This is a genomic window from Paraburkholderia sp. WS6, from assembly GCF_030464835.1.
In the GTDB taxonomy this organism is placed as follows: domain Bacteria; phylum Pseudomonadota; class Gammaproteobacteria; order Burkholderiales; family Burkholderiaceae; genus Paraburkholderia; species Paraburkholderia madseniana.
In genome coordinates, this window is the sequence record NZ_JALQCK010000058.1 from 1 (window position 1) to 49954 (window position 49954).

Below are 49954 nucleotides of genomic sequence, written 5' to 3' on the forward strand. Positions count from 1 at the left end.
GGCAACGCTAATAGACCACTAACAATTCAAGGAAAGGCCAACGCCCTAAGAACACGGACAATGAGCGCCACGCAGGCAAAAGAGGAATTCAGAACTTGTGCCGCAGGACTACCCGTGCTGCCAAAGAACAAAGTATTCGGATTGGCGACATCGAGACAACCCACACCCAGCGCCAACGGCCAATTCCCTTAATCTGATCGACTGTTTCGTTGAAGCCGTCGCGGCGGTGCCGCAGTTTCAGTTCGATACCGATAGCGCGGGCGTAATTTAAGCAGGCCACGCGCCGCGGCTGGTTTCAATCGTTCCCGTCGCACCTCAATGCGATGCCGAGCGTTTGATGCGATGGAAATTGCGATCGAAATAGATCAAACCATCACCGTCCGTGCGCACGCTGATGCAGGTGGTTTTGACGAACATGACCGAGTGCGAACCCACTTCCTTCAGATCGACGATCTCGCCCTGCAGACTCGCGAGTGCGTCGCGCAAAACCGGTACACCGTGCGTGCCGTCGTCCCAGATCGGCCAGCCAAAGCGTTCCTCCATCGGCACCTGCGTCATGCCGGCGAAGTGACGCGCGAGCAGTTCATGCTCGCCAGGCAGTACGTTGATGCAGACGTGCCGGTTGCGTTCGAAAGTAGCGTGCATCGCGCTCGAGCGGTTCAGGCAAACAAGCAACGTGGGCGGCGTATCAGTGACGGAGCACACGGCGCTCGCGGTGACGCCGCAGCGTCCATGCGGACCGGCGGTCGTGATGACGTTCACGGCCGCGGATAGATGCGCCATGGCCTGACGGAATTGCTGCCTGGCTGCCTGGTCGGTGTCGGCAACAGGAGTCGCTTGCGTTGCTTGTGGGTTCGGCGTCATGTTCTGGGTTCCTGGGGGCGCGGTAGGGATCTGGATTCAAGCGTAATCAATCCGCGCACGGAAAAAAATCAGCGCGAGCGGTGCGCGTAGAGGCCTCTTTCCCAGTCCGTCTAAAGGTTTCCCCAATGCATGTCGGCACGGTGCAGCGTATGAGCGATTTTTATGTCCACTACAGGGTAATTATCGCTTTGCAGCGCTTTTTCCACTGGTTATCATGAGCCCGCAAGACGCTTCGAATCGCGCCTATCCCGAACCGTTCCACAGACTCCATGTCCCAGCAGCCTCAGTCCGCTTTGTCCCCCGCACCGATCGTCTATATCGTCGACGACGACAACGGCATGCGCACCTCGCTCGCATGGTTGCTCGAGTCGGTCGGCGTGAAGTCAGCGGGCTTCGCCAACGCTAGTGAATTTCTCAGCGCGTTTGATCCGACCGTGCCCGCGTGTCTCGTGCTCGATGTGCGCATGCCGGAGCAAAGCGGCTTCGACGTGCAAGCGGAGTTGAACCGTCGAGGTGCGACGCTGCCGATCATTTTCGTCAGCGGTCACGGCGACATTCCGATGTCGGTGCGCGCTTTGCAGAACGGCGCGATCGATTTCGTCGAGAAACCGTATAACTCGCAGCAGATGCTCGATCGCGTGCAGCGTGCGTTGAAACTTGCGTCGCAACGTCACGCCGCTGATCAGAAACAGCGCGAGTTACGCAAGCGCCTGGCGTCGTTGACGGCACGCGAGAAAGAAGTGCTGCGCGGTGTGATCGACGGCAAGGGCAGCAAGCGTATCGCCTCTGATCTGTCCATCAGCGTGAAGACCGTCGACGTGCATCGCGCGAGCATCAAAGACAAACTTGGCGCGGCGTCCATCGCGATGCTGGTGCGCGACGTGATGGCGGTGTGGGATCAGGAGGCGGCCGCGTCGGGCACTAACGCATGAATAAGCCGCCGTTCACGTCCCAGCATGCGCCGTTTGCAAAGTAAGCGTTCTCTGCAGCCAGCATGACCGCGACATCGGCGACATAGTCCGCTGAGCCCAGACGTCCCGCCGGAATGTTGGCGATCACCGCCTTCAGTTTGTCGGGCGCGACGCTCTCGTGCACGATCGGCAGGTCCATCGGCCCAGGTGAAATCGCGTTGACGGTTACGCCCGCTGTGCCGAGGTCGCGCGCGAACACCTTGGTCAACGTGATAACGCCGCCTTTGGCTGCCGCATAGTGCGCACCGGTGGCCGATCCGCCATTCTGTCCCGCTAGGGAGGCGATATTGACGATGCGCCCCGCGCCAGCGTCGGCGAAATGCTGGCCGAACACCTGACAGCCGAACAGCACGCTGCGCAGATTCACGTTGATCACCTGATCGAACTGCTCGGCGGTGATCTCCATCACGGGTACGACTTTGGATGCGCCTGCGTTGTTGATCAGTGCGTCGATACGGCCCCAGCGTTGCAGGATCGCATCGCGTGCGGATTCGAATGCGGTCTTCGCGGTGACGTCCAGATTCAGTGCGAAGGCGCTCGAGCCGTCGGCACTCAGATCGCGGGCGAGAGCCTGTGCGGCATCGAACGCAATGTCGCCGATGGCGACCGCATAACCCGCTGCGTGAAAGCGCGTGGCAATCGCGGCGCCAAGACCGCGCGCGGCGCCAGTGACGAGTACGACTCTTTTCTGCATTGCTTTTACTCCGTGAGAAGAGCGGCTTCGAAACGCGCCGCAATCGCGCACACCTGCTCATCCGCCCCCTTGCGTCCGACGATCTGCAAGCCCGCCTTGAGCGGCGAGCCATTGATAGGCAACGGCAGGCTCAATGCCGGATGGCCGCTCAGATTGAACGGCCGGATCAACGACGACATGGCGATGACCGGCGTGCCGCCGCGTGCCTCGTCGAGTGTGATCGGCAGCGCGGGAAGTGTGGGCAGAATCAATACATCGACGCTTTCAAGCGCGTGATCGACAGCGGCTGTGAATTGCCGACGTACCGACTCCGCCGCCTCGCATTGCGCCGCGGTTGTATTCGCAGCGGCGCGCAGCCGTGCATCGAGATCGGCACCGAGCTTGCCGGTTGCCACGAGATGACCGAACGCATGAAAAGTTTCTACGTTGATGATCGCGAGGCCCGCTTCGAAGGCGGCGGCAAGCCCTGCAAGTTCCAGCGTGCGAGCGGTGCAATCAGCCTGGTCCGCCGCGCGCGTAACGGCTTTAAGGATTTCCGGCATTGCGTCGACTTGCACGATACCGACGTTCCACGCGCCGCTTCGTGCCGCTTGGGCCGCATGTGTGTTGAAATCGGCGGTAATCGCCTGCATCGCGGCAACGATCATCTGCATCTCGCGCGCGAACGGCCCGACGCAATCGAGCGTCGATTCGCGCGGTGCAACGCCGCGCCGCGAGACGCGCCCGTAAGTCGGCTTCAAACCGATCACGCCGCAACACGCAGCGGGGCCACGAATCGAACCACCGGTGTCCGTGCCAAGCGCGGCATCCGCAAGCTTCAAACCAACGGCCGCCGCCGAACCGCTCGACGAGCCGCCGGGAATGCGCGAGGCGTCCTGGGGATTTTGCGGCGTGCCGGTGTAGTCGTTGATGCCAGTCATGCCGAATGCCAGTTCGTGCATATTCGCCTTGCCGACGATGTGCCAGCCGGCATCGAGCAAGCGTTCAACGACTTCCGCATGCTGCTGTGCAGCGGGTCTATCGGCCAACGCGCGGCTCGCCGCTGTGGTCGCATAGCCGGCGATATCGATCGTGTCCTTGATCGCGATGCTGGGGCCCGCGCCGCCTATCGACAATGTCTGGATAAACTCGTTCATGGGTTCGGTTTCCTTGTATTGACTTGCCAGGGCGCATCGAAAAGACGTTCGGTGCGAAAGTGCGTGATGAGCCAGTCGCGGCCATTGTCGGCGGGCGCAAAATCCACTTCGAGGCGTGCCGAGATCAACTCGGCTTGCGCGTCGACATAGCCGGCCGCTTGCAGCATGATCCAACGGCCTTTCGCGGTTGCGCCATGTACCTCGATGGTTTCCGACGTGAGGAAATGCACGTTGACCGAGAAATGCGGCGATGGCGGCAAGTAGCGCGTGAGCATCGCGAGAATTTCCGCGTGACCGGTGAGGCGGCCGAACTTGCTCGCGTACTGCGGGCCTATGCCTTCCCAGATCGCGTCGGCAGCGAAGAGGGCCGCAAGCGTCTCGCCTTCGAGCGCCCCCGAGGGCACATCGCACAACGCCATATAGCGCGTCATCGTGCGGCGCACCGCCGATTCGGCTTCGAGCGCTGCAAGCCGTTCGGTTAACCTGGCCAGCGTATCCGGGTTCTCGTTCATCGCATCACGCTCCGGCGCGCTCAAGCAGCGTTAGCGTGTTGCGGCGGCACTTGCAGCGCGCGGCCAACGCGCGCTTCGATCTTGCCGTAGCGCCACAGGTTATATTCGCCGACCGGTGTAGTGCGATACAGATTGCACACCGCTACGGCGGTATCGAAGTCGCGCACGTCGGCCATGATGTAGAACGTCCACGGCGAGTTGTCAGCATTGCCGACGGTGAGGCGGTCGTCGTCCATGATGCCGAGCACGCTGACGCCGTCCATCGATTCGACCGCCGCCAGCATCTTGCCGTAAGCCTGCCAGACTTCGCCGATCTTCTCGCGCGGCAAGTCGAAGAAATTCTGCGTCACGCCGCAGCAGAACAGAACGCGCAAGGGCAGCTTCGGGTTATCGGACATCGTGTGGCTCTCCATGAAATCGTTTGAGCGGCAAAATCAGAAAATGGCTTACAGGTAGCCCGGAATCGGCGGCACGCCGACGAACACCGCGCCGGCGCCGTCGAAGTTGCCCTCGCCGAGGAACGCATGCTGGGTGACCATCATCGCGTCGCGCAGCAGGCGCTGCAGCGGATGCGAGCGATAGATCGCCATCGTCCCGCCGAGCCGGTAGGCGCGCTGCACGACGTCGGCGCCTTCGCGGGCGATCTGCGTTGCGGCAAGCCGCAGCAGGCTGGTCTGCTCGGGTGTTACGGGGTTGCCGGCGAGGATCGATTGCCAGACGTCGTCCGTGGTGTCGTAGAAGAACGCGCGGGCCGAACGCAACTGCGCTTCGGCTTTCGCCAGTTCGATGCGGTAATACGCGCGGTCGGCGAGTTGCGGCGCGCCGGTTGTCGTCTTGCGGCCGCCGGCCATCTGGTTGGCGACATCGAGCGCGGCGCGTGCAAGGCCGAGGTTGACCACGGCCAGCACCTGCGCCGCGTAGGCGATGGTTGGATAGCGATACAGCGGTTCGTCGACGCACGGTTCGCCGCCCCGCACGAAGGTCCAGTCGTCGGTGACGAACTGATCGGTGACGCGCAGATCGTGGCTGCCGGTACCTTGCATGCCGACCACATCCCAGTTCTCGACGATCTCAACCTGATGCGGGCGGAACACGGCGGTGCGTGGTTTGCCGGGCGCACCAGCGGCGCCCGAGCCTGAGCTGGCCGCACCGATTCCGACGCCGAGCCAATCCGCGCCCTTGCAGCCGCTCGCGAATTTCCACGTACCGTTTACACGCCAGCCACCGTCGGCAGGCTGAGCGGCTTGCACCGGGAAGAGACCGCCTGCGAACACCTGATCGGGACCATCGGCGTAGATCTGCGCCTGAGTGGCCAGAGGCAAGGCCGCGAGATACACGTTCGCCGAGCCGAAACTCGCGACCCAGGCCGCCGAGCCGTCCGCTACCGCGATACGTTCGATCATGTCGAGAAACGCGGTAGGCGCGAGCGCATCGCCGCCGAAACGCTTAGGCGTTGCGGCGCGATACACGCCCGCGCGCTTGAGTTTGACGATGACGTCGTGCGGCACATGTGACAGGCGATCGAACTCTTCGCGCCGTGCGGCGATTTCGACGATGACGTCGGCGAGCGGCAAACGCGCTGCATCGCGGCTAGCTTCTGCGACGGCGGCAACAGTGTCGATGGCGGTGTCTGACATGGCGGGGCATCTCCTTGATTCGTTATCGGCTGGAACACGAGGCACGTTTCGGTCGCGGGCAAAGACGCCGGCGACGGCGCGTGCAGGGTGAGGCCAGTCTAGAAATGCAAAAAGAACGCTTCAATTGGGACGCGAGACGTGTTTTTAGGTACCACGCCGGGGGTATCTAAAGAAATCTTCAGACGCGAATCATGCCGACTGGTGTTATGTTCCTCCACGTACGCGATCGAACTTTTGTGCAGCCTTGCCCGATGAATTTCCCCGCCGAAGAAGATTTCCACCGCCTGCTCGACGCGCTGACGCTGTGCGTGCTGCTGCACGACGCCGAAACGAAGGCGATCGTGTGGGCCAATCGCGCGGCTTGCGAGGCGCTCGGATTCACGCTTGAGGAAATGCTGCCGCTCAAGGCGAAAGACATGACCCGCCCGGTGCCGAAGTACCGGCGCGAGATCGGCGTCGGAGCTATGGACCGTGCGATCACCGAGGGCCCGCAGGTCTACGAGTGGTGTTACCGCTCGCGTACCGGCGCCGATATGCTGTCCGAAGCCATTGCAACCTACGTGCCGCTGCGGGAGCGCGCGGTGGTGACGGTGCAGTTCCGCGACATCAGCGTCGAGGAGACACTCAAGCAAACACTGCGGCGTTACGAGTCGCGGCTCCGTGAGTTCATGCAGGATCTGGGGGAGGGCGTGGCCGTGCTGACGCCCGCGGGCGAAGTGGAATTCGTCAGCGAATCCGGACGGCGCGTGCTGGGTCTGGAAGAGGGCGCGCCGATGGGCGACGTGCTCGACTATTGCAGCGAATCGGATCGCGACCGCCTGCTCGAACAGCTCGCCGCAGCACCGCGCATCCAGCCTTCGCCACCGCAGCGTTATCGCATCACGCGCCGCGACGGCACGCCGGGCTGGTTGCGCATCACGTGCAGACGAATCGAGATCGAAGACGACCTCAACGGGCGCCTGCTGCACTTTCGCGACATCACGGACGAAGTCGCTGTCGAAGAAGCGCGCCGTAACGAGGCGCGGCTGCTGGAATACGCGGGGCGCTACAACGCGATGGGCGAAATGGCGACCGCAATCGCACACGAGTTGAGTCAACCGCTCGCCGCGGTGCGCAATTTCATCGAGGGCGCGATTCTGCGGCTCGGGCAACCGGGACCCGTCGACGATGCGTTGTGGGGCCTGCGCAGCGCCGATCGTCAGGCCGAGCATGCGGCAGTGATCATCAAAAGCGTGCGCGATTACATCGTCAAGCGGGAGCCGAGCGAGACCCAGGCGGACTTGCGAGACGTCGTCGCGGACGTCGCGTACTTCATCGAATTGCGCGCGAGAGACGCGGGGGTTGCGGTCACGATCGAGCAGGCACCGGAAGCCTTGCCGGTGTATTGCGAACGTGTGCTGATCGGCCAGGTGGTGCTGAATCTGGCCTTCAATGCGATCGAGGCGCTGACGGAATGCACGAATGCCGCTGCACGGCGCGGCGAATTGCGCCTCGTCACCAGCCTGCGTGGAAAATACGCGCTCGTGCAAGTCATCGACAATGGCCCGGGCGTGCCCGCCGAAGCGCATGGTCGCCTGTTCGACGGATTTTCTTCGTCGAAGGCGGGCGGCAATGGTATCGGTTTGTCGCTGTGCAAAAACATCGTCACGCGGCACGGTGGCGAAATCTGGGCCAAACCGGCGCGGCGGGGCGGCCTTCAATGCAGCTTTACGCTGCCGATTGTGGCCGTTCCGGCCGGCTGATCGCATTTCAGTCATGCGCCGTATTGATGTTCTTCGGAATGGTCACGAGCGTGATCGCGGTGATGAGACCGAAGCCGATCAACATCAATGCGACCGGCCACGGCGCATGGACCTTCGAATACAGCGCGATAGCCACCAGAGGCGCGAGTCCGCCGGAAAACACCGAGGCGATTTCATGGCCTAGCGCCATGCCCGAATAGCGGACCTCGGTAGGAAAGAGTTCGCCCATCAGCGCAGGCTGTGTGCCGATCATCGCGGCGTGGCAGAAGGGCAAACCCAATGCGAGCGAGAGGAACACGAGCAACGGTTCATGCGTATCGATCAGCCAGAACGCGGGAAACGCGATCACGACGAGGCCGAGCGCACCGATCATATACACCGGCCGCCGGCCGATCACATCCGATAGCCGGCCCCACAGCACGATCGTGGCGAGTTCGAGCAGCATCGCGAGCATCACGCCGCCGAGCATCACCGAGACCGGCACACCGATCGTCTTGCCGTACACCAGCACGAACGACAGGAAGATATACGTGCCGCCGTTTTCGGCGATACGCAGCCCCATGGCCTGCAATACCTGCTTCGGGTGATTGCGCAGCACCGTCAGCACCGGCATGTGCTTCGGTTTGGCGGCGGTAAAGTCGCGGCTCTCAGGCAGGCTTCGGCGAATATAGACGCCGACGCCGAAGATCAGCACGCTCGCGAGAAACGGCAGGCGCCACCCCCAGGACATGAAGCTTTCCACCGGCAACCGCTGCACCAGATAGAACGCGGCCGCCGACAGCACGAAGCCGCCTGCCACGCCCAACTGACTGAACGAGGCGTAGTAGCCACGGCGATTCGCCGGTGCGCTCTCGCTGATGAGCAGCACGCCACCGCCCCATTCGCCGCCGGACGCGATGCCTTGCACGACCCGCAAACAGATGAGCGCGATCGGCGCGAGGAAGCCGATTTGCGAGAACGTCGGCAACAGGCCGATGCCGAAGGTTGCCACGCCCATCATCATCAGCGTCACGACGAGCGCGCGTTTGCGGCCATGCCGGTCGCCAATGTGACCGAACACGATACCGCCCAGCGGCCGCGCCAGAAAGCCGATCGCGAAGCCCGCAAACGCGGCGAGCGTGCCCATCAGCGGGTCGCCGTGCAGCGGGAAGAACAACGGCCCGAAGATCAGGGCCGCGGCCGTGCCGTACAGAAAGAAGTCATACCACTCGAGCGCGTTGCCGATCACGGAGGCGACGATGATCCGCCGCAGTGTCCGCGAGGTCGCAGGCGCCGCCGGCGTGGCGGCTGATACGGCCGTGGGAGAAAGCGTGTCGTTTGGCATCGTCGTGCTCGCTGGTAGCGTCGTCAATTACAACAGGAATCCGATTGCGCTCAGCGCCTCGGTCGAATCGATCAGGCGGATCACTTTCTGCACGATGCGCGGCTCGCCGCTCGCGAAACTGATGCGATGCGTGAGATCCGCCGCGAACAGGGTCGACTTGCCGCGTTTGTACGCGACGATGACCTGCGCCGAACTCACCTCGACCTCGTCGCTCGTATCGCTCGTCAGCGTGAAACGCGAAACCGTGCGCACGGTGCGGGCGGCGTCGCTCGCCGAGGCCGAATGGCCGGACGTCATGCGTTGCACGCGTTTTTCGCGCATGTCCTGATCGTCGTACGCGTAGTTGAGCGTGGCGGCGAAGTCGGTGGTGTCGTGATCGATCGGCACCACGTAGAAGCCTGCCGGGTCCCACAACGAAAGCCACGCGTGATAGTCCTTGCGGTCCAGCAATTCGGCTTCCCGCCAGATGAGTTCGATCGCGCCGGCAAAGGTCTTCTGCGAGAACAGCGTGTTCCTGTCGTCCATCATGCTTGCTCCATCATCGTGCGCCATTGCGCGTACGCTTCGCGCATCCCGGTTTCGTCGGTGGCGTGTGCGGTCTTTTCGCCGTTCGGCGCGGTGCTCTCGCGATTCAGGCCGCGGTTCACGAGGATCGGCAGATCGGGACCGGCATGCGAGCCGCGCTGCACGCGTTCCCATGCTTCGGCGTCGTCCGGGCTGCCGAAACCGAACGGGCCCTGGAAGTGTTCGTGAATGCGCAAGCGCACACGGTTTGCTTCGTCGGGGCCGCCGTCCATTGCCAGGGCGACGTGACGGATTTCCGTCTCGTTCGCGGAGATGGGCCGCAGCACGCGGAAAAACGCCATCGAGAGCGCGAGGTTCGGAAACAGATTCAGGTTGAAGCCGACGCCCATCAGCGAACGCACAATGCGGCGCACTTCGTCGGGCGTGTGCTTTTCGCCAAGCGTGGCGGCGAGTTCCTGGAAGCGTTCAGGAATGGGTGTGCCGTCGTCCTTGTCGAGATCGACGAGTTCCGGCACCAGCACGGCGAGGCTATGGCCGTTGCCGAGTGAGCGGCAGAAGGCTTCGTCGCTCGTCATGAAGCTCGTGATCGCCGCGGCCGTTTCGTCGTCGATCGATTTCATCCACGACTTGTGGACGACCGGGAAGTGATACAGGTCGGTGGTGTTTTCGAGCTGGATCTTCCAGTTACCGTTAAAGCGGAAGCGATGTTCGCCGTTGGCTTTGATCGGATAGCCCGCGCCTTGCTTCATGAACAGGTCGATCCACGGCTTGGCGCCGCCGAGGAAATCTTCGAGCGGCTCGATCTCCTGATTGAAACTCGCGAAGATCAGACCTTGATAGATACCCACGCGCAAACTGGCGAGCGGCAACTCGGTCTTGTCGATCACGCCTTCATAGCCGTCGCCATAGGGCAGTGCGCGCAATGCGCCGTCGAGGCCATAGGTCCAGCTGTGATACGGGCACGTGAAGCCTTTCGCATTGCCCTTGTGCTGCTCGCAGACCGTTGCGCCGCGATGGCGGCAGCGGTTCTGCAGCACATTGACGGCGCCGCTCTTGTCGCGCACCACGATCACCGGCTGGCGGCCGATCATGGTGGTGCGGAAGTCGCCCGGATTCGGCAGTTCGCTTTCGTGCGCGACCCAGATCCACGTCTTGTAGAAAATGCGCTCGAGTTCGGTTTCGAAAACCGCCGGGTCGTAGTACAGCGACGGGGCGACGCGGTCGGACTGCGCGCGCTGGTACAAGGCGCTCGTGTCGACGGTCTGATATGAGGAATCGCTCATCGTGGTGTAGGTGGGGTGGTCGATGAAGCAAAGTCTCGCTGAGCGACTGATATGCGTCAAATTGATCTAAAATAAAATATAAAATCAATCTCATGGATATCTCGATGAATTCGCTGGACCACGTCGACCTCAACCTGCTGCGCGTTTTTCAGGCGATCGTCGAGGAGCGCAGCCTCACGCGGGCCGGGCAGCGGCTGGCCCTGTCGCAGCCGGCGATCAGTTATTCGCTGGGGCGTTTGCGGACCCTGTTCGACGATCCGCTGTTCATTCGCACGCGCGCCGGCATGCAACCCACGCCGATCGCGCTCGAACTGTCGGGCATCGTCGCGCGGGCTCTGGATACGGTGCGCGAAGCGCTGCGTTATGCGGAGCACTTCGATCCCGCCGTCAGTACGCGCACGTTCCGCTTATCGCTGTCCGATGCGGGGGAGTTGGCGTACTTGCCGCCGATTTGCGAGACCTTGCACCAGCAGGCGCCGCGCGTGAAATTGCGCATCGAACCGCTGCCGGTGGAAGAAATCGAAGATGCCCTACGTGGCAGCCGGCTCGATTTTGCAATCGGCAATCTGCCGACGTTGACCGCGCGCACGCGTCATCAAGCGTTATTCGAAGAGACTTACGTTTGCATGACGCGCAAACGGCGCGGCTTGCCGCGCACGAAAGAACTGGCCATGAAAGCATTTCTGGACGCGTCGCACGTGCAGATCACGTCGGTCGAGCACAGCCACTATGCACTCGACGATGCGTTTCGTGCGCAAGGTGTGGGCCGGCATATTGCGCTGGAATTACCGCACTTCGTGGCCTTGCCGAGTGTGCTGGCCGTGACCGATCTGTTCGCGACGCTGCCGCGGCGTCTTGCACAGATTTTCAATCGTGATGGCGGGTTTCAGCTCTACGAGTTGCCCGTTACCTTGCCAATGGCGGCAGTCACGATGCATTGGCACGAGCATTTCGATCAGGACGAGGGCAACGTGTGGTTGCGCAATCTGATGGGCGATATCGTGCGGCGATTCGACGAGCGTTGAGACGGGAGTGCGGCTGGACCGTGCGCAAGCGGGTCGAGCGGGAGCGGCCAATAGTCGTCGAGGATGGCGTCTGGCCGTCCTCGCGGGCGATACACTAAGCTGTCACAGACCCTCAAGCGCGTGACTGACGCCGACGCTCCATGCCGCGTACGCGAATCGCCTTGCTTACCACCCTCGCAATGTTCGCCTTTGCAGGGAATTCATTGCTTTGCCGTCTGGCGCTGAAAGGCGCGGGGGTCGATGCAGCAACATTCACGTTGGTGCGGGTGGTGTCCGCCGCTCTCACGCTCTGGTTGATGCTGCGAGCACGTGGTAGTCCGCGGGGTATCGGTGGCAACTGGTATTCGGCACTTGCACTTTTTGCCTATGCGTCCGGGTTTTCATTTGCATACGTCGGCCTTCCGGCCGGGACAGGCGCGTTGCTTCTTTTCGGCTCTGTGCAGGCTACGATGATCGGACACGGCCTTTGGACGGGGGAGCACCTGCGCGTACGGCAGTGGGCGGGACTGTTGTTGGCACTTAGCGGTCTGATCGGTCTCGTTCTGCGCGGAATCTCGGCGCCACCTCTGCAACCTTCTCTTTTGATGCTGGGGGCGGGCGTCGCGTGGGGCATTTATTCGTTGCGAGGCAGGCGTTCTTGCGATCCGACAACGACTACCGCAGGGAACTTCCTGCGAGCCGTGCCGTTTGCGGCAGCGGTTAGTCTGCTCACACTTGCGCACCTCTCATTAGAACGATCCGGAATCGTGTATGCCATGCTCTCCGGAGCATTGACCTCTGGCGTTGGCTATGTCATCTGGTACGCGGCCCTAAGGGGACTGAAAGCGGCTACCGCTGCCACCGTGCAATTGAGTGTGCCGGTCATCGCGGCAATGGGCGGGATAGTGTTGCTCGGCGAACCATTGACGCTGCGCTTGCTGGGCAGTTCGGCCGCAATCCTTGGCGGCATTGCATTGGTAGTCGCCAAAAAGCAAACGGTCAAATAGCGACACTTCGACCAGGCGAACAGAACACATTGGCAAGAATTTACTGCTCGAACGCTCGACGATGGGTTCTCACAAAGTCGCCGACGGTTTGGGGGGCTCGCCCGGTGATCTCGCCGATAACGCCATCTACGCCGGAGAAAATTCCGTTCTGGTAGTCGACGGCGATCGCGAGGAAGTGCTGGATTAAAAATTCCGGCAGATCGTATTTCTCCAGATGCTCGCGATATTGCTCGATGGTTGACGGGCGATAGGCTATCTTGCGACCCAGAACCTTGCCGACTTCATCGGCAATCTCTTGCTGGCCCAATTCGACGGGTCCGAACAGCGGATAGGTCTTTCCGATATGACTGGACGGTTGTGCGAGGACGGAGGCGATCAGGCGAGCCTGATCCTCGGCTGCGATCGGCGCGTGGCGCCCTGCACCATAGGGCAGCGTGATCTTGCCTTCTTGCACGATAGGATCGCGCACCCATGGAAAAATCAGCCGTTCGGCGAAGAACGTCGGGCGAATGTGGACGGTCGGTACATTCGACCAGTCGAGCACACGTTCTGCGATCCAATGGTCGCGCGCGGCGTGGCTCTTCGAATCTTCCCGGGCGGAAATTTGCGACATTTCCACGACAACTTCGACACCCGCGCGCTGCGCAGCGTCCGCGAAATACGCGGTGGCCTGGATATAGCCTGGATGGACGGGATAGCACAGGTAAGCGCCCGTTACGCCGTCCATCGCGCGTATCACGTCGTCATGCTCGAGAAGATTGCCAACGAAGACGTCTGCGCCCTCGCTCCGGAGCAATGCACTGCGTTCGTCTTCCTGACGCACGAGGGCGCGAACCAGGTGTCCGTCTTTGCTTTGAGAAGATGGCGAATCGTGTGGACGCCAGTTTTGCCGGCGGCGCCGGTGATCAGGTACTTGCGTTGCGGCATGTTGGATTCTCAAAACAAAAAGGGCATGGATACTCGTCGCGAGTGCGGGGGATTGTCGGCAGGCAGACAATCACTGAGTTAGCTCGCAGACGACGTGGCGGCCTTGCTGTTCAGATAGGCAGCAGAGGCTCCAGATGCGGTAGGTCTTCGGCATTGAGGTTCTGGCCGCTTCGGTTTTTGACACTGGGACGGTCGTTGATCCTGGCTCGCCATTCCAGCAACGCGGTGTGATCGGCCGGGACTGTCAGTCCTGCGTAGTCCCCATGCATCAACGCTGCCCACACCGTTATGTCAGCGACGGAGAACTGGTCGCCCGCGACGTAGGGTTGAGTCTGCAGAACACCGTCGAAGTATTTCATTCCTGCTATCGCCCGTTCCCCGTGTTTGTCGCCCCATTGTTTGCGGAAGGCCCAGTCGGCACTTTTGAAGGCCTCATTGGCTTTGCCAAGGCCCGGCGTCGAGTGGTGGAAAAACACGCCTATGCCGTCGATCAGTTGATGGTCAGCGCGCCGTTGCATCATGTGGATCACCGCTTTCTCGCGGGGTGTGCGTCCGGTGAGGATCGGGTTTCCGTCGAGGTTGTCGAGATACTCCGCGATCGCAACACATTCACCAATGAACGTGCCGTCGTCGAGTTCAAGAACGGGAACCGTCGATGTCGGATTCTTTTCCCGGAATGGACCTTTTTGATGCTCTGCATCGTAGAGATTCACGCGAACAAACTCCACCAGCGATTCCATTCGCTTCTCCGCCAGCACGATGCGAATGCGAGCCGGGTTAGGGAAACCTTCAATGTCATGGATCTTCATTTGAACCACCTTCAATTGTGTGTGTCGGGGAATCGTCATTGCGATGCAAAATGTATCAGCGGGACCGGCGGCCGGGAATCCGGCAAGATTTCACCTTGCTTGTGAGAATTTGCACCGATGTTCGACTGGAACGACATGAGGCATTTCATAGCCCTGGCCGAGGCCGGGACGTTGTCCGGCGCGGCACGGACGATGAAGGTGGACCACGCTACCGTTGCGCGGCATATCGCGGCGCTCGAGCATGCGTTGGGCGAAAGACTGGTAGACCGGCTTGCGCGACGGTGGCAGTTGACGGAGGCGGGCGGCGAAGTGGCTAGCGCGGCTGAAGGCATGCTGGCACAGGCCCATGCGCTGGAAAGGGGAGTGAGGGCGCGAAAAACGACAGCACGCGCGAAGGTAACGGTGAGTGCGCCGCCTTCCCTCGCGAGCACCTTCCTCGCGTTGCGCATTACAGAACTGGGCTTGCGGCATCCCGAACTCGATCTGGTTCTGCTAGGCAACCAGTCCTTCATTTCGCTTGGTCGCCAGGAGGCGGACATCGCAGTCCGCCTGTCCAGACCGACCGAAATGACCAATGTCGCGCGTAGAGTCGGCAGGATGGCGTATCGGCTGTATGCGGCACCGGGCTATACCGAACTGCCTAGCGAAGAGTGGCAATTCATTGCTTACGACTCGTCGCTCGATCATGTGCCCGAACAGGAGTGGCTTTACCGCTTTGCCGACGGCCGAAGGATCCGGTTCAGGAGCAATGATCTGACGAGCCAGCTCGCCGCGGTGCGCATGGGTTTGGGCATCGCCGTATTGCCGCGTTTTTTCGCCGGGGCCGACAAGGGCGTGCTGGCTCTGGACACGGAAGAAAGGCTGTCGCGTGACATCTATCTCGTGGCTCACACCGATATGCGACGGAATGCGGCTATACGCGTGGTGATGGATTTAATCGCCGAAAAGCTCGCCGATGAATTCGTCGGGCACGAGTAGTCAAATGGGTGGCCGGTTACCCGGGCGCGGAGCCGGCCGGCGGATTAAGAGGCGCTTTGAGCCCGCTTTGAGCCCGCTTCAAGCCACCTTCCGCGCCTTCAACCCCGCTTGAACAACTCCCGGGCCAGCGAACACAGCAACGTGGTTGTCGGCGATTCATCCTGCAAGCGTCGGCTCATGATGATCGGCGACGAGATATTGGCCGCCGGAACCGGCCGGTACACCACGCCATGTGCGCGCAAACCCTCAACGCTTTCCGGTACGAGACACACGCCGACCTGCGCCGCAACCAGCCCCAGTGCGGTTTGCAACTCCCTCACTTCATGGACCGCTTTCGGCTCCAACGCATGGTCGTGCATCGCCGATAGCTGTTGGTCCGCATAGCTCGGCCGCGGCGTGCTCGGATAAACGATCAGCGTTTCCTCGGCGAGCGCGGCCAGCGTCAGCGGCTTCTTCTGGCGTGCGAGCGGATGGTTTTGCGGCAACGCGGCAATCATCCGTTCTTCGACGAGTACTTCGCGCGCCAGTTGTGCATCGTCGAAACGCAAGCGGCCAAAACCCACGTCGATACGGCCGCCTTTGAGGGCGCCGAGTTGCTCGATCGTGAACATTTCGATCAACGACAACTCGATGTGCGGCGCCGCCTCACGAAATGCGCGGATCACCGCCGGCAGCGCGCCATAGAGCGTGGACGGCACGAAGCCGATCACGATGCGCTCGGCCAGTTGCGCGAGGCGCCGCGTAAGCGGGGCGAGTTCGTCGGCGTCGTCGACCAGACGCTTGGCCTGCGCATAGAAAATGCGGCCGGCTTCGGTCAGCCGCAGCGGCCGCGAGCCGCGCTCGAACAGCGCGAGGCCAACGCTTTCCTCGATCTGCTGGATCTGGCGGCTAAGCGGCGGCTGCGTCATATGCAGGCGATTGGCGGCCCGCGTGATGTTCATTTCTTCGGCGACCGCAATGAAATAGCGGAGTTGGCGAAGTTCCATGCATACCCCTACGGTATGGAAGTAGTCGGAATCGGTGTTGGACTGCTTCGCGGGTTGTTTCTACTATGGGGCTCTCATGAAAGCAGTTCAGGAGAGCAACGAATGATAGCAACACCCGTGAAGATCGAGAGCGTGGAGACGATTCTCGTCGACGTACCGACGATTCGTCCGCACCGGCTTTCGGTTGCAACGATGAATTGCCAGACGCTCGTGCTGGTGCGCATCCGTTGCGCCGACGGTATGGTTGGCGTGGGCGAGGGCACCACCATCGGCGGCCTCGCATACGGCGAGGAAAGCCCGGAAAGTATCAAGGTCAACATCGATACGTACTTCGCGCCGCTGCTCAAAGACATGGACGCAACCCGTCCAGGCGCGGCAATGGCGAAGCTGCGCGCGCTGTTTCAGGGCAACCGCTTTGCGAAATCCGCAGTTGAAACCGCTTTGTTCGATGCCCAGGCGCAGCGTCTCGGCGTGCCTCTGTCGGAGTTGTTCGGCGGCCGAGTACGCGATTCGGTTGACGTGGCGTGGACCCTCGCAAGTGGCGACACGACCCGCGATATCGACGAAGCCGAGCGTGTTTTCGAAACGAAGCGGCATCGCGTGTTCAAGTTGAAGATCGGCTCGCGCGCGCTTGTCGACGACGTCGCGCACGTCGTGGCGATTCAGAAAGCGCTGGAAGGACGCGGCGAAGTGCGTGTCGACGTGAACCAGGCATGGACCGAATCCGAAGCGATCTGGGCCGGCAAGCGCTTCGCCGATGCAGGTGTTGCGCTGATCGAGCAGCCGATTGCCGCGGAGGATCGCGCTGGCCTTAAACGTCTGACGGATCTCGCTCAGGTGCCGATCATGGCGGACGAAGCGTTGCACGGCCCGGCGGACGCATTCGCCATCGCCAGCGCGCGTGCGGCCGACGTCTTCGCCATCAAGATCGCGCAATCGGGCGGCCTGACTGGCGCCGCGCAGGTGGCGGCGATTGCGCTCGCCGCGAACATCGACCTGTATGGCGGCACGATGCTCGAAGGCGCGGTGGGCACGATCGCCTCGGCGCAACTCTTCAGCACGTTCGGCGAACTGAAGTGGGGCACTGAACTCTTTGGGCCATTGCTGCTGACCGAAGAGATTCTCACCGAGCCGCTGCGCTACGAAAACTTTGCGTTGTATCTTCCACAAGGACCCGGTCTCGGCATCACGCTGGACTGGGACAAGATCGACCGCCTGCGGCGCGATACGCGCAAAGGTGCAAGCGTTACCACGAACTGACGGTTCATCCGCTAACCGCCGAGAACATTAAACGAAGGAGATACCCCATGAACAAGCAAGCTATCGACGCACTGCTGCAGAAAATCAACGACAGTGCCACCAGCGAAGGCAATCCGCGCACGAAGCAGATCGTCAACCGCATCGTCCAGGATCTGTTCTATACGATCGAAGACCTCGACGTGCAACCGGCCGAGTTCTGGACCGCGCTGAATTATCTCGGCGACGCGGGCAAGAGCGGCGAGCTCGGTCTGTTGGCCGCGGGCCTCGGCTTCGAGCATTTTCTCGATCTGCGTATGGACGAAGCGGAAGCCAAGGCAGGTATTGAAGGCGGTACGCCGCGCACCATCGAAGGACCGTTGTATGTGGCGGGCGCACCGGTGTCCGACGGGCATGCACGACTCGATGACGGCAGCGATCCCGGTCAGACGCTGGTGATGCGTGGCCGCGTGTTTGCCGAAGACGGCAAGCCGCTCGCGAATGCGCTGGTTGAAGTGTGGCACGCGAATCATCTCGGCAACTACTCGTACTTCGACAAGTCGCAGCCGGCTTTCAATCTGCGCCGCTCGATTCGCACGGATGCCGAAGGCAAGTACAGCTTCCGCAGTGTGGTGCCGGTCGGTTACTCGGTGCCGCCGCAAGGGCAGACGCAACTGTTGCTCGATCAGTTGGGCCGTCATGGGCATCGTCCGGCGCATATCCACTTCTTCGTGTCGGCGCCGGGCTGCCGCAAGCTGACCACGCAGATCAACATCGACGGCGATCCGTATCTGTGGGACGACTTTGCGTTCGCCACACGCGACGGCCTCGTGCCGGCGGTCAAGCAGGCCGAGGGCGCGGAAGGCAAGCCTTATGGCGTGGAAGGCCAGTTTGCGCTGATCGACTTCGACTTCACGCTGTTCAAGGAGCGCGACAACCTGCCGGGCGCCGAAGTGGAACGGCTGCGCGCTGAAGCCTGAGGCTGTGGCTGTGGCGCTCTAATGGGCCGACGCCTGAAAACGCATACACGTACCGCATGAATCTATCGACCCTGGCTGCGCGGCGGAGTATTCCGCGTAGTCGGGGTTTTTCATTACCGATCAGAAAAGGAGAGCCAACATGCTGTTTCACGTTGAGATGACCGTCAACCTGCCGCTCGATATGGACGCCGAGCGCGCCGCGCGCTTGAAATCAGATGAGAAAGCCATGTCGCAGAAGCTACAGGAAGAGGGTGTATGGCGGCACTTGTGGCGCATCGCTGGGCGCTACGCAAACATCAGCGTGTTCGATGTGGAAAGCCCCGCGCAACTGCATGACGTGCTGAGCCAGTTACCGCTGTTTCCGTATATGGATGTCGAAGTGCGCGCACTGTGCCGGCACGCATCGTCGATTCGCGACGACGACCGGTAAAGACGGAAGGAAGAAGGTGCTGCGAATGCAGCACCTGGCCGGCACTAAAAAACCTTAAAGATCGAGCACCAGCAGCGGTGACGTGGCGCGCGAGACGCAGCAGCAGATCACTTTTCCGCTTGCCCTTTCAGCTTTGCTCAGGCAATGGTCGCGATGCTCGGGCGTGCCGCTCACCACATCGACCATACAGGTCCCGCATACGCCTTCGCCGCATGAGGTATCGACTTCGATACCGATCGACGCCAACGCCGCGACGATCGTCGTATTTTTATCGACATGAACCGTAGCGCCGCTGCTGGCGATCTGTACATCGAATGCATCGAGCGCGTTTGATTCGCTGCTAGCCGCCGAAGCGGGCTCGGCGGCGAAGCGTTCAAGGTGAATCGCCTCGGAAGCCACGCGCTGTTCGCCGATCGCTACCACGCGTTCCATGAAGGGCCCCGGGCCGCAGGTATAAATGTGCGACCTCTCGCCCGCACTTGCCACGCAATCGGCCAGCACCGCATCGAGCTGTTCTTTTTCGACGCCGAAATGAAGCCGCACGAAATCACTGAACGGTGCGCGCGACAGCAACGGCAAGAACGCCGCATGCTCCGCGCTGCGCGCGAAATAATGCAACACGAAGCGCTCGTTCTGCTTGAGCAGGCGATAGGCCATGCTCAGCAGCGGCGTGACGCCAATGCCGGCCGCAATCAGAATGTGCTCGCTCGCGCCGGACGCAAGCTGGAACAGATTGCGCGGTGCGCCGATCGTCAATTCGCAACCGACCGTCACGTCCTCATGCAGCGAGCGCGAGCCGCCGCGCGACGCGTCCTCACGCTTGACGGCAAACAGGTGCGCTTCACGATGATCCGGGTCGCCACACAAGGAATATTGCCGCGTGACGCCTGAGGGCACGGTGACGTCGATATGGGCGCCGGGCTCGTAGCGGTCGAACGGTTGTCCGTCCAGACGCGAGATGCTGAACGAGCGCACGCCGTGCGCTTCGTCACGCACGCTGTCGACGCGTACGCTGAAGGTGGTTCTTTCCATGATCTTGCTGGCCAAAGGACAGGGAGGGGCAGAGCGGACGCCGCATGCAATGCGCGGCGGCCGGTTGTGCGTCAAGGATAAGAAGCCGCCGACAATCAGGCAAATCGATTAAAAATCAGTTATGAAATAAATCACATTGATAATAGGGTGTCAGCCACGCGCCTTCGTCATCCTTCGACACCCGCCAGATGCCCGCGCCGAGATCGCCTTGCATCCGGTCGATTCAGTTACTGGCGCGCGTATTCGTTTGATCAGGAAGTGGGGAGCGTGAAGCAGGGAGGGCTGGATTATGTGGTCGACTATTCTGGATACGTTAGGCGCGTTGGCGGTGCTGGCAAGTGTGGCGGTGCAGATCGCGTTCATCCGCAAATGCGGAAATCGGTGAACCATCAGGCTCATCTTCGGTTAGCGCGGCGCAAGCCGCTCAGGTAGCGCATAGCGTTGCATCGTGCGCTCCATTCCATCGAGAAACGCCTGCTCGGCGGCGTTCATCTTGCGTGCGCGCAGCCACAGCAGATCGATGTCGACGTCGACCAGACCCTCTTCGGGTGGCAGACGCCACAGCCGCTGCTGCGCGAGATCGTCGCGCACGATGTGCTCCGGCAGACAGCCGATGCCGTAGCCCGCGAAGATCAGCCGCCGCACTTCGTCGAGGCTCGGCGAGGCCGCCACGATGCGTCCGGTAAAGCCGCGCTGATCGCGAAACACGGTAAGCGGCGAAAGGCTGTCGCCGATCTGGTCACTGGTGAACGACACGAAGTTTTCCGCCAGCAATTGATCGATCGACAATGCATGCCGCCCGAACAGCCGATGATGCCGCCCGCAGAAAAGCGCATACCGTTGCCGCAGAAAGCAGCGCTGTTCGAGTTTGTCGACGGGGGTGCGGCACAAGCCGAGCCCGGCTGTGGCCGTTTTTTGCAGCAGTGACGAGATGATGTCCGACGAGCGCATCACTTCGATCTGCAAATCCACGCGCGGATAGGTCTTGTGGAATTCCGCCAGGAATTCGTCATAGACGCCGGAGTCGATCCGGCTCACCGACAGGAGCCGGATCGACCCGGTGATGTCGTCGCTGCGGTCGTCGAGTTCGGTTTCCAGCCGCGACATGTGGCCGTAAATATCGCTGGCGATGCGGTACACCTCCTCGCCGGCGCGGGTTGGTTCGAAGTGCGGACCGCGGCGCTGGATCAGATTGCGCCCGAGCGTGTCTTCGAGCCGTTTAAGCGCCTGGCTAACTGCCGGTTGAGTCAGGTGCAAACGGGCTGCGGCACGGCTGACGCTGCGCTCCTGCATGATGACGAGGAAGGTGCGCAGCAGGTTCCAGTCGAGCCGGTCATTCAAAAAACGCGTGACGTCCGCGCGCAACTGAGTCATGGAATCACCTTCGACATTAGCCAGATTTATAGCTGGGATAATAAACCGAAATTTGACTAATATTTTATGGCTGGCGATAAAACACCTCACAAGATGGCCTGATATCAGGCATCGCGACAGAGGAGCCGCCATGAACGCTTCACCCCAAGCCACCCGTCAGCCCGTGCGAGCGGCCAGCGCCGCTTTCATCGGCACGATGATCGAGTGGTATGACTTCTACATCTATGCCACGGCTGCCGCGCTGGTGTTCGGCGAGTTGTACTTCCCCTCGCATGACCCGTTTGTCAGCACGATGGCGTCGTTCGCGACCTTCGCGGTCGGCTTCTTCGCGCGGCCGTTGGGCGGCGTGATCTTCGGCCACCTGGGCGATCGTATCGGCCGCAAGAAGGCGTTGATGACCACGCTGATGATGATGGGCGTCGCTACCGTGTGCGTCGGCTTGCTGCCGGCTTATACGAAGGTGGGCGTGCTCGCGCCGGTGCTGCTGGTGTTGCTGCGGGTGGTGCAAGGCGTGGCGGTGGGTGGCGAGTGGGGCGGCGCCGTGCTGATGGCCGGCGAACATGCGCCGAAAGGGCGGCGCACGTTCTTCGCTTCGTTCGCGCAACTGGGCAGCCCGGCCGGGCTGATTCTCTCGCTGATCGCATTTCGCGCGGTCACGTCGATGCCGCACGACGATTTCATCGCGTATGGCTGGCGTCTGCCGTTTCTGGCGAGCGCGGTATTGCTCGCGGTCGGCATTTTCATCCGTATCGGTGTGAACGAGTCGCCGGAATTCCAGCGCGAGAAAGAGGCGAAGCGTACCGTCGAGTTGCCGATTGCCGAAGTGTTCCGTTCCTCCGGCGCGCTCGTTGCGCTGTGCATCGGCGCGAATACGATCGGCATTGCGGGCGTGTACTTCACCAACACTTTCATGATTTCGTACACCACGCAAAACATCGGCGTGTCGAAATCGCTGATTCTCGATTGCCTGTTCGCGGTCGCAATCATCCAGTTTCTGTCGCAACCGCTCGCCGCATGGCTTGCTGAAAAGATCGGCGGTGCGCGCTTCCTCAAGTTGGCCGCATTCGCCGCGATGCTCTCGCCCTATCCGATGTTCACGCTCGTGGAAAGCGGCAGCCGGCTATCGATGATTGTCGGCATCGCGCTTGCCGTGGTGTGCATGGCGAGTTTCTATTCGGTGATCGCGGGCTTTGTCAGCGGCGTGTTTCCGGTGCGGGTGCGTTATTCGGCGATCTCGCTGTCGTATCAGGTGTGCGGCGCGATTGCGGGTGGTTTGACGCCGCTGGCGGGGACATGGCTCGCGCACAAATTTACCGGGCAATGGTGGCCGCTTGCCGTGTTTTACACGTGCCTCGCCGGCATCTCGTTGTCGTGCATCGTCGCACTGGATGCGCTGAAACACCGTCGTGCGGATGCCCCCGAAGCACTGCCTGCAAGCTGAATCAAATGAAATCAAGGACGTTCCCGGCGCGTGCGATGATGACCGTACCGGCCTACGCCTGAAGCAAAGGAACTGGAATATGCAGACGTTTTTTCATCCGGCGCAGTTGAAGCATCATCCGCGCAGCTATCTGTCGCGCGGCCAGATGCGCACGCCGCAGGAAGTGCCCGAACGTGCGTTGCGCCTCGTCGAAGCCGTGAAGAGGCTCGGCTTCGACGTGCAGGAACCGGCGGATTTCGGTGCTGCGCCGCTCGCCGCGGTGCATGGGATGAACTATCTGCGCTTCCTGGAAGAAGCGCACCGCGAATGGAAAAAGATTCCCGCGGAGTGGGGCGACGAAGTGATGTCGAACGTGTATATCCGCGAGAACAATCCGTTGCGCGGAGTGCTTGCGCAAGCGGCACGCTATCTCGCCGATGGTAGTTGTCCGGTCGGCGCGGATACCTACGAATCCGCTTACTGGTCGGCGCAGAGCGCGCTGGCCGGCGCGCACGCGATTCTCGACGGTGCGGGTGAAGCGTACGCGTTATGCCGCCCGCCGGGCCATCACGCGCGTGCCGAAGCGGCCGGCGGTTTCTGCTATCTGAACAATGCGGCGGTTGCAGCGCAGGCGCTGCGGCAAAAGTACGGGCGCGTCGCGATTCTCGATACCGACATGCATCACGGCCAGGGCATTCAGGAGATTTTCTACGGTCGTGACGACGTGTTGTACGTGTCGATCCACGGCGATCCGACGAACTTCTATCCCGTGGTAGCGGGGTTCGAGGACGAGCGCGGCGCTGAGAAAGGCGAGGGCTACAACGTCAATCTGCCGATGCCGCATGGTTCAACGGAAGCCGCGTTCTTCGAGCAAGTCGACGCGGCGCTGCGCGTTCTCGCCCGTTTTCAACCGGATGTGCTGGTCGTTGCACTGGGCTTCGACATCTACAAGGACGATCCGCAATCGATGGTGGCGGTGACGACCGAGGGCTTCGGCCAACTCGGCGGCCAAGTCGGTGCGCTGAAACTGCCGACGTTGATCGTGCAGGAAGGCGGGTATCACATCGAAACGCTCGATGCGAACGCGCAGTCGTTTTTCGGCGGGTTTGCGTCGAAGCGATGAAGCCAGGCGGTGTCGCGCCGGCGTCAGCGTCGGTGCCCGCCGCGCCTTTGTTTGACCTTCCCCCGTGCGTTCTGCCCCCAACGTCTTGCCGATTGTTCGGCTCATCCGACGTATCTATTCGTTTCCAGCCGCTTTATCCATGTGGCCAGTGTGCCTACATTGTGTCCAGTGACAGCGCCACTGCATGTCTCGCTTCATCGGCGTCAGCCCCGCGAATCTTCGCGACAGCGACGCCGGCGCGAACTCCATCCAAAGGAAACGATCATGAGCAAACTCACAGGTAAGGTTGCGGTTGTAACGGGCGCATCGAAAGGTATCGGTGCCGCGATTGCGAAAGCATTGGCGGCGCAAGGCGCATCGGTGGTGGTGAACTATGCGTCCAGCAAGGCCGGCGCAGACGACGTGGTCGCCGCAATCACCGCGGCGGGCGGCAAGGCAGTGGCCGTTGGCGGCGATGTGTCCAAGGCGGCGGACGCGAAAGGCATCATCGATGCGGCAGTCGAAACCTATGGCCGCCTCGACATTCTGGTCAACAATTCCGGCGTGTATGAGATGGCGCCGATCGAAGACATCACCGAAGCGCACTTCCACAAGCACTTCGACGTGAACGTGCTGGGCCTGCTCCTGGTCACGCAAGCGGCGGTGAAGCATCTGGGCGAAGGCGGCAGCATCGTGAACGTCAGCTCGGTCGTCAGCCGCATCACGCCGCCGGGCAGCTCGGTCTATACCGCCACCAAGGGCGCGGTGGACGCCATCACCGGCGTGCTCGCACGCGAACTCGGCCCGCGCAAGATTCGCGTCAACTCTGTGAATCCCGGCATGGTTGAAACGGAAGGCACGCATACCGCCGGCTTCATCGGCTCGGACTTCGAGGCCTGGGCGGTCAGCACAACGCCGCTTGGCCGTATCGGTCAACCTGACGATATCGCCGACGTCACCGTGTTCCTTGCCTCCGACGACTCGCGCTGGATGACCGGCGAAAGCCTGATCGCCAGCGGCGGTTCGCGGTAACAGCATTGGCGAGCGGCGCGTAGTGGTGGGTTCGTGTGGCGATGCCATGCACCGCCCCGACACGCGTCCGCTGCGCCAGGACTGCATGAAAACGCCGCCGGGCAATCGTTGCCCGGCGGCTTATTGTTTTATTGCGCCGCCACAGTAGCGGTGCTTGTCAGCTCCACCGCAAACAACGCGTCCAACAGATTCGACCCCGGCCTTTCAGCAAGCCGCGTGAGCGATTCGATCATCTGCACCTGACAATCCTGAAGCGGAATCATCCTGATCCGCCGCGATTCATTGAATTCGGCGCGCGCGATCACGCCCACCCCCATGCCTTGCGCGACCGCTTCCTCCAGCGCTTCACGCCCGTCCACGTACATCACCGGTTCGACCTGCAACGACTCGCGCACCAGTTCGATTTCCAGCAATTGCTGAGTGACCGATTGCCGCTCGCGAAAAATCATCGGCTGTTGCACGAGTTCCGCGTAGCTCAGCTTGCGTTTCTTCGCCACGGGATAGCTCACCGGCACCATGGCCACCAGCGGATCGCGCCGCAGCACGCGTGACTCGAGCCGGCTGTGCACCTGCGGGGCGGCGGTAATGGCGGCGTCGACCGCGCTCGACAACACGCGCTGCATGCAATCCGCGGCATTGGCGATCGAGAGCGTTACGACGATCCCCGGATGCAGCTTGCGAAAGGCGCCAATCAGCGCGACGGCCAGATCGGGCGCGTCCGCCACCAGCGAGAGCGAGCCGGACTCGAGCCCACCCGCGGATTCGAGCAGTTGCCGCGCGTCGCGCTCGCAGCTAAGCATCTGCCGCGTCACGGTGAAGAGACGCAGGCCGAGTTCGGTGGTTTCGACGCCGCGCGGGCCGCGCTCGAACAATTTCACACCGTAATCCTGCTCGAGTCGCTTCACGTGATCCGACACCGCCGGCTGCGTGAGCGACAGCGCCTGCGCCGCTTTGGAAAATCCGCCGTGTTCCGCGACCGCATGAAAAGCCCGCAATTGCGCGTATTGCACGTCTGCCTCACCGATAGATAAGTTTTTGCGATACCTGCATCGATTATATCGATTTTACCGATGGACAGCCTTTCTGTACCGTGTCATGACCGCAACAGCGATATCGGAGATTCCGACCATGGAAAGCGTCATCGACAGCGCCCCGACAGTGTCCGCACTGCCTTCAACCGTGATGTGTGCCGCACCGGCCCAGGGCGAGCCGTATCTGTTGACGCCGGGACCGCTGACCACGGCGTTGTCGACCAAGGAAGCGATGCTGCGCGACTGGGGTTCGTGGGACGGCGACTTCCGCGCAATGACCGCCCAACTGCGCCGCAGCCTGCTGGACATTGCCGGCGACAGCGACGGCGAGTACGACTGCGTGCCGCTGCAGGGCAGCGGCAGCTATTGCGTCGAAGCCATGCTCGGCAGCCTGATTCCGCGCGACGGCCACGCCCTGGTTCTGGCCAACGGCGCCTACGGCAAGCGCATTGCAACCACCCTCGGTTATCTCGGCCGTGCCTGCACGGTGCTCGACAAGGGCGACTACCTGCCGCCGCGCGGCGCCGAAGTCGAAAGCATGCTGGACGCCGATCCGCGCATCACGCACGTGGTCGCGGTGCATTGTGAAACGAGCTCCGGGATTCTCAATCCGATCGAAGAAATCGCCGCCGCCACCGCAAAAAAAGGCCGCAAGCTGCTGATCGACTCGATGAGCGCATTCGGCGCGGTGCCGCTCGATGTGCGTCAGATTCCTTGCGAGGCGTTTGTCTCGTCGGCGAACAAATGCATCGAAGGCGTGCCCGGTTTCGGCTTCGTGATCGCTCGCAAGCGTGCATTGCAGGAGGCCAAGGGCCGCAGCCATTCGCTCTCGCTCGATGTGTACGACCAGTGGGACGTGATGAACCGCACCGGCCAATGGCGCTTCACGCCGCCGACGCATACCGTCGCCGCGTTTATCGAAGCATTGCGTCTGCACAAGCTCGAAGGCGGCCAGGCCGGGCGTCTCGCGCGTTACGCGAACAATCGCGACGTGCTGGTCGCGGGCATGCAGGAACTCGGCTTCGAGCCGCTGCTGAACGCGCGTTGGCGCTCCCCGATCATCGTGACGTTTTTTGCGCCTGCGCATCCGTCGTTCAAATTCGAGCACTTCTATGAATTGATGAAGAAGCAGGGTTTCATCATCTATCCGGGCAAGCTGACGGTGGTGGACAGCTTCCGAATCGGCTGCATCGGCCAGGTGGATGAGCGCGTGATGCACCGCGTGGTGCGAGCCTGCGCGCAGTCGCTGCAAGCGATGGGCGTCGCGCACGCCGCGCCGCCGGCGGCCGCGCTCGAAGAGCGCAAGACCCTGGCCGAAGCGGCTTGAGCAGCGCAGCTTGAGTGCGGAATACAAATGCGCGGCACGTCGCGCGAGCCTTACAACCTCCAGAGAATCGAAGTAAATGAAACACGTAAAAGCAGTGATTTTCGACTGGGCCGGCACGGTGGTCGATTATGGTTCGTTGGCGCCGATGGGTGCGTTTGTCGAGACGTTCGAGCAGTTCGGCGTGTCGATCACGATCGACGAAGCACGCGGCCCGATGGGCATGGCCAAGCGTCCGCATATCGCGGCGCTGATGGCCTTGCCGCGCGTGTCGCAAGCATGGGCCGACAAATATGGCCACAAGCCGGGCGAAGCGGACATCGACGCGGTGTACGACGTCTTCGTGCCGAAGAACATCGCGGTGGCCGCGAGCTACAGTTCGGTGATTCCGGGCGTGGCGGAAGTGACGAGCGCGCTGCGTAGCGACGACATCAGGATCGGCACGACCACCGGCTACACGCGCGAAATCATGGCCGAGATCGTGCCCGGCGCGGCGGCTCAGGGTTTTTCGCCGGACAGTATCGTGTGTACGGGTGACACGCCGGAAGGGCGTCCGTCGCCGTACATGATCTACAAGACGTTGCCGGAATTGGGTGTGTGGCGTGCGAAGGATGCGATCAAGGTCGACGACACCGAGGTCGGTATCGAGGAAGGGATCAACGGCGGCACGTGGGCGGTGGGTGTTGCCGTCAGCGGCAATGCTTTCGGCATGACCGAGGACGATGTCAAGGCGCTGGCGCCGGATGAGTTTGCATGGCGGCGCAAGGCGGCGATTCAGAAGTTGCAGGCCGCCGGGGCGCACTATGTGATCGATAGCGTGGCGGATCTGATGCCTGTGGTGCGTGATATTGATGCACGGTTGGCGCGAGGCGAGCGGCCTTAAGCGAATGCGAGGCACAAAGGCGTTCGGCTGCACCGCAGAACATCCGGATTACACGATTGCAGGTTGCAATTGTCTGCTGAATGAATCAGCTTCCTACCGCTCAAGTTTCGAATGCAGATGCCGTTGACACGAGCTAGTCACTTCCGGGAACCCAGCCGTGCAACTCGCTTACAGTAACGATCGTCTGTCCAGCAGGATGTTGGTTGATCCGTCCGCCGCTGGCGAACCCGAGGTGGAATCGTCGGTCATCGAGTGGTTGTTGCATGACGATCAGGTGATGCGCGAATGCTTCACGCACGCGGCGGAAATCCTGAAGAGCGTAACCGGCGCGGCGATCACCGCGATCACGTTGCTCGACGAGGAGCATCAGCACTACCGGGCCGAAGTCGGCATGGCGATGCCGCTCGTGACCCGCGCTCGTTCGCTGGCCGACTACGCGGTGCGCGACGCGGAGTTGTTCGTCATCGAGGATGCCCACGACGACACCCGTTTCGGTGAATGCATGCTGGTGCAGCGCCATCCCTTCGTGCGCTTTTACGCGGCGATTGCACTGCGCGCGCCGAACGGCGAGATCGTCGGCGCCCTGTGCGCGATGGACCCGGCACCCGGCCGCCTGGATGCGTCGCAACGCGGCGTGTTTTACCACCTGCGCGCGATGATCGAAAACGATCTGAAAATGCGCACGGCCACCGCGATCGACCCGCTCACCCAGTTGTACAACCGCCGCTTCCTGCTGGAAAGCATCGCGCGCAAGTGGAAAGACGCACGCGAGGGCGACGTGATGGGTTCAGTGGTAGTCGACGTTGACTGGTTCAAACAATACAACGACACCTACGGCCACCAGGCGGGCGACCATTGTTTGCGCAAGGTGGCGTCGGTGATGCAGGCGGCGGCCGACGGCGAGCGCATCATCGCCGGGCGCATGGGGGGCGAGGAGTTTGGCCTGCTGGTGCTGCGAGCGGAGCCGGTGGCGCTTGAAGGCACGCTCGAAGTGCTGCGGCAAGGCGTGGAAGATCTGGCGATCGAACATCGCGCCTCGCCGCTCGGCATGGTGACAGTAAGCGTCGGCGCCTCGTTGACGCGCATGACCGAGGGGTCGCGGCTGGCGCATCGCGAGGGCTTCGCGAGCGCGGACCGGGCGCTGTATCGCTCGAAACACGACGGCAGGAATCTGGTGACGATGGCTTAGGGCAGGCCGCCTGGCGCGGGGACGGGTCTATACGGAAGCTCGCTGACGACGGCGCGGTTCCCGTCGGATCATAGCGGCGCGATAATGCACTGCAGTCCACACAGACGACCCGGCCGGTTTAGCCGGACGGCGTCGCTAACCGGTGCAAGCGGAGGCGGCCTATGAACGCGTTTGGCAGATCCACACTGCTGGTTCTCACCCTGGTGTCGGCGGTTTCAATGGCCGATGACCAGACGCCCATGACCAAAGAAGCACTGGCGAAGGCGGTGCCAGGCTCGACGATGGAGCGCACGAACGACAGCGGACGAGTCAGGAACTGGACCAATAACGAAGACGGCAGCGCCACGATCACGCGCATGCCCCGACCGGGCGGCAAGCAGGGCGTGCAGAAGACATCCGGACACTGGTCGATTTCCAATGACGGCCGCTACTGCCTGACCGAAGACTGGTCCACCAAAGAAGGCGGTCCTGTGGACTGGTGCCGTCACGTCGTGGCCGGACCCGGTGGGGCACTGCAGTTCGTCAACTGACCTTCGCGCAGTGCCCGCACCCTGGCGCTCGCTCATGGCGTTGCAGTTATCAGCTTCAGCCCCGCAGGCAGCGATTCTCCGAACACACGGCCTTCGTCGGCATCATCGAGTTCCACGGTCTCGCCGACCATCGTGATCCACGCGCGCGGCGCATTGGCCGCGTCGAGTTTTCGCACCACGGCATGGCGCACGTCTTCGGGCAGATCGCGCGAGCGGTCGCCGGTCATGCGGGCGATCTGCACGGCGGCGAATGCCGCGGGGTCGACCTTCTTCCAGTCGAGCGCGAGGATCGTGTTCAGCCAAAGCGCCGCGATGTCCGGCGGCACGACGCTATGCGTGCTGCCATAGAACGGCCGCCGCGCACCGATGCGGCCGACCGCCCACCAACTCTGATGATTTTCCGCGGGCTTCTTCAAGCGCGTGAGCACGGATTCGCCGAGTTCGATCTTGCGTTCGACCGGAATGCGTTCGAGCGACGCGCTTAGCCTGACCATGTCGGTGAAGCCGGTTTTCGACACGTCGAAGGGCAGTTTGTGACGCGATTGCGCGGCCGTTTGCAGATAGGCCATCGCGTCGAGCACGCGTAGTTGCGCGCTTTCGTCGAGGCCGCCCGCAGCGCGACGCCATAGCGTCCACCATTCCGACCACACCTGGCTTTCGTTGACGTACTGGATGCCGTCGTCGAAGAGCGACCAGAGTTGCTCCACACGCCATTCGTCGAGCGGATAGCCGAAGCCGGGCCGCACGCAATAGCCTGCGAGATTCAGCCACAAGCGTTCGTGGTCCGCCGAGCGCCGCCGGCGGCGCGCACGCTCCCACAGCGCGCCGAACAATTCACGCAACAACGCGCTGTTCCAACCTTCGCGCGGCCCGAGCAGTTGTTCGAGTTGCGAGCGTAGGCGTTTGATTTCTTTCGGGTCGATTTTTTGCGCGCGCGTGCCGAAGCAGCGGTCGATATGGTCGATCGCCTGGTCGAGCGCGGGGTGCCGGGCTTGTGCCGGGTCCGCTGCCAAATTCACCTGGGCATCTGCGCGACGCAACTGGAATTCGAGCAGCCAGCGTTGCGCCGGATTGTCGAGCTCGATGCAGTGGACTTCAAGCGTGCCCACTTCCGTGAGAGAGGTTGCGATCTGTACCGCGGTTTCGCCGCGCGTCGTGCTCGCGCCGCGCTGTTGCACGATCGTCGCAATAGGTGGCAGCCGAACGAAATCGCCTTGTGCAAGGTCGGCCATCTCGCCTGGTTGATAAACGGTATCCGCGCTTGAAGAGGCCAGGTGAAAGCGCACAGGGTGGCCGAGGCGCAGTGCGAACGTAAGGTCTTCGATCCGGATCTCATGGCCTTCTTCAGTGCCGCGCGGCAGCAGGCAGATGCCGCGTTGCGCCGGTTCTGTTTCGCGTGCACCGTCACTGGTTTCATCCAGCACGAGGAAGTAACTGCGCGCCGAGCCGCCACCGATTTTCGGCGCCTGGCCAGTGCGGGCGAGGGCATAAGCGACCGCGCCGCGCGCCACGGCGACGTCGGGATTGTCGTTGTGCAGAACGTTGAGCGGTTCACCGCGCCATGCGCCCAAGGTGCTAGACAGGCGTTGTGCGAGTGCTTCCGCGCGGAACACGCCGCCGTTCAATAACAGCGTGTCAGGCACCGGCAAAGACTCGTCCCGAGCTTCGCCCATATCGGAAGGAAGCGCGGAGGAATCAGAAGCGGAACCCAGCGCCTTACGCGACTGCGCCGCGAAGCGGTTCAGAAACGCCGCGATATGACGCGTGACCGCCGCGTCGGTGGCATAGGGCAGGCCGAACTCGACGATCGCGCCGCGCGGCCTGCCGGGTCGTTCGTTCGATGCCACCGCCGGAAAGAATCCGTCGACGATGATCTGCTCGACTTCCTCGCGCGTGACCTGCGCCGTGCGCGCGCCGCCGATCAGCTTCGAGCCCGCGCCGAGCAGCGTGATCGAAGCCGACTCCGGCGCGTCTGGGCCAAGCAGTTGTTCCTTCGCGCCGCGGCAACGCTCGACCAGTTGTGAGAGGCTCGCCGCCGATAGACGCGTGCGCTCGTTACCCGCTTGAGGCAAACGCGCCTCGACGCGATGCGCGAGCGCAAGATCCATGTTGTCGCCGCCGAGCATCAGATGGTTGCCCACGCCGATGCGCGTGAGCTCCGGCTCGCCGTCGCGCATGCGGACTTCGATCAGCGTGAGGTCGGTGGTGCCGCCGCCTACGTCGCAGATCAGCACGAGTCGCGTGTCCGAAAGTTCAGTCGCAAGACTTTCGCGATGATGAAACAGCCAGTCGTAGAACGCGGCCTGCGGTTCTTCGAGCAGCCTTAATGTGGGCAGGCCCGCCATCCGCGCTGCTTCCACCGTTAGCGCTCGTGCGCCTTCGTCGAAAGAAGCGGGCACCGTCAGCACGATGTCTTGCGCTTCGAGTGGCGCGTCGGGAAAGCGTTGATTCCAGGCCGCCCGCACGTGCGCCAGATAGCTCGCGCTGGCTTCGACCGGCGAGACCTTGCGGACATCGTCCGCGGCGCCCCACGGCAGGATCGGCGCGACCCGGTCCACCGACGCGTGCGACAGCCAGCTTTTCGCACTCGCCACCAACCGTCCCGGCACCTGGCCGCCGAGCGCACGCGCGAGCCTGCCGATCACTACCGGTGGATCCTGCTGACTTCCGGCAGCGTTACCGATCGAACCGTCAGGCGCGCGCCACGGCAACTGCAGATCGCCCGCACTCAGCTCGCCCGGCGCCGCGTGATACCGCACCGAAGGCAGCAGCGGCCGCGCGGCGACTTCGCCGAGACTCACCAACTGATCGATCTCGAAGACGCGAATCTCCTGCGAGCCCACCGCGGCGTAGGCCAGCACCGTGTTACTGGTGCCGAGATCAATGCCGACGCTGTAGCGCTTCAGCTTCACTTCAGTCATGCATTGGCGCTGCCGCGCACGTCGAACTCGACCTTCCAGCGTTCGTCGGTGCCGCGCGGCACGGCTTCGAGTTCGAGCGTGCCGGCTTCCGTCACGCGCGCATGCAGTTTCACCGGCACGACTTCGCCGGCGGTGCGGCCGGCGGACGGCAGCGTTGCCTGGATTTCCTCCAGTTCCTGCAATTCCTCGGGACCCCAGAAGTCGAGCAGCGTGCCGACCTGATCCTGACGACGCACCGACGATCCAAAGAAGCGGAAGTGCACCGGCTCGCCGACGACCAGCCCGAACTCCTGCGCCGGCAGTTCGGCGTCCGTGCCTTCCTCCATGCCGAACGGTGCGACGCACAGCGCCTGCACGGGCGGCTCGAGACCGGGGACGGCGGGCATCGCCGATTCGATCGCGATGTAGTACGCGCGTGCGGTGCCGCCTCGAATGCGCACGCCCTGGCCGCGCCGTACATAGCCGTAATAAGCCGCGCCGCGCGCGACGGCGAGATCGAGATCCGCACCTTCGAGCAGGCGGGCTTGCGGTGCGCCTTCGGCACCGAGCCAGCCATTGAGCGTGCCCATGATCCGCTCGACCAGCAGCGGCGACTTGAACACACCGCCGTTGAAGAGCACGGCAGTGGGGTGCAGGAAGGTCGCGCCTTCCGTCGTGGCGATATCGCGCAAGCCTTCGAGTTCGGCCAGCGCGCCCACCTGACGGCCAAGGAAGGCCGCCAGATGCCGCGTGATGCCCGCGTCCTGTGCATACGGCAGGCCGAGTTGCGTCAGACCGGCACGCGCGCGGCTCACCGGACGCGCCCCGCTATCCACCTGCGGGAAGAAACCTTCGAGGATCGTCTGGGTCAACTCCGCACGCGTGAGCTCGGTGCGAATCGAACCGCCGATCAGCTTCGAACCGCGGCTCGGCACGACGAGCGGCACGGTATCGGTCGACGGATCGCTGAGCAGCGTTTCCTTCGCCGAGCGGCAGGCATAGGTGAGGGCGCGCAGTTGCCACGCGTCGGCCTGGGTACCCTGCGCGGCAAGTTTGCGCGCGACCACGTGGGCAAGCGCGAGGTCCATGTTGTCGCCGCCGAGCAGAATGTGTTCGCCGACCGCGACGCGATGCAGTTCGAGATTGCCTTCGCGCTCGATCACGGCGATCAGCGAGAGGTCGGTCGTGCCGCCGCCCACATCGACCACGAGAATGATGTCGCCGACCTTGACCTGCTTGCGCCATTGGCCGCCGCTCTTCTGAATCCAGCTATACAGCGCGGCTTGCGGTTCTTCGAGCAACGTCATGCGGCCGTAGCCGGCGGCTTCCGCTGCTTCTGCGGTCAACTCGCGTGCGGCCGGATCGAACGACGCCGGGATCGTCACCGTGATGTCCTGCTGGCTGAACGGCGCGTCCGGATGCGCGTGATCCCACGCTTCGCGCAGGTGCGTCAGATAACGCACCGAGCTTTCGAGCGGCGACACGCGAGCGACTTCAGGCGGCGCGTCGTTCGGCAAAATCGCCGCGCGACGATCGACGCCGGGATGGCACAGCCAGCTCTTGGCGCTCGACACGAGCCGAATCGGCGTGGCCGCGCCGCGGCTGCGGGCGAACTCGCCGACTGCGAATTCGCGCTGGCCGGTCCACGGGAGGTACAGGTCGCCGGAGGCGAGTTCGTCCGGATGCGGCAGGTAGAGGAACGAGGGCAGAAGATCGAGATTGTCGATCGCGCCTGGGCCTGTAAGTTGTGCGACCGGCAGCACGCCTTGCGTGGTCTTTTCACCGTCGCTGGCTGTCGTGTCCACATACGAGAGCGCGCAGTGCGTGGTGCCCAGATCGATACCGATTGAAAAGCGTGCGTCGCTCATAGCTCCACCTCGGCCGGTGCGATTACCTTGGCGTTATGGCTGTCGGTCAGCTTCGGCAGACGCACTTCGTCGACACGCCAGCCGCGGTGGCTGATGCTGCCGTTAAACGGCGCCTTGCCGACCACATTGCCGGTCAGGCGAATCGAGGTGGCGTCGAAACCTTCGGCCAGCGTCACGCGGCTGCCTTCGGCTTCGTCGCGCACCGGACGGATCGTGAAATGCTCGCGCAGCGTCGTGCGGCAGCCGTCGTGCACGAGGCGGGCGGCGGCGCCGATGTCGGCGTCGCTATAGGCCTTGATATCTTCTTCGACGAAATCGATGAAGCGCGCGTCGCGTTGCAGCAGGCCAAGCAGTTGGAGTGCGGCGTCCGGGCTCGCTTCTTTCAGCGTGGGCGCCGGTTGCGGGGCGGGAGCCGGTGCCGCGGCGGGAGCGGGCGTGGGTGCGGCGCTACCTGCGTCGCCGTTACGCAGACGCAGCACCCCGGCGGCGAATTCGCCATCGCCGAGGATGCTGAAAAACGTACTGACGGCAAGTGAAATCCTGCCGAGGAAAGACGGGTTCGAATCGGTCATGAATGCTCCTGAGGGGCTCTGTTAAAGGACGAGCTGTCCTGGCTGCGCCGCACGCGACGGGCCTGACGTGCCTGATTGGCGTGCGGGGCCGTCGTCGTGCGTCATTGCGAGGGTCGGCGGCAAGCCTGCCGCCGAGGTCTGATTCATCCGGTCTTGCCGCGCGTTTTTGCGCGCACAAAACCGGTATTTTGCCTTGTCGCGCGCCCGACGCGGGCAAAGGCGGGAATTCTAGCGGCTAATGGGTGGAGATTGGCGGGTGGTGCAGGCCGTCTTCCGGATGTACCCGGCTGCCCATTTCACGCGGCGTGCGGCCCGAATTCGGCCACCACCTGATCGATAAACGCGCGCAATTTCGGGGTGGCGCGACTGGCCGGAAACACCAGATGCATGGGGCGCGCGGGCGCTTCGTAGCCGTTCAGCAGACGCACCAGCCGGCCCGCGGCGAGTTCGTCCTTCACCGCCACTTCGGGCGCGAGGATCACGCCGCCGCCATTGAGGGCCGCGGCCAGCAGCGCTTTCACGTCGTTGGCCTGAAAGCGGCCTGAGATCGGCACCACGTGTTCGCCCTGGGCATCGGCGAAATGCCATTCGGTTTGAACCGGCAGGCTCGTATAGACGAAGCTCAGGCATTCGTGCTCCGCCAGCGCCTGCGGCGTCTGCGGCTCGCCACGCTCGGCCAGGTAGTCAGGCGACGCGCAGGCGACCAGCCGGTACGGCATCAACTGTCGGGCGATCAACGACGAATCCGACAGCGAGCCGAGGCGGATCGCGGCTTCATAGCCTTCGTCGATCAGATCGACGAAGCGGTCGGTCAGCGCCAGCTCGACCCGCACCTCGGGATTGGCCTTCAGGTAACGCGTGATCATCGGCGCGAGACAGCAGGCGCCGAAAGTCACCGGCGCGGTGATGCGCAAACGTCCGCGCGGCGAGGCTGACAATTCCTGCGCGACCGATTCGGCCGCGTCGGCATCCACCAGCAACGCCTTGCAGCGTTCGTAGAAAATCTGGCCGATCTCCGTGAGGCTCTGGCGGCGCGTGGTCCGGTTGAGCAAACGCGCGCCGACGCGTTCCTCCAGCGTGCTGACATGCTTGCCGGCCATCTGCGCGGAGATGCCGAAGGCGAGCGCAGCCGCGGCGAACGAGCCGCTGTCGGCGGTTTTCACGAACACGGCCATGCTGGTCAAGCGGTCCATGATTCCCCACTACTGGTTGCGACAGCCATCAAACTACACCCATTTATCCGGTTGAAGTTTTGAATCATAGTGCTTCTCACCGATGGGCGGGCGCTCAACCGAACGATCCGCGGATAGATATGGAGTGTGCAACATGAAGATAGGCATTCTCGGCGCCGGTTTTCTCGGCCGCGCGATAGCGACTGTCGCGAAGAACCATGGTCACGAAGTGATGATCAGTAATTTCCGTGATCCGCGAACCTTGATCAGTACGGGCGCTGCGCTTGGCTGCGCGCTCGGCACGGCTGAAGAGGCGGCGAAGTTCGGCGACGTGGTGGTGGTGACCGTGCCGTTCAGCAATATTGACGCGCTGCCGGTTGCGGCACTCGACGGCAAGATCGTGATCGATACGTGCAACTACTATCCCGACCGCGACGGCCACATCGAGGCGCTCGAGAGTCGCTCGACGACCACCAGTCAGATGCTGGCCACCGCGTTGCCGGGCGCGAAAGTGGTCAAGGCCTTCAATGCGATTCTGGCGAAAGACCTGGAAACGGACGGCAAGCCTGCCGATGCGCCGAACCGCCGGGCATTGCCATTCGCCGGCGATGACGAGCGGGCCAAGCACGTCGTGAGCGGGCTTCTCGATCAGTTCGGCTTCGATCCAGTCGACGCCGGTGCGCTCGCCGACAGTTGGCGCTTCGAGCGTGCGAAGCCGGTCTATTGCATTGCACTGGATCGTGCGGGCATCGTCGAAGGATTGGCGGCGGCGCAGCGGGACGTCGAGTTGCCGCATGGTTCGTGGCGGCATTGAGTGGAGCGTGGAGATGTGTTCCCAAAATTAAATCGATGTGCGACCATGCCCTCCATGGAATCCCGTAACGTACTGTTCAACTTTCACCACCATCACGGCCGCATGCTGTTGCGCCGTGGTTCGTTACGTCCATAGCAGGGAATCGGGACTTCACTGATCCCGTTTCATGCACCAACGACCAAGGCGCCCAAGGGCGCCTTTTTTTATTTCTACGCACAAGAGACCAGACATGACCATGATCCGTGGAACCCGTTTTATCGTCGGAACCGAAGCCGCACAGATTCGTGCACTCGAAAACCGCTTCCGGAGCTACCTTCATTGAAGCCGGGGCAGAGGAGGCGATCGTTCCCGCGCTGTGGGGACAAGACACCTTTATCCAGAAAGCCGGTGGCAGTGAGGTCATCGGACAGATGTGGGCTTTCCCGGACAAGAAAGGCAGACCGTGCTGTCTGATCCCGGAAGCGACAGCGCTTTTTCAGGAGCGTTGCAAGGAACTGCTGGGACGGCAAACGGAGCGCATGGTGTTCTACGTCGCGCGGTGCTATCGGTATGAGCGGCCTCAGGCAGGCCGTTACCGCGAATTCTCGCAACTCGGTTTCGAATATCTTTGCCCGGATCCGCAACGGGCCAACCTGCGCAGCCAGGAGATCGTCACGGGTTTTCTGGATTCGTTCGGACTGCGCTACGAAATCGACGGTTCGGCTCGACGCGGCCTTAGCTATTACCTGAATGGCATGGGCTTCGAGATGCGCTGCACCGAACTTGGCGCGCAACAGCAGATCGTCGGTGGTGGGGCGTATCGGGAAGGCGCGGGTTTCGGCATCGGCGCAGAGCGGTTACTGCTTGCGATGGTGGCTCAGGGAGTCGTGTAGAGGGCGGGGTGGATCGATACGAGCCGATCTGTTGACTGAAGCGCCACGCGCTTCAGTCAACAGGATGCGGTTGCGGATTTAAGCGATGCCGGCGCCAAGAGCCGGGAACACATCGGTGAACAGCAACGTGATCAACTGTTGTCCGGCAGGGGTAGACCAGTCCTGCGCGATTTCCGCCATGAGCGTGTTGGTGGCGGTGAGCACCACGCCCGCATCGTGCATCCGTTGACGCGAAAACTCTTCGGAAAGATCGCTAGGCGATCCCGAAGCATCCATCACTGCCTGCACGCCAAAGCCTTCGAGCGCAGCGTCGATTGCCGGGAAGATCAGGCAAACATCGGTGGTGACGCCCGCCATGATCAGGTTCTTGCGCCCCGTGGCGAGAACCGCATCGCGGAAGTCAGGATAGGCCCATGCGTTAACGACGCCGGGGCGCTTGATTCGCGCCGCGTGCGCTTCGGGCAGAATCGCGGCGATTTCCGGAAGAGTCGGGCCTTGGGCGCGGTCTTCCTGACTGGACGTAATCACGACCGGAAGATTGAGGATCTTCGCCATCTTGGCCAGCGCAATCGACTGTTTCGCAGCGAGTTCGCGGTCGATGTTCTTGATCAGTTGCATCGTGCCGACCTGATGGTCGATCAGCAGCAAGGCGGTGTTGTCGGCAGTGAATCGTTCAACCTTCATGATGTAGCTCCTAAGTAGTGATGGGGCGCATGCCCCGGGTTCGTGGAGGGTTGTTACAGCCTTCCCATCTCGCCACGGTGGTAAGCGGCGGTTGCCGCGATCAGGCTCTCCTCGCTCGCAAAAGCCATAGGCCCGTTTGAGAGCACAGGCTGGTGCAGCGGTTCGCCGATGAACACGGCGACCTTGGCGCCGCCGGCAATGGCCGCGAGCTTGTGCGTCGTTGTGTCGGACGCGGCCGGGAGGATCGCGGCACCGAGGTCGTCGAGGCCGAAGCCTTCGCCATCGAGTTCCGCGCGGCCGTTGATCGGCATGAAGAAGGCGCGCTCGCCCGCAGCCACCGGCAGCGCCAGTTCAACGCCGGCTTCCAGCGTGATGTCCAGCAAGGTGACCTCGGTTGGCGGCGTCAGCGGGGAGCGCACGCCGTCAAAACTGCCCACAGGAACGCGGACGCGAACACCTGGGCGCTGCACCACCGGCACGTCTTCGGGGGCAAGACTCAGCGCGAACGGCGCCGCATCCTGCTTTGCCTGCGGGAGGTTGACGAAGATTTGCAGCAGGTGAGTGGTACTTCCTAGCACCGCGGGATTTTCTTCATGGATCACGCCCCGTCCTGCAGCAGTCCAATGCAGGCCGCCCGGTTCGATCAGCGTGCTGTTACCGAGCGAATCGCGGTTGGCGATGCCTGTCTCCGAGTCGAGGAACAGGTAGGTCACCGCGGAGAAGCCGGCGTGCGGATGCGGCGGGAAGGTGGGCGCACTCATCCAGGCATGGTCGATACCCATGAAGGGATCGAGCTGGGAGGGATCGGAACAATGCAGGCGGTACGCGCGGAAATGGCTTCCCCGGTTGGCGCGCTGCATGCGGGCGATGGCGGTTGACATGGCCCGGTCCTCAGACGTTGCCGGACGCACTCGGCGCGGCGTAGTCGACGCTCGTGCCGAACAGGGCGACGTGGGTGAAAAGCTGACGCATCTTGTGCTCCTCAGTGGTGGCGTACTCATCAGATGGGGCCATCATCCGGCAAACCGTAGGTGGGATAAAGATGGCAAAATGGAAATGATTGAGCCATTTTTGGAGCAGTGAGGTGGAGTTTCTGAACGACATGGCGCTGTTCGTCGAGGTGGTCAAGGCGAAGAGCTTTCGCCGCGCGGCCGAGGCAATCGGGGTACCCAACTCGACGCTGTCGCGCCGGATCAGTGCACTGGAGAAGGCGATCGGATTGCGCCTTCTGCATCGGACCACGCGCAAGATCGAGCCGACCGAAGCAGGTCAGCTCTATTTCGAACGCGCGAGGCGCATCGTGGAAGAGGCGCGACTTGCGCACGAGCAGCTCGGTGAGATGCTGGCGCAGCCAGTTGGCGTGTTACATGCCTCGTTGCCGGTCGATTTCGCGAATATTTTTCTCGCGCCTTTGCTCGCGGAATTCGCCCGGCGCTATCCCGGCATCAGTTTCGAGTTTGACCTGACGCCGCGCCGTGTCGATCTGGTCACCGAGCCCGTCGATGTCGCGATTCGCATGGGGGAGCCGCCGAGCTCGAATCTGATCGCACGACAGCTCGCCCGTTTGCCGCGATATCTCTATGCATCGCCGCGCTATGTCGAACTTTATGGCGAGCCAGGCGAGCCGGCCGACCTCTTGCGACACGAGTGCTTGCGTCTCAAGCCGGCGGAAGTTGCCGGGTGGACCCTTCATCGGGAAAAGGAAACGGTCGAGATTGCGGTAGGCGGCCGGTTTTTGCTTAACAGCGTCGGCATGATCCGGCGACTGGCGACGCTCGATCTCGGCATTGCCGTGCTGCCGGAAGAAATCGCGGCCGATGACGTCGCCGCCGGGCTGCTGCGTCGGGTGATGCAAGAGTGGCAGGCGCCGTCCGTTCCCGTCTACGCCATCACCGAGACGCGGTTGTTACCGGCGAAGACACAACGTTTCATCGAGTTCTTGCGCGAGCATCTGGGGGCGTGAATCGGCCGGAGCATGACCGGCCACATCCGCAACGTTCGATCTAACTCATGGCATCGAGCAATCCGTACCACGCAACCCCAGCGCTGATATAAAAGCGCTGAAGCGCATGCAGCGGGATTCGCCGGATTGATGTCGGCGGCAACGGCAGTCCACGCGTCGCGCCTGCCAGATGCGCGGCGAGGTGCTTGCCGAGCGTCGTTGCCATCGCGATCCCGCGGCCGTTGTAGCCTAGCGCGATCGTCAATCCCGGTGCGGGCAGGTGAACATGCGGCAGGAAATCCCGCGTGATGGCGATGCGTCCGGCCCAGCGATACTCGTACTCGACCTCCGCCAGTTGCGGGTACAACAATCTGGCGGCACGTTCCAGGTGCGCCCAGTCCGCCGCGCCGCGTGGCTCGCGAAAAGGTCCGCGGCCGCCGATCAGCAGGCGGCCTTCGCTGTCGCGCCGGAAGTAGAGCAGCAAGCGCCTCGAATCCGACGCCACTTCGCGCCCGGGCAGTATGCTTGCGCTGATCCTCGCGGCCAGCGGCTTCGTCGCCACGATGAAGCTGTTCGCCGCGATCACCGACTGCGCGATCCCCGGCCACAGCGAATCGCTGTATCCGTTGGTTGCAAGCAGGACCTGACTCACGTCGATGGTCGGTCCGTGAGCCGTGTGGATGCGCCATCCATCGGCGCGTTGTTCGAGGCGGCTCGCGGCCGTCGTGCCGTGAATCGCCACGCCACGCGCGAGTGCCGCGCGTGCAAGTCCCCGCGCGTAGCTGAGCGGTTGCACGCTGCCCGCGCGCCGATCCACCCATCCCCCGACAAACGCCTCCGTGCCGAGCCGCTGCGCAATCTGCGCGCGATCGAGCAACTCGACGCGCGCGCCACGCGATTCCCACTGGCGCGCACGCGCATGCAGCGTATCGAGTAGCCTGGTCGAATGCGTGGGCTGAATCCAGCCGGCGCGTGTCGCATTGCATGCAATATCGTGGCGCTCGATCAGATCGAACACCGTGTCGGCTGCGCCACCCACCATCCTGACGAGCGCGTCGCCGTCGTCCGGGCCGAAACGGCGCATGAGCTCGTCGGGGTCGTACTTGAGCCCCGGGATCACCTGTCCGCCATTGCGTCCCGATGCGCCCCAGCCCGGTTCGTTCGCATCGATTACGCAGACGTCCATGCCGAGTTCGCTCAAATGCAGCGCCGTGGATAAACCCGTGTAACCCGCGCCCACAATAGCCACCTGGACACGCTTCGATGCATCGAGAGGCGGCGTGCGCACCGCGGCCTCAGCGGTGGCAGCCCAGAGCGACGGCGGCAACGGCTGGCCGGCTTCTACTGACTTCATTGAGCGATTCCATTCGACGTGGGCGTGATCATGCGGCGCAGAAAATCGCGCGTGCGCGGATGAGAGGGCCGCTCGAGCAGATCGGCTGCCGCGCCTTCCTCGCAAATGGTGCCGTCGTACAGAAAGCACACGCGATCGGCCACCTCGCGCGCGAAGCCCATCTCGTGCGTGACAACAATCATCGTCATGCCGTCGTTCGCGAGTTGCCGCATCACGCCGAGCACTTCGCCGACGAGTTCCGGATCGAGCGCGGAAGTCGGTTCGTCGAACAGAATCGCTTTCGGCTCCATCGCCAGAGCACGCGCAATGGCGACGCGCTGTTGCTGGCCGCCCGAGAGTTCCGCTGGATACGCGTCCATCCGGTGCGCGAGGCCAACCTTGTCGAGCAGATGCCGCGCTTTCTCGCGCGCCGCATCACCGGCTTCCTTTTTCACATAGAGCGGCCCTTCGCAGACGTTCTCCAGCGCCGTGCGATGCGGAAACAGATTGAAGCGCTGAAACACCATGCCGACCTGCGTGCGCAACTCATGGATGTGCTTCGACCTGGCGTCGACGCGCACGCCTTCGACGGCGATCGTGCCTGCGTCGTAGGTTTCGAGGCCGTTGATGCAACGCAGGAGCGTCGACTTGCCCGAGCCCGAGGGTCCAATCAGACAGACGACCTGGCCGGCTTCGACGTTGAGGCTGACACCCTTGAGCACTTCCTGATCGTGGAAGCGCTTGTGAATGGATTGAACTTCGATCATCGCTTTCCCTTCTGACCGAGACGGCGCTCGAGGCGCCGCAAGCCGTAGACGAGCGGCAGGCTGAGCGCGAGATAGAGCAGCGCGACGAGCGTGAATACCGTCATGTTCTGGAACGTCGACGACGCTATCAACTGGCCGGCGCGCGTCATTTCCGCGACGGTGATGGTCGAGGCCAGCGACGAGTCCTTCAGCATCATCACGAGCGTGTTGCCATACGGCGGCAGCGCGATTCGAAACGCTTGCGGCAGGATCACGCGACGCATGATCAGCGCGCCACGCATGCCGATGGATTGCGCGGCTTCGATCTGGCCGTGGTCGATTGCCTGGATGCCGGCGCGAAAGTTCTCCGCCTGATACGCCGAGTAGGCAACACCCAGCCCGATGAAACCCGCCTGGAACGCGCTCAACTGCACGCCGAGATCGGGCAGCACGAAGTAGATGTAGAACAGCTGCACGATGATCGGCAGGCCGCGAATCACGTTGATGAACGTGGCCGCCGCGTTCGAGAGCACCTTGTTCGACGACACGCGCATCAGCGCCAGCACGAGGCCGAGGAGCGTACTGAGAACGAACGCGCAGAAGGTGATCTCGACGGTGACGACCGCGCCTTTCAGCAGGATCGGCAGGAAGTCGAGCGCATTCTGGATGAACATGACGTGATCTCCTCAAGCAACGAGCCGCGTCATTCCACCTGCCACTTCTTGATGATCTGCGTGAGCGTGCCGTCTGCCTTGATCTTGCGGATACCGGCGTTCAGCTTCTCCAGCGTTGCGTTATCGCCCTTGCGCACCACGAAGCACAGTTGGCCCTTCACGCTCGGCTGATAACCGTCGACGAGGCGCAACTGCGGGTTCGGGTTCTTCTGCAACTGGTACGCGATGATCGGATGATCGCCGAAGCCAGCCTTGATACGGCCGAGCGCGACGTCGCGCATGATGTCGGCGACCGAGTCGTACGTGCGCACTTCCTTGAAGATGCCTTTCTTGTTCAACGCGTCGACGAACGCGGTGCCCACTTGCGCGCCGACCACTTCGCCCTTGAGATCGTCCATCGACGTGTACTTGCCCTTGTCGTCGGCGCGCACGATCAGACCTTCGCCATACGAATAGACCGTGTCGGAGAAGTCGACGACCTGCTCGCGGGCCGGCGTCTTCAGCATGGCGGCGGAGATCACGTCGATCTTCTTCGTGGTGAGCGACGGGATCAGCGCGGAGAAGGTGGTCTGTTCCACCTTCACGTCGAAACCGGCGGCCTTGCCGGTTGCGGTGATCGCATCGACCAGCAGACCCTGGATCGAATTGCTCTTCACGTCGAGGAAGGTGAACGGCACGCCGGTGGCCGTCGCGCCGACCGTGTACTCCGGCTCGGCGGCCGCCATGGCCGGCGTTGCTGCGAGGACCAACAGCGCGACGGCTGCGCCGGCGATGCGCTTGACTAACTGGATCATGAGATTCTCCACGACGGTGACGGACTACGATTGAGGAATCGGTGACTGGTGTGACTTCATCATATTCGAGTCAAAAATATCGAATAACATTATTTGCGTATCGATATGCGATATGCTAACGTCAATGCATCACGATCACCATTGGGTATTTCCATGAGCGGCAAAGGGGTGAAGCAGGCAAGCGAGAGCGAAGCGCCGGACGCGCTCTTCAATCAATCGCTGGAAAAGGGCATCGCGGTGCTGCGCGCATTCAGCGCGCAACGCCGGACCATGAGCCTGCCGGAAGTGGCCGAGGCGACTTCGATCACGAAGAGTTCGGCGCAACGGATGATCTACACGCTGGAGAAGCTCGGCTACGTGCGCAAACATCCGCGCACGAAGCGCTATCAACTCACCCCGCGAGTCGTGCAGATTGGCTTCAACTACCTCGCGGCGGACACGCTCATCGACGTGGCCAACCCGTTCCTCTCCGAACTCACGAACGTGACCGGAGAGACGACCAGCCTGACCGAACCGGACGGTGCCGAGATGCTGTATGTCGCGCGTTTTGTCTGCATGAAATTCGTGCCGATTCACATGCCGATAGGCAGCCGTATTCCGATGTACTGCACCGCCTCGGGCCGCGCCTATCTGAGCGCGCTGCCGGACGACGAAGTGCGCGCGCTGCTCGAGGCGAACGACCGTGTCGCGCATACGCAGTACACGGTGACGGACATCGGCGAGATCGAAGCGCTGCTCGCGGAGGCGCGCCGCAGGGGTTATACGTCGAACCGTGAGGAACTGTTCATCGGCGACATGACGATTGCAGCGCCCGTGCTGGATGGCGAAAGAAGACCCGTGGCATCGGTGCACGTGGTCGCGCCGACCAGTCGCTGGACGCTAGCCGATGCCGAGCAGCGCCTCGCCCCCGCGGTGATCGATTGCGCGCGTGGCATTAGCAATTCGATCAGGACGCTGGGTTGACCTATCCGTGCAATTCGCCGACAAGGCGGGAGAGGCGGGCAATACGGTGGCGATACATCGGCGCCTGCGGAGAATTTTTCAGATGTTCGACGCGATCGCGCCAGTAGGTCGGCGGAAAAGGTTTTTGCGGCGCGCATGCGACTACGCGTTCAAGATGAACGAGTTCGCTTTCGAAAAGGTGATGGTGCATTGTTCGATTTCCCCGTAGATGGCCAGTCTGGTCCGTTCGCGACGCCGCTAACTGTCTGACACCGCTCAGGGCTTCTAAAGCAGATTCTCGTCCGCACGGTGGATCTGCGCGGTAATGCGAAGCAATGCAAAAAAGACCGCTTACCTGGCTGTCCGGAAAAACCTGTGGGGGTGGCCGCGTGCGTGAGTGCCGCAGCGTGCTTCACGCAGGATCGGTCGATGTGCCGCGATTGACGCAGGCAAGTAAAAAGGGCGGGCCGCCGCTGCTTGTCCACGCAAAGGGAGGCAACGACGGCCGAACCTCGCAGTGGTCTGCCTGATGCATAGCCAGGCGGATTCCACCATGTCGGCGTTACGCATTGCAACGATCTTCTCTATGGAAGTATTCGGTTGCCACGTGCCGACACACAACAGTTGCAGCTACAACAACAGCACAGCCCTCTCTCAATCCCCCGCCAGCGAGTTGGTATCGTTGGCGTCGATCGCGCGTCGAGCATGGTTCGGATCACTAACCGCAGGATCGTGATGACTTACGGCGATCCCTCGATCAGCGATGCCGGCGATCCAGAAACAAACGGGACGTCGCCGGACGTCGGTGCGTCGAACACATTGCAGCGCGCGATCTTTTTTTGGTCCCCCGGGTTCCCCAGCTTGTCGGGCAGGTTTATTGCACGTTCTGGGCACTGCTACCGCCTCGGTGGGTTGTTTTTATCAGGCGGTGGCAGATATCAAATCTATATACGCAATGACCGTGCCATGCTGCAAAGCCGCATGGTGGCGGGAACAGTGGAACATTTCAGCCGCGACATTGGACAATCCCGTCCATACGTTTTCCTGAAATTGGACGATTTCGTCCATTTGGCTATTCCGGGCACGTTGAAGGACCATTTACTGCTGCCAAAGAACGCGGCGCCCAGTAGCAGCGGTTCCAGGTCTTCCCGGCGTAACTCATATGCCATTTGTTATTCCTTTCGTGTAGACGTCGATGGAAACTTCGCGCTGAAGTTCGGCGAGCAAACTCATGGCGCTGGTGACACGCGTGGTCGAATCAGTCGTCAGCGAGCGCAAACCGCGCTCGAGGATGTCGATTGCTTCGGCGATGCGGCCGGTGGCGCGCAGCAGATCGGCGAGGTAACGCGCGGCGTCCACGCGCGCCGGCACCGAGCCGAACGCGAGCGCAGTGGACAACGCGGTACGCAGACCCAGTTCCGCCGCGTTCAACTCGCCGAGTGCCCACTGCGCGCGCGCCCGGGTGACCAGGAGTTCGCCCAGGTAGACCCGTTCCTGACGGGCGAGGGTTTCATCGATCGCGGCGGCGAGCATCGCCTCGCACGTTTTCGCACGGCCGGCGCGCAGCAGCAGCTCGCCGTGCTGCCATGCCATGAAGGAATAGAACAGCGCACCGCCGTTGCAAACGACGTGGTTATCGTAGCCGTCGAGCATGACAGTTTCCGCTTCGTCGGAATGGCCGAGCGCACTGAGGTGGCATGCGCGAAGGACCTGCCCGACGCCCCGGTAGAACGCGAAGCCGTTCGCGATCGAGACCGACTCGAGTTCGCTCGCGAGGTGCCCCAGCCGGTCCATGTCTTCGAACAGGCAGGCGAGCCAGGCGGCGCCCTGCAGGTTGACAGCATGAGCGAACGCGTGCGCGCCGGGCTCCGATGAACGCAGGATCAACATCTCCATGGCGCGCCGCGCCTGCACGAATGCGCCGATCTGGTAGGCCGCGAGTCCTTCGAAAGTCAACGCGAGACTGGCGAGATCGATCCCTTGCGAGCCCGTACGGGTGTCGTCGCGCGTCACGCCGAGCAGGTTGCCGCGCGCGAGACAGGCGAGGGCTTCCTCGCTGTCGCCGAGCCAGAAGAGGGTGTTGGTCATCGCGACGTGAGCTTCGTCGAGTGAGACCCGGTCACCGCCGTTCTGCGCGCGCTCCAGCATGTTTTGCGCGGTTGCACGCGCCTGTTTGAGTTGGAGCGTCGTCAACTGCGTGGTCCAGACGCCGAACTGGATCGCGGCGATTTCGGCGGGCGTGCAGACGCCTTCGCCGATGGCCAGCGCGGCGGCGTAGCAGGCGGTGGCCTCCGCGTACAGCCAGCCGTGCACGCTACGCAGGCTCATGCCGAGCAAGCGGTAGGCATCGAACTGAAGACGGCGCGCGGCCTCCTGTTCGTGCGGCGTCTGTAGCAGGTCGAGGCAGCGGCGCAACGGCGGAATGGCTTCGGCGAACTTCGATTCCTCGATCAGCGCGCTCGCATGTTCGAGACACTTGCGCGCTTCCCGATGATGTTCCTCGCGCGACTTCAGACGCCGCTCGATTGTCTTGCGGCCCACACCCAGCAGGGTGGCCGCCGCACTCTTGTTGTGCCCGGTCCGTTCGAGCGCGCGGTCGATCAAAAGGTCTTCGGCGGCGGCGAGTTTGTCGCGCCCTTCGAGTTGCAACAGCATGTCGGCGAGGCTGGCGCGCGACACCGGTCCGCCGGTTTCGTTGGCGAGAAACGGTTCGAGCGAGTCGACATCGATGTTCGTGTTTTCGGCGAGCACGCTCAACTGGCTGATCAGGTTGCGCAATTGCCGGATGTGGCCCGGCCATGCGTGCTGGGCAAGCCGGCGGACGGCGGCCGGCGAAAACTCCAGACGACGCGTGTGCTGCGACGCGAAGTGGGTGACAAGCGCGGGAATGTCCTCGACGCGCTGTTCGAGTCCGGGCACGGCAAGCACGAAGACCGCGAGCCGGTAGAAGAGGTCTTCGCGGAAGAGCCCTTCGCGTGCGAGTTCGCGCAGGTCGCGGTGGGTCGAGGCAACCACGCGTCCTGCGAAGTGCAGACTGGTGGACGACCCAATCGGACGGAAAGTTCGCGTTTCGAGTACGCGCAGCAGTTTGGGTTGCAGCGCGAGCGGCAGTTCGCCGATTTCATCGAGCAGCAGCGTGCCCTTGCCGACCTGCTGCAAAAGTCCCTGGCGGTTTTCGCCCGCGCCGGTGAAGGCGCCTTTAACGTGCCCGAACAATTCGGCTTCGACGAGGTTCTCTGGAATCGCGCCGCAGTTGACGTCGACGAAGGGTTGATCCTGGCGCAGGCTGTGTGCGTGCACACGGCGAGCGACCAGTTCCTTGCCTGAACCGGTCGGCCCAAAAATGAGCAAGGGATGATCGGTGGGGGCAACCCGATCGATCATGCGGACCAGTTGGCGAAACGCTGGCGCGCCGCCCACGAAGGCGCCGGAATCAGCCTCGTCGTGAGCGAACGGAACGTCAGGGGTGTAACTCATTACAAAATACGCTCCACGTGATCCGCGCGTGGAACAACGCGGAAATTGGCGTCGAAAAAGACGGGGCGGACGGCGATGCATCGGTCTGGTGCCTGGCCAGGTTTTCCGATTGCGTTGTCGGAACGTCCGTCGCAATTAAGAGACAGAGTATGACGGCTTGTCGCCGATGTTGTCTTTTCGAAAATAACCCTCGCAACAGCGCGATTGCGGATTGCATCGCCATGTGCTGGGAGCCTGGCAAGCAGATGGGTTCTCTGCGGCGGAGGGGAGCGTAGAAAGGAAAGTACCAGCGGGGAATGTGAATGTCAGCGGGAAATGAAACGTGTCCCGGGTGCCTTACCGGGCTCATCAAATCCCGCTACCGCTTTATGGCGCGACAGGCCACGCTGCGATTACAGCCAGCGCCAGACGCCCGCGGCCCAACCGGTGAGTGGCATATGAGCCCAGGTCGCGACGAGCCACACAACGAGACCGCCCAACAACGCGTGCAAGCCGAACCCGCCCAGCCGCGCACGGCCAGCGGCGATCGCCGCGAACGGCAGGTAGCTCGTCTTCGACTCCCATTCAGGCCAGAGATCGGGCTGCAACTGCTCTTTCTTCCGGTCCTGCAAGGCGGCGCCGACGAGCGCGAGAACGCCGATAGCCGCTGCGACGATGATGTTTTTGGCCACCGGGAACACCGCGACGTGACACAGCCCCCACAGTACGAACGACCACAACATCGGATGGCGCGTCACCGCGTACACGCCGAGCGCCGCTTCCGGGCATGAAGCGGGCCGGCCGCCGGTGGGCAGCGCCGGGTTACGGATCAACGAGCCCATCAGGAGGATCGACGCGATCAGCATGACCACGGTTGCAAGCGCCCAGAGCCCGTCGCCTACCGGCCATAGTGGTGCCGTCAAAGGCGCCTTCAGGTAGGCGGCGATCAACCAGCCGAGCGTCACGAAGGCAACCAGCGAATAGACGCCCAGGAACCCCGTTTCGCCAATTGCGCTGACCAGACGCCCGCGCAGCGGATGGGACAAGACAAAGTGACTACCCACGAAGGCGACTGCCGCCGCCGCAACTGCGCTGGTGCTTCCCATTGGCCCGGCTCCTCAGGTTGTATCGCTGGCTGACCGTATTGCGCATGTTCCATTTCCAGTACTGTATAGACCGGGGACATGGTTGACAGACGTGCGGGGACATCATTGACACTTTAT

At 62.5% G+C, this 49954-nt stretch carries 47 protein-coding genes and 1 pseudogene; 19 read left to right on the forward strand and 29 right to left on the reverse strand.

Annotated elements, in window-relative coordinates:
* Positions 1-315: 315 nt before the first annotated feature.
* Entirely contained in the window at positions 316-864 is a 549-nt protein-coding gene (gene hpaC, locus M0D64_RS40380) for a 4-hydroxyphenylacetate 3-monooxygenase, reductase component (RefSeq protein ID WP_266261778.1), read from the reverse strand.
* A gap of 269 nt (positions 865-1133) precedes the next feature.
* On the opposite strand from hpaC, the gene M0D64_RS40385 reads away from it, so the two are divergent.
* Positions 1134-1796, forward strand: coding sequence for a response regulator transcription factor (locus tag M0D64_RS40385; RefSeq protein ID WP_266261779.1), 663 nt, complete (start codon positions 1134-1136; stop codon positions 1794-1796).
* On the opposite strand, the gene M0D64_RS40390 is transcribed toward M0D64_RS40385, so the two are convergent.
* From M0D64_RS40390 to M0D64_RS40410, 5 genes are read right to left on the reverse strand one after another with little or no spacing between them, the layout of a single operon-like run.
* Entirely contained in the window at positions 1786-2529 is a 744-nt protein-coding gene (locus M0D64_RS40390; protein ID WP_154560748.1) for an SDR family NAD(P)-dependent oxidoreductase, read from the reverse strand. The two genes, M0D64_RS40385 and M0D64_RS40390, sit on opposite strands and share 11 nt — an antisense overlap.
* Before the next feature lie 5 nt (positions 2530-2534).
* On the reverse strand, positions 2535-3665 hold the full coding sequence (locus tag M0D64_RS40395; protein ID WP_266261780.1) for an amidase: 1131 nt from the start codon (positions 3663-3665) through the stop codon (positions 2535-2537).
* Positions 3662-4177, reverse strand: coding sequence for a nuclear transport factor 2 family protein (locus M0D64_RS40400; protein ID WP_266261781.1), 516 nt, complete (start codon positions 4175-4177; stop codon positions 3662-3664). The genes M0D64_RS40395 and M0D64_RS40400 overlap by 4 nt, the downstream gene beginning before the upstream one ends.
* A gap of 20 nt (positions 4178-4197) precedes the next feature.
* Positions 4198-4575 carry a hypothetical protein gene (locus M0D64_RS40405; protein ID WP_074283434.1) on the reverse strand — a complete coding sequence of 126 codons (378 nt, stop codon included), beginning with the start codon at positions 4573-4575 and terminating at the stop codon, positions 4198-4200.
* A 48-nt stretch (positions 4576-4623) separates the two neighbouring features.
* Positions 4624-5814 (reverse strand): acyl-CoA dehydrogenase family protein, encoded by a 1191-nt coding sequence (locus tag M0D64_RS40410; protein WP_266261782.1) that lies wholly within the window; start codon positions 5812-5814, stop codon positions 4624-4626.
* A 251-nt stretch (positions 5815-6065) separates the two neighbouring features.
* Between M0D64_RS40410 and M0D64_RS40415 the strand changes: the two genes are divergently transcribed.
* Entirely contained in the window at positions 6066-7556 is a 1491-nt protein-coding gene (locus M0D64_RS40415) for an ATP-binding protein (RefSeq protein WP_266261783.1), read from the forward strand.
* Positions 7557-7563: 7 nt separating this feature from the next.
* On the opposite strand, the gene M0D64_RS40420 is transcribed toward M0D64_RS40415, so the two are convergent.
* Genes M0D64_RS40420 through M0D64_RS40430 form a run of 3 tightly spaced genes read right to left on the reverse strand, consistent with a single transcriptional unit; the run spans position 7564 to position 10688 of the window.
* A complete protein-coding gene (locus M0D64_RS40420; RefSeq protein WP_266261784.1) occupies positions 7564-8880 on the reverse strand; it encodes an MFS transporter in 1317 nt (438 codons plus the stop codon).
* A gap of 27 nt (positions 8881-8907) precedes the next feature.
* On the reverse strand, positions 8908-9408 hold the full coding sequence (locus tag M0D64_RS40425) for an aromatic-ring-hydroxylating dioxygenase subunit beta (RefSeq protein ID WP_266261785.1): 501 nt from the start codon (positions 9406-9408) through the stop codon (positions 8908-8910).
* Positions 9405-10688, reverse strand: a complete 1284-nt coding sequence (locus M0D64_RS40430; RefSeq protein WP_266261786.1) for an aromatic ring-hydroxylating dioxygenase subunit alpha — start codon at positions 10686-10688, stop codon at positions 9405-9407. Before M0D64_RS40430 ends, M0D64_RS40425 begins: the two co-directional genes overlap by 4 nt.
* 104 nt (positions 10689-10792) lie before the next feature.
* On the opposite strand from M0D64_RS40430, the gene M0D64_RS40435 reads away from it, so the two are divergent.
* Complete coding sequence (locus M0D64_RS40435; protein ID WP_266261787.1) at positions 10793-11713, forward strand: LysR family transcriptional regulator; 921 nt, start codon at positions 10793-10795, stop codon at positions 11711-11713.
* Between the two features lie 140 nt (positions 11714-11853).
* Positions 11854-12699: a DMT family transporter gene (locus M0D64_RS40440; RefSeq protein WP_266261788.1), complete on the forward strand. Its 846-nt coding sequence runs from the start codon at positions 11854-11856 to the stop codon at positions 12697-12699.
* A 40-nt stretch (positions 12700-12739) separates the two neighbouring features.
* On the opposite strand, the pseudogene M0D64_RS40445 reads toward M0D64_RS40440, so the two are convergent.
* A pseudogene (locus M0D64_RS40445) lies at positions 12740-13626 on the reverse strand (NAD(P)H-binding protein).
* Positions 13627-13736: 110 nt separating this feature from the next.
* Positions 13737-14435, reverse strand: a complete 699-nt coding sequence (locus M0D64_RS40450; protein WP_266261789.1) for a glutathione S-transferase — start codon at positions 14433-14435, stop codon at positions 13737-13739.
* A gap of 135 nt (positions 14436-14570) precedes the next feature.
* Here M0D64_RS40450 and M0D64_RS40455 point away from each other — a divergent pair, with 135 nt between their 5' ends.
* Positions 14571-15413, forward strand: coding sequence for a LysR family transcriptional regulator (locus tag M0D64_RS40455; protein WP_166618196.1), 843 nt, complete (start codon positions 14571-14573; stop codon positions 15411-15413).
* A gap of 98 nt (positions 15414-15511) precedes the next feature.
* Here the strand turns inward: M0D64_RS40455 and M0D64_RS40460 are convergent, their stop codons facing one another.
* Positions 15512-16399 (reverse strand): LysR family transcriptional regulator, encoded by an 888-nt coding sequence (locus M0D64_RS40460; RefSeq protein WP_154560760.1) that lies wholly within the window; start codon positions 16397-16399, stop codon positions 15512-15514.
* A 102-nt stretch (positions 16400-16501) separates the two neighbouring features.
* Between M0D64_RS40460 and catB2 the strand changes: the two genes are divergently transcribed.
* The 3 genes from catB2 (at position 16502) to catC (ending at position 19045) form a co-directional block, all read left to right on the forward strand.
* Entirely contained in the window at positions 16502-17659 is a 1158-nt protein-coding gene (catB2, locus tag M0D64_RS40465) for a muconate cycloisomerase CatB2 (RefSeq protein WP_266261790.1), read from the forward strand.
* A 47-nt stretch (positions 17660-17706) separates the two neighbouring features.
* Complete coding sequence (catA, locus tag M0D64_RS40470) at positions 17707-18615, forward strand: catechol 1,2-dioxygenase (RefSeq protein ID WP_266261791.1); 909 nt, start codon at positions 17707-17709, stop codon at positions 18613-18615.
* A gap of 139 nt (positions 18616-18754) precedes the next feature.
* Positions 18755-19045: a muconolactone Delta-isomerase gene (catC, locus tag M0D64_RS40475; protein WP_154560763.1), complete on the forward strand. Its 291-nt coding sequence runs from the start codon at positions 18755-18757 to the stop codon at positions 19043-19045.
* A gap of 54 nt (positions 19046-19099) precedes the next feature.
* On the opposite strand, the gene M0D64_RS40480 is transcribed toward catC, so the two are convergent.
* Both M0D64_RS40480 and M0D64_RS40485 read right to left on the reverse strand, forming a co-directional pair.
* Positions 19100-20077 carry a PDR/VanB family oxidoreductase gene (locus tag M0D64_RS40480; RefSeq protein ID WP_266261792.1) on the reverse strand — a complete coding sequence of 326 codons (978 nt, stop codon included), beginning with the start codon at positions 20075-20077 and terminating at the stop codon, positions 19100-19102.
* Positions 20078-20482: 405 nt separating this feature from the next.
* Positions 20483-21442, reverse strand: coding sequence for a LysR family transcriptional regulator (locus tag M0D64_RS40485; protein ID WP_054041525.1), 960 nt, complete (start codon positions 21440-21442; stop codon positions 20483-20485).
* A gap of 139 nt (positions 21443-21581) precedes the next feature.
* Between M0D64_RS40485 and M0D64_RS40490 the strand changes: the two genes are divergently transcribed.
* The 3 genes from M0D64_RS40490 to M0D64_RS40500 all read left to right on the forward strand — a co-directional run bounded on the left by M0D64_RS40490 (position 21582) and on the right by M0D64_RS40500 (position 25005).
* Complete coding sequence (locus M0D64_RS40490; protein WP_266261793.1) at positions 21582-22892, forward strand: MFS transporter; 1311 nt, start codon at positions 21582-21584, stop codon at positions 22890-22892.
* A gap of 79 nt (positions 22893-22971) precedes the next feature.
* On the forward strand, positions 22972-23994 hold the full coding sequence (locus M0D64_RS40495; protein ID WP_266261794.1) for a histone deacetylase family protein: 1023 nt from the start codon (positions 22972-22974) through the stop codon (positions 23992-23994).
* A 264-nt stretch (positions 23995-24258) separates the two neighbouring features.
* Entirely contained in the window at positions 24259-25005 is a 747-nt protein-coding gene (locus M0D64_RS40500; protein ID WP_171927293.1) for a glucose 1-dehydrogenase, read from the forward strand.
* 128 nt (positions 25006-25133) lie between these two features.
* On the opposite strand, the gene M0D64_RS40505 is transcribed toward M0D64_RS40500, so the two are convergent.
* On the reverse strand, positions 25134-26015 hold the full coding sequence (locus tag M0D64_RS40505) for a LysR substrate-binding domain-containing protein (protein WP_168435713.1): 882 nt from the start codon (positions 26013-26015) through the stop codon (positions 25134-25136).
* A 118-nt stretch (positions 26016-26133) separates the two neighbouring features.
* Between M0D64_RS40505 and M0D64_RS40510 the strand changes: the two genes are divergently transcribed.
* The 4 genes from M0D64_RS40510 to M0D64_RS40525 all read left to right on the forward strand — a co-directional run bounded on the left by M0D64_RS40510 (position 26134) and on the right by M0D64_RS40525 (position 29962).
* On the forward strand, positions 26134-27363 hold the full coding sequence (locus M0D64_RS40510) for a 2-aminoethylphosphonate--pyruvate transaminase (RefSeq protein ID WP_266261795.1): 1230 nt from the start codon (positions 26134-26136) through the stop codon (positions 27361-27363).
* Positions 27364-27439: 76 nt separating this feature from the next.
* Entirely contained in the window at positions 27440-28243 is an 804-nt protein-coding gene (phnX, locus tag M0D64_RS40515) for a phosphonoacetaldehyde hydrolase (RefSeq protein WP_266261796.1), read from the forward strand.
* 157 nt (positions 28244-28400) lie between these two features.
* Positions 28401-29432 (forward strand): diguanylate cyclase, encoded by a 1032-nt coding sequence (locus M0D64_RS40520; protein ID WP_266261797.1) that lies wholly within the window; start codon positions 28401-28403, stop codon positions 29430-29432.
* A 161-nt stretch (positions 29433-29593) separates the two neighbouring features.
* A complete protein-coding gene (locus tag M0D64_RS40525) occupies positions 29594-29962 on the forward strand; it encodes a DUF995 domain-containing protein (RefSeq protein ID WP_266261798.1) in 369 nt (122 codons plus the stop codon).
* Between the two features lie 32 nt (positions 29963-29994).
* Here the strand turns inward: M0D64_RS40525 and M0D64_RS40530 are convergent, their stop codons facing one another.
* From M0D64_RS40530 to M0D64_RS40545, 4 genes are all read right to left on the reverse strand, one after another.
* Positions 29995-32883, reverse strand: a complete 2889-nt coding sequence (locus tag M0D64_RS40530; RefSeq protein ID WP_266261799.1) for an Hsp70 family protein — start codon at positions 32881-32883, stop codon at positions 29995-29997.
* Positions 32880-34730 (reverse strand): Hsp70 family protein, encoded by a 1851-nt coding sequence (locus M0D64_RS40535; protein ID WP_266261800.1) that lies wholly within the window; start codon positions 34728-34730, stop codon positions 32880-32882. The genes M0D64_RS40530 and M0D64_RS40535 overlap by 4 nt, the downstream gene beginning before the upstream one ends.
* Positions 34727-35302: a DUF2760 domain-containing protein gene (locus M0D64_RS40540; RefSeq protein WP_266261801.1), complete on the reverse strand. Its 576-nt coding sequence runs from the start codon at positions 35300-35302 to the stop codon at positions 34727-34729. Before M0D64_RS40540 ends, M0D64_RS40535 begins: the two co-directional genes overlap by 4 nt.
* Positions 35303-35598: 296 nt before the next feature.
* Complete coding sequence (locus M0D64_RS40545; protein WP_266261802.1) at positions 35599-36495, reverse strand: LysR family transcriptional regulator; 897 nt, start codon at positions 36493-36495, stop codon at positions 35599-35601.
* Positions 36496-36628: 133 nt separating this feature from the next.
* On the opposite strand from M0D64_RS40545, the gene M0D64_RS40550 reads away from it, so the two are divergent.
* Together M0D64_RS40550 and M0D64_RS40555 are read left to right on the forward strand one after the other, a co-directional pair.
* Positions 36629-37288, forward strand: a complete 660-nt coding sequence (locus M0D64_RS40550) for an NADPH-dependent F420 reductase (protein ID WP_266261803.1) — start codon at positions 36629-36631, stop codon at positions 37286-37288.
* Between the two features lie 284 nt (positions 37289-37572).
* Positions 37573-38160, forward strand: coding sequence for an ATP phosphoribosyltransferase regulatory subunit (locus tag M0D64_RS40555; RefSeq protein WP_266261804.1), 588 nt, complete (start codon positions 37573-37575; stop codon positions 38158-38160).
* A gap of 78 nt (positions 38161-38238) precedes the next feature.
* Here the strand turns inward: M0D64_RS40555 and M0D64_RS40560 are convergent, their stop codons facing one another.
* Genes M0D64_RS40560 through M0D64_RS40570 form a run of 3 tightly spaced genes read right to left on the reverse strand, consistent with a single transcriptional unit; the run spans position 38239 to position 39861 of the window.
* Positions 38239-38844, reverse strand: a complete 606-nt coding sequence (locus tag M0D64_RS40560; protein WP_266261805.1) for an isochorismatase family protein — start codon at positions 38842-38844, stop codon at positions 38239-38241.
* A 53-nt stretch (positions 38845-38897) separates the two neighbouring features.
* Positions 38898-39725 (reverse strand): pirin family protein, encoded by an 828-nt coding sequence (locus M0D64_RS40565; RefSeq protein WP_266261806.1) that lies wholly within the window; start codon positions 39723-39725, stop codon positions 38898-38900.
* 10 nt (positions 39726-39735) lie between these two features.
* A complete protein-coding gene (locus M0D64_RS40570) occupies positions 39736-39861 on the reverse strand; it encodes a hypothetical protein (RefSeq protein ID WP_266261807.1) in 126 nt (41 codons plus the stop codon).
* A 67-nt stretch (positions 39862-39928) separates the two neighbouring features.
* On the opposite strand from M0D64_RS40570, the gene M0D64_RS40575 reads away from it, so the two are divergent.
* Entirely contained in the window at positions 39929-40807 is an 879-nt protein-coding gene (locus tag M0D64_RS40575; protein ID WP_266261808.1) for a LysR family transcriptional regulator, read from the forward strand.
* Between the two features lie 40 nt (positions 40808-40847).
* On the opposite strand, the gene M0D64_RS40580 is transcribed toward M0D64_RS40575, so the two are convergent.
* The 4 genes from M0D64_RS40580 to M0D64_RS40595 are packed head-to-tail and all read right to left on the reverse strand — an operon-like array spanning position 40848 to position 44333.
* Positions 40848-42140: an FAD-binding oxidoreductase gene (locus M0D64_RS40580; protein ID WP_266261809.1), complete on the reverse strand. Its 1293-nt coding sequence runs from the start codon at positions 42138-42140 to the stop codon at positions 40848-40850.
* Positions 42137-42886 carry an amino acid ABC transporter ATP-binding protein gene (locus M0D64_RS40585; protein WP_266240322.1) on the reverse strand — a complete coding sequence of 250 codons (750 nt, stop codon included), beginning with the start codon at positions 42884-42886 and terminating at the stop codon, positions 42137-42139. Before M0D64_RS40585 ends, M0D64_RS40580 begins: the two co-directional genes overlap by 4 nt.
* Complete coding sequence (locus tag M0D64_RS40590; RefSeq protein WP_266240321.1) at positions 42883-43539, reverse strand: amino acid ABC transporter permease; 657 nt, start codon at positions 43537-43539, stop codon at positions 42883-42885. Before M0D64_RS40590 ends, M0D64_RS40585 begins: the two co-directional genes overlap by 4 nt.
* Positions 43540-43568: 29 nt before the next feature.
* Entirely contained in the window at positions 43569-44333 is a 765-nt protein-coding gene (locus tag M0D64_RS40595; protein WP_054041519.1) for an ABC transporter substrate-binding protein, read from the reverse strand.
* Between the two features lie 153 nt (positions 44334-44486).
* Between M0D64_RS40595 and M0D64_RS40600 the strand changes: the two genes are divergently transcribed.
* Positions 44487-45296: an IclR family transcriptional regulator gene (locus M0D64_RS40600; protein ID WP_266261810.1), complete on the forward strand. Its 810-nt coding sequence runs from the start codon at positions 44487-44489 to the stop codon at positions 45294-45296.
* A gap of 900 nt (positions 45297-46196) precedes the next feature.
* Here M0D64_RS40600 and M0D64_RS40605 read toward each other — a convergent pair.
* From M0D64_RS40605 to M0D64_RS40615, 3 genes are all read right to left on the reverse strand, one after another.
* Positions 46197-46343 carry a hypothetical protein gene (locus tag M0D64_RS40605; RefSeq protein ID WP_266261811.1) on the reverse strand — a complete coding sequence of 49 codons (147 nt, stop codon included), beginning with the start codon at positions 46341-46343 and terminating at the stop codon, positions 46197-46199.
* A 90-nt stretch (positions 46344-46433) separates the two neighbouring features.
* The gene (locus M0D64_RS40610; RefSeq protein ID WP_266261812.1) at positions 46434-48752 is read right to left on the reverse strand and encodes a sigma-54-dependent Fis family transcriptional regulator; all 2319 of its coding nucleotides are present in this window, start codon (positions 48750-48752) and stop codon (positions 46434-46436) included.
* Between the two features lie 392 nt (positions 48753-49144).
* Positions 49145-49837 carry an NnrU family protein gene (locus M0D64_RS40615; RefSeq protein WP_266261813.1) on the reverse strand — a complete coding sequence of 231 codons (693 nt, stop codon included), beginning with the start codon at positions 49835-49837 and terminating at the stop codon, positions 49145-49147.
* Positions 49838-49954 lie beyond the last annotated feature (117 nt).

Coding starts and splice junctions, on each gene's coding strand:
- M0D64_RS40385 (WP_266261779.1), top strand. CDS start 1,134: ATGTCCCAGCAGCCTCAGTCCGCTTTGTCCCCCGCACCGATCGTCTAT.
- M0D64_RS40540 (WP_266261801.1), bottom strand. CDS start 35,302: ATGACCGATTCGAACCCGTCTTTCCTCGGCAGGATTTCACTTGCCGTC.
- M0D64_RS40535 (WP_266261800.1), bottom strand. CDS start 34,730: ATGAGCGACGCACGCTTTTCAATCGGTATCGATCTGGGCACCACGCAC.
- M0D64_RS40560 (WP_266261805.1), bottom strand. CDS start 38,844: ATGAAGGTTGAACGATTCACTGCCGACAACACCGCCTTGCTGCTGATC.
- M0D64_RS40600 (WP_266261810.1), top strand. CDS start 44,487: ATGAGCGGCAAAGGGGTGAAGCAGGCAAGCGAGAGCGAAGCGCCGGAC.
- M0D64_RS40530 (WP_266261799.1), bottom strand. CDS start 32,883: ATGACTGAAGTGAAGCTGAAGCGCTACAGCGTCGGCATTGATCTCGGC.
- M0D64_RS40455 (WP_166618196.1), top strand. CDS start 14,571: ATGAGGCATTTCATAGCCCTGGCCGAGGCCGGGACGTTGTCCGGCGCG.
- M0D64_RS40460 (WP_154560760.1), bottom strand. CDS start 16,399: ATGGAACTTCGCCAACTCCGCTATTTCATTGCGGTCGCCGAAGAAATG.
- M0D64_RS40605 (WP_266261811.1), bottom strand. CDS start 46,343: ATGGACGAAATCGTCCAATTTCAGGAAAACGTATGGACGGGATTGTCC.
- catC (WP_154560763.1), top strand. CDS start 18,755: ATGCTGTTTCACGTTGAGATGACCGTCAACCTGCCGCTCGATATGGAC.
- M0D64_RS40495 (WP_266261794.1), top strand. CDS start 22,972: ATGCAGACGTTTTTTCATCCGGCGCAGTTGAAGCATCATCCGCGCAGC.
- M0D64_RS40500 (WP_171927293.1), top strand. CDS start 24,259: ATGAGCAAACTCACAGGTAAGGTTGCGGTTGTAACGGGCGCATCGAAA.
- M0D64_RS40435 (WP_266261787.1), top strand. CDS start 10,793: ATGAATTCGCTGGACCACGTCGACCTCAACCTGCTGCGCGTTTTTCAG.
- catB2 (WP_266261790.1), top strand. CDS start 16,502: ATGATAGCAACACCCGTGAAGATCGAGAGCGTGGAGACGATTCTCGTC.
- M0D64_RS40390 (WP_154560748.1), bottom strand. CDS start 2,529: ATGCAGAAAAGAGTCGTACTCGTCACTGGCGCCGCGCGCGGTCTTGGC.
- M0D64_RS40545 (WP_266261802.1), bottom strand. CDS start 36,495: ATGGACCGCTTGACCAGCATGGCCGTGTTCGTGAAAACCGCCGACAGC.
- M0D64_RS40405 (WP_074283434.1), bottom strand. CDS start 4,575: ATGTCCGATAACCCGAAGCTGCCCTTGCGCGTTCTGTTCTGCTGCGGC.
- M0D64_RS40585 (WP_266240322.1), bottom strand. CDS start 42,886: ATGATCGAAGTTCAATCCATTCACAAGCGCTTCCACGATCAGGAAGTG.
- M0D64_RS40440 (WP_266261788.1), top strand. CDS start 11,854: ATGCCGCGTACGCGAATCGCCTTGCTTACCACCCTCGCAATGTTCGCC.
- M0D64_RS40615 (WP_266261813.1), bottom strand. CDS start 49,837: ATGGGAAGCACCAGCGCAGTTGCGGCGGCGGCAGTCGCCTTCGTGGGT.
- hpaC (WP_266261778.1), bottom strand. CDS start 864: ATGACGCCGAACCCACAAGCAACGCAAGCGACTCCTGTTGCCGACACC.
- M0D64_RS40580 (WP_266261809.1), bottom strand. CDS start 42,140: ATGAAGTCAGTAGAAGCCGGCCAGCCGTTGCCGCCGTCGCTCTGGGCT.
- M0D64_RS40395 (WP_266261780.1), bottom strand. CDS start 3,665: ATGAACGAGTTTATCCAGACATTGTCGATAGGCGGCGCGGGCCCCAGC.
- M0D64_RS40480 (WP_266261792.1), bottom strand. CDS start 20,077: ATGGAAAGAACCACCTTCAGCGTACGCGTCGACAGCGTGCGTGACGAA.
- M0D64_RS40590 (WP_266240321.1), bottom strand. CDS start 43,539: ATGTTCATCCAGAATGCGCTCGACTTCCTGCCGATCCTGCTGAAAGGC.
- M0D64_RS40565 (WP_266261806.1), bottom strand. CDS start 39,725: ATGTCAACCGCCATCGCCCGCATGCAGCGCGCCAACCGGGGAAGCCAT.
- M0D64_RS40525 (WP_266261798.1), top strand. CDS start 29,594: ATGAACGCGTTTGGCAGATCCACACTGCTGGTTCTCACCCTGGTGTCG.
- M0D64_RS40595 (WP_054041519.1), bottom strand. CDS start 44,333: ATGATCCAGTTAGTCAAGCGCATCGCCGGCGCAGCCGTCGCGCTGTTG.
- M0D64_RS40425 (WP_266261785.1), bottom strand. CDS start 9,408: ATGATGGACGACAGGAACACGCTGTTCTCGCAGAAGACCTTTGCCGGC.
- M0D64_RS40430 (WP_266261786.1), bottom strand. CDS start 10,688: ATGAGCGATTCCTCATATCAGACCGTCGACACGAGCGCCTTGTACCAG.
- M0D64_RS40610 (WP_266261812.1), bottom strand. CDS start 48,752: ATGAGTTACACCCCTGACGTTCCGTTCGCTCACGACGAGGCTGATTCC.
- M0D64_RS40490 (WP_266261793.1), top strand. CDS start 21,582: ATGAACGCTTCACCCCAAGCCACCCGTCAGCCCGTGCGAGCGGCCAGC.
- M0D64_RS40400 (WP_266261781.1), bottom strand. CDS start 4,177: ATGAACGAGAACCCGGATACGCTGGCCAGGTTAACCGAACGGCTTGCA.
- phnX (WP_266261796.1), top strand. CDS start 27,440: ATGAAACACGTAAAAGCAGTGATTTTCGACTGGGCCGGCACGGTGGTC.
- M0D64_RS40510 (WP_266261795.1), top strand. CDS start 26,134: ATGGAAAGCGTCATCGACAGCGCCCCGACAGTGTCCGCACTGCCTTCA.
- catA (WP_266261791.1), top strand. CDS start 17,707: ATGAACAAGCAAGCTATCGACGCACTGCTGCAGAAAATCAACGACAGT.
- M0D64_RS40570 (WP_266261807.1), bottom strand. CDS start 39,861: ATGATGGCCCCATCTGATGAGTACGCCACCACTGAGGAGCACAAGATG.
- M0D64_RS40415 (WP_266261783.1), top strand. CDS start 6,066: ATGAATTTCCCCGCCGAAGAAGATTTCCACCGCCTGCTCGACGCGCTG.
- M0D64_RS40450 (WP_266261789.1), bottom strand. CDS start 14,435: ATGAAGATCCATGACATTGAAGGTTTCCCTAACCCGGCTCGCATTCGC.
- M0D64_RS40420 (WP_266261784.1), bottom strand. CDS start 8,880: ATGCCAAACGACACGCTTTCTCCCACGGCCGTATCAGCCGCCACGCCG.
- M0D64_RS40550 (WP_266261803.1), top strand. CDS start 36,629: ATGAAGATAGGCATTCTCGGCGCCGGTTTTCTCGGCCGCGCGATAGCG.
- M0D64_RS40410 (WP_266261782.1), bottom strand. CDS start 5,814: ATGTCAGACACCGCCATCGACACTGTTGCCGCCGTCGCAGAAGCTAGC.